Here is a 44,066-nt window from a genome sequence, read left to right as displayed (position 1 = left end):
CCTGTTTAGTTCTAAACCTGACAGGTTTTTAGCGTTGTGCAGAGAAACCTGTCAGGTTTTAATAGTACTCATACATATACAAAACCTCACTGAAACCTGTCAGGTTTTTTACTATGCGCTGAGAAACCTGACCGGTTTTACTAAAACCGAAATCGTAGAATTTTGTTATTTCCGGCTGCTATAACGGTTTTTCGGTTTACAAAACGAATCGTAAACAAATCTTTATAATCGGCTATTTTTTGCCAGTCTTCTCCAAAATCAGCCGAATAATACACACCACTAGCTCCTACGGTTAGCAATTCCCTACCATTACTACCGGGAAAAAACTGAACACAGGAACCATAGCCAAAGCCTTTGTTTTCGGCTACTTTTTGCCAGGTTTTCCCGCCATCGGTTGTACGGATTTTATTACCATAATTCTGATTTGGCTTTTCATAATTTCCGCCTATCGCAAAACCGGTATTCTTATCGTAAAAATCGGCCGAAAAAATACCCGTCATTGCTTCGCCCTGAACAATTGGTGTATCGACTACTTTCCAACTTTTTCCCTTATCCGGAGAGAAGAAAACCCGCGAACGTTTTCCGCCCGATACTACCCAGGTATTGCTTTCCTTCACAATAATATTGGTGTTACTGGCGGCAAAAAAAGCCTCGCCATCAGCAATACCCGGTAACTGATCACAACCTATTTTTGTCCAGGTTGTTCCGCCATCGCGGGTGATCAAGAGCGAAAAACAACCGTCGGTCGGATCGCCAACCACGATACCTTCCTGATCGTTCCAAAACTGCATACTATCGTAAAAAACCTTTTCCCCTTTTTCTTCATATACCAACTGTACATGACTTCCATCTTTATCAATCCGATATAATAATCCGGGATTTCCGATACTGATCATAAAAACATGCTCTTTTGTTTGCGCACTACTCCGAAATTCGGGTTTCAGATCATTCTTTTCGATATGTCCTTTAAAAGCCTTCGATCCGTCTAACGTCACAAAACCATATTTTCCATTACTTCCGGCATACCAAATGCGGTTACTGTCGACTGTAATGGCCCGGATACTGATTTTATCCGTTAGCAGCGTATCGATAGTAACCGCATTTGGGTTGGTTAGCGTCACCGATAAACCGTTATTTTCGGTTGTATCGGTTGTCGGTTTTAGTTTATTACAGGAAAAACAAATGAATGCTGTAAACAGTAGTAGCCTTATTTTCATTCCGAAGGGATTTAAAAGGCTAATTTACAAACATTTTTAACTATAAACGTTTGTTTTTTCCGTCCAACAGATACATCCACAACATACGGGACATTCTGAAATTAAAGGTACTTAACAGGATCGACATAATTCCGATAAGCACCACAATCGTCACAAAACTGTCCACAAAAAACTGGATAATCAGGAAAAAGGCAACCATTTCGGCCACTGCTACGGCATAACTCACAAACATGGATCCGAAGAAATATCCCGGTTCTTTTTCGAATTTATGATTACAGTTGGAACAATGCGTATTCATTTTTGGCATCTGAAAAAGTAATATATTTCCTTTCTTTTCAAAAACCTGTCCCTGATGACATTTAGGACATTTTTCCGTTACAATGTTCTTTAAAATTGACATAACTCTTTTTTTATACAAATTTCACAAGAATTCGGCAACAAGCTATAGACGATTCACACAAGTTTTTGTACTTTTAGGACATAAAAAATCCCGATATCCGTTTTATGAAAACAGCTATTCTCGACATAAAACAATTCGAACCGGGCGAAACCCGTAAGGAATTCTACGCAAACACTATTGAAAATCACATCATTACCAACCATCGTAACATTCATAAACCGCATAAACACAATTTTTACCTGACTGTACTTTTTACGCAGGGAAGCGGCATTCATGAAATTGATTTCACTACGTATACCGTAAAACCCGGTAGTCTTTTTTTCCTAAATCCCGGACAAACACACCATTGGGAATTATCGGAAGACATTCGCGGTTATATTTTTTTCCATACACAGGCTTTTTATGACCTGCATTACAATCGGATCAAAATTCACAACTACCCGTTTTTCTATAGTGTACAAAACGCTCCGTTTTTATATCTTGAAAACGATCTGACCGATTTTGAATCTTTATTTCGCGAAATTCTGAAAGAAAATCAAAATGAGGCCGTTCTAAAAATGCAAAAAATCCTCAGTCTGATTGATCAGATCTATATCAACAGTACCCGTTTGTATATCGAAAAGAATGCCACCGCGACCGCTGTACAACATTCGTACGCCTTGCGATTTCAGGAACTCGAACGACTGATTGAAAAGCACTATAAATCCGAAAAATCACCCTCACAATATGCCGAATGGCTCAATGTGAGTCCGAAGCATTTAAACCGCATCACGCAATCGATGGTCGGCAAAACCACTTCCGACGTCATTTTGGATCGGGTATTCCTGGAAGCCAAACGGGAATTGATCCGATTTAAGAACAATTTTGCAGAAGTAGCCACGGCATTAGGCTATGATGATTATGCTTATTTTTCGAGGCTATTTAAAAAAAAATGTGGCGAAACGCCCTCTTCATTTATTAACCGATACAGATAGGCTTGTAAGTAAATAAATTAACTATCTTTGCAAGCTGATTTTTACACAAATGAGATTACACAGAAACCTGGTTTTTACCGTTATTGATTCGATAATGGCTATTTTCAATGAAGGAGAATATGCCGACAAAGTAGTGGCACGCGCCTTAAAAAAAGACAAACGTTGGGGAAGCCACGACCGAAAGTTCGTTGCGGAAACCATTTATGAAATTGTACGTTGGAAACGTTTGTACACTGAAATAGCCGAAGTTAAGGAACCGTATGACCGGGACAATGTATGGCGTATTTTTGCCGTTTGGGCGGTTTTACGCGGGTATACCTTACCGGATTGGAAGTATTTTGAAAGTACTCCGGTACGAAAAATAAAAGGCCGTTTTGACGAATTGTCAAAAATCAGAAAATACAGAGAATCCATTCCGGACTGGATGGACGAAATTGGCGTACAGGAATTGGGCGAAGCCTTATGGTCTACAGAAATTGCAGCACAAAACGAACAGGCGAAAGTTATTTTACGCGTTAATACGCTAAAAACGACCAAAGAAAAGCTTCGTGCTGTTTTAATGGACCTGAATATCGAAACGGAATTCCATTCGGACTATCCGGATGCCTTGATTTTAAAAGAACGAGCGAATGTATTCCTTACAGATGCCTTTAAAGAAGGTATGTTTGAAGTACAAGATGCCTCATCGCAAATGGTTGCCCGTTTTCTGGATATTAAACCGGGAATGCGCGTAGTCGATACCTGTGCCGGAGCCGGTGGAAAAACATTGCATATGGCTTCCTTAATGGAAAACAAAGGCCAGTTAATTGCAATGGATTTGTATGAAAGCAAATTAAAACAACTAAAAATCCGCGCGAAAAGAAACGGTGCTTTTAATATTGAATACCGTATCATCGACAGTACGAAGGTGATCAAAAAATTACATGAAAAAGCCGACCGTGTCTTAATCGATGCACCGTGTAGTGGTTTGGGTGTTTTAAAACGTAACCCGGACAGTAAATGGAAACTACAACCGGAGTTTATCGACAACATCCGTAAAGTACAGGCGGAAGTATTGGAAAACTACTCTAAAATTGTAAAACCGGGCGGGAAATTGGTGTATGCCACCTGTTCCGTATTGCCTTCCGAAAATCAGGAACAGGTTCAGAAATTTCTGCAAACCGAATCCGGAAAGCAATTTGAATTTGTAAAAGATATTAAGGTTTTGGCGTCGGAATCCGGATTTGACGGGTTCTATATGGCACTTTTCAACCGAAAATCCTAATAAACAAATTGTATAAACTGACTTAAAATGAAAAAAATTTACGCACTCGCGTTAGCCCTTTCTCCTCTATTGGGCTTCGCACAAGCAGGTGCTCCGGCTTCTCCGTACTATAACGGATTTAACTGGACTGTGACCGGTAGCAACTTAAAAAGTGCGCTATCGACTAAAATCACAAACACGCACACTAAAACGCTGAGCTATGACGACATTTGGGATGTAGACAAAATTATTGATCTGGATCCCAATGATGCCTCGAATGCCAACGTATTATTGCTGTACGGTTTTAGCAACAACATGTGTCCTTCTTCTTCATCGGATGACAACGACCATAGAAGACGTAACAAAAACAATAATGGCGGTGGTACAACTTGTCAATGGAACCGCGAACACACCTTTGCCAAATCATTGGGAACCCCGGATTTAGGAACTTCGGGACCTGGTGCCGATGCACATCATTTGCGTGCTTCCGATGTACAACGTAACGGCGCACGCGGTAGTTTAAAATTTGCAGCCGGTTCCGGTAACTCCGGATCTGTTTCTGGCGGATGGTATCCCGGTGACGAATGGAAAGGCGATGTGGCACGTATGATCATGTATATGTATTTACGTTACCCAACCCGTTGTTTGCCTAAAAATGTAGCAACAGGATCGACCGTTTCGTCCGACAGTAACATGATGACCTTATTATTACAATGGAATGCAGAAGATCCGGTTTCGGAATATGAAGACCGTAGAAATACCTATTTAGGAAACGCTAGTAATTCTTTCGGACAAGGAAACCGCAACCCGTTTATCGACAACCCTTATTTGGCGACGGTAATCTGGGGCGGACCAGTAGCCGAAAATCGTTGGCCGGGTATGTTAGCTACGGATAGTTTTGATCTATTGGTGAATGTTATGGTATATCCAAACCCATCCAACGATCAGAAAATCAATATTTATTCGGAAAAAGAATTGGATGAGATTGAATTGATTAACATCAACGGACAAATCATACAGCAAATCAAAAAACCGGTACACAATCAGGAAGTATATACGCTTGAAAATTTACCACAAGGTTTTTACCTGATCCGTATGTCATCTGAAAATATGAGTACGACCAAAAAAGTTATCATCAACTAAAATACAGTTGTAACCTATAAAAAGCCTGCTTTTCAGCAGGTTTTTTTATATCCTTTTTTTACAGACCTCACAAAATGTTAAAAGTTTATCCTATATTTTCCTACAAAATAAACCTTACAGAAACTTTTTTGTAATTCACTCGTTTCTAAATAGTTAAAATTCTTTTTTTGTAACGTCAAACATTTTACATTTGAATCCTAAATATTATTTCTTTTATGAAAAAACTTTACACTACCGCACTATTATTGTCGGTATTTTTGGGATTTAGTCAGATCCCGGCCGGGTATTACAATTCGGCCACTGGTACCGGGTATACCTTAAAAACCCAGCTTTATAACATTATTAAGGGACACACAGACAGAACTTATAATGGTCTTTGGACAACCTACGGTACATCGGACCGTGATCATTACTACGAAAACGACAACACTATTTTAGACATTTATTCAGAAAAACCAGCCGGCCCAGATGCCTATAGCTATACGTACCAAACCGACCAATGTGGAAATTATACAGCAGAAGGCGCTTGCTACAACCGGGAACATACCGTTCCACAATCGGTTTTCGGATCACAGACACCTATGTATTCCGATGCACACCACATTCCACCGACCGACGGATATGTAAATAACAGAAGAGACAACTGGCCACACGGTGTTGTAGGAACCGCCACGTGGACCTCAACCAACGGATCCAAACTGGGATCGGCTTCCAATAGCGGCTATGCTGCGGGATATACCGGAACCGTATTCGAACCAATCGATGAATTTAAAGGCGATATTGCTCGTATGTATTTTTACTTCGCCACCCGTTACGAAAATACCGTATCCGGCTATACTTATGCGATGTTTAACGGTACCAGCAATCAGGTATTCACTACGACATTCCTTCGTATTTTATACACCTGGCATACACAGGACCCGGTAAGTCAGCGTGAAATTGATCGTAACAATGCGATTTATGCCCGTCAGAACAACCGTAATCCATACATTGATCATCCAGAATATGTACAAGCTGTTTGGGGACCAACATTGGCTACGGATAGTTTCGAAGCGATTGCCAATGTATCGGTATATCCAAACCCGTCAACCAATCACACCATCAATATTTATTCGGAAAAAGAACTGGACGAAATTCAATTGATCAACATTAGTGGTCAAATCGTACAGCAAATCAAAAAACCGGCACACAATCAGGAAGTTTATACGTTAAACGAACTGCCACAAGGTTTTTACCTGTTACGCCTTTCTTCCGAAAACCAATCCACCACCAAGAAGATAATTATTAATTAATAATCGAGGTTAGTTATAACTGAAAGAGCACCCGTAATGGGTGCTCTTTTTTATCATATGATGATCATCTATTAATTACATATTTCTGCGGTATTGTCCACCTACTTCAAACAAAGCTGATGTGATCTGACCTAAAGAACAGTATTTCGCAGCATCCATTAGCTTTTCGAAAATATTCTGATTCTGAATCGCCGCTTCCTGGATAATCTCTAATTGTTTTAGCACTTCATCCGCATTCGCCTGATGTAGGTTTTCCAGGGTATGAATCTGGAATTGTTTTTCCTCTTCCGTTGCACGGATAACCTCAGCCGGAACAACCGTTGGTGAACCTTTCGAACTTAAGAACGTATTCACTCCAATGATCGGGAATTCTCCGGTATGTTTCAGGGTTTCATAGTACAAACTTTCCTCCTGAATTTTAGAACGCTGGTACATGGTTTCCATAGCACCCAACACACCACCTCTTTCGGTAATTCTGTCGAATTCGGCTAAAACGGCTTCCTCAACCAAATCGGTTAGTTCTTCGATGATAAACGATCCCTGAATTGGGTTTTCGTTTTTCGCCAATCCTAACTCTTTATTAATGATCAACTGGATAGCCATCGCACGACGCACCGATTCTTCGGTTGGCGTAGTAATCGCCTCATCGTAAGCATTCGTGTGCAACGAGTTACAGTTATCGTAAATCGCATATAGTGCCTGTAAAGTCGTACGGATATCATTAAAATCGATTTCCTGCGCGTGTAACGAACGCCCGGAAGTCTGAATATGGTATTTTAACATCTGCGCTCTTTCGTTGGCTCCGTATTTTAATTTAAGCGCCTTCGCCCAAATTTTACGCGCCACACGTCCGATAACCGCATATTCCGGATCGATACCGTTTGAAAAGAAGAACGACAGGTTTGGTCCGAAATCATTAATGCTCATACCACGGCTCAGGTAGTATTCCACATAGGTAAATCCGTTTGCCAGCGTAAAGGCCAACTGTGTAATCGGGTTAGCACCTGCTTCGGCGATATGGTATCCGGAAATTGAAACCGAATAGAAATTTCGTACGTTTTTCGTGATAAAATACTCTTGAACGTCACCCATCAAACGCAACGCAAATTCCGTAGAGAAAATACAGGTGTTTTGTGCCTGATCTTCTTTTAAGATATCCGCCTGAACGGTTCCACGTACTTGCGCTAATGTTTTTACTTTGATGTCGTTATAAATATCCAACGGTAAAACCTGATCTCCGGTAACACCCAATAGCATTAATCCCAATCCGTCGTTACCTTTTGGCAGATCACCATTATAACGCGGACGCGCTACGCCTTTTTTCTTGTAGATCGCTTCAATTTTAGCTTCTACTTCTTTCTCCAATCCGTTTTCTTTGATATACAATTCACATTGCTGATCAATAGCGGCATTCATAAAGAATCCTAACAACATCGGCGCCGGACCGTTGATGGTCATACTTACCGATGTCATTGGGTGTGCCAGATTGAATCCGGAATATAATTTTTTCGCATCGTCAAGACAACAGATCGATACTCCGGCATTTCCGATTTTTCCGTAAATATCCGGTCGGTGACCCGGGTCGTTTCCGTATAAAGTCACACTATCGAAAGCGGTTGACAAACGTTTTGCCGGCATTCCCAAACTTACATAGTGGAAACGACGGTTGGTACGTTCCGGTCCGCCTTCTCCGGCAAACATACGGGTTGGATCTTCTCCTTCGCGTTTAAACGGATACAATCCGGATGCAAACGGGAATTCTCCCGGTACGTTTTCCTGTAACGACCAACGTAAAATATCGCCCCATGCCTGATATTTCGGCAATGCTACTTTTGGTATCTGCGAATGCGACAAACTTTCGGTATGTGTCGCGATTTTGATTTCTTTATCACGAACCATAAAACTGTACACCGGGTTTTTGTATTTGTTTACTTTTTCATCCCAGGTTAGAATAATTTCCCAGTTATACGGATCAAGGTTCATTTTTACTCTGTCGAATTCTTTTAGCAATAACGACAGGAATAGTTTTTTATCGTCATCGGAAGTTGCTACGGAAGCCTCATCGATTCCTGATTTATTGATCGATGGTTTTTGACCTGAAACGGTTTCGATGGTTTTAAAAATGCCGTATAATTTTTGAGCCACATCCTGCTGACTTACCGCTACTTCATCATACTTACGGTTATTTTCGGCGATTTCCGATAAATAACGGGTACGATGCGGTGGAATCACGAAAATTTTCTCGCTCATCTCGCGGGTAATTTCAAAAGTCGACTGTAAAGCGGCACCCGTTTTTTCTACTACTTTATCCATAATGGATTTGTAAAGCGTGTTCATTCCCGGATCGTTAAACTGCGAAGCGATTGTTCCGAAAACCGGCATCGCATCCGGGTTTACGTCCCAAAGGTTATGGTTGCGCTGGTATTGTTTTTTCACATCGCGAATCGCATCCAACGCACCTCTTTTATCGAATTTATTGATCGCAACCAAGTCGGCAAAATCCAACATATCGATTTTTTCCAACTGTGTCGCGGCTCCAAACTCCGGTGTCATCACATATAATGACACATCCGAATGTTCCAGAATTTCCGTATCCGACTGACCGATACCGGATGTTTCCAATACAATCAGGTCGTATTTCGCTGCTTTTAGCACTTCAATCGCTTCAGCCACATATTTTGACAACGCCAGATTGGACTGACGCGTAGCCAAAGAACGCATATAAACTCTTGGATTGTTAATCGCATTCATACGAATACGGTCGCCCAATAAAGCACCGCCTGTTTTTCGTTTGGATGGATCGACAGAAATCAAACCGATTGTTTTTTCCGGGAAATCGATCAGGAAACGACGTACCAGTTCATCGACCAAAGACGACTTACCTGCACCACCGGTTCCGGTGATTCCCAATACCGGGATATGATTTTCTTTATTTTTCTGATGAATCTGATCCAAGGTATCTTTGGCCACTTCGGGAAAGTTTTCGGCCGATGAGATCACCCGTGCAATTGCCGTTGGATTTTTCTCTTCCAAATGATTGATCTCTCCGTTTAGAACATCTCCAACCGGGTAATCGGCACGTTGTACCAAATCATTGATCATTCCTTGTAATCCCAACTCTCTTCCATCATCCGGCGAATAGATACGCGTAATTCCGTATTCGTGTAATTCCTTAATTTCCTCCGGAAGGATCACACCGCCTCCACCGCCAAAAATCTTGATATGTCCGGCACCTTTTTCTTTTAAAAGGTCGTACATATACTTAAAATATTCATTATGTCCCCCCTGATACGACGTCATTGCAATTGCATTGGCATCTTCCTGGATCGCTGTATTAACTACTTCTTCCACACTTCTGTCGTGACCTAAGTGGATCACCTCAACACCGGTTGCCTGGATAATTCGACGCATGATGTTGATCGCCGCATCGTGCCCGTCGAATAACGACGCAGCCGTTACAATACGGACTTTATTAACAGGTTGGTAAGGTTGTGCTTGTTCCATTGTTATTCTGAATTTTGAGGTCGCAATGTAGTGAATTCTGCAAGATTAAAAAAGTGTTCGGTTGTTAATAGATTGCCCTTCAACACGCTTTAAGCCTATTTTTATAACACAGAAAAACAGGGTTTCACAATTAATCTAAGATATTCGATTGAAAAAACTACTCCGATCAACTGTAACAAACTACCGTTTTACCGGACTGATAAAAGAAAATGATGAAAAAAACGGGATTTTTACTACTCCTATTTTGTCTGACAACCACGCTGTTCGGTCAGGAGCAACATCACTCCGAATTGTACCGCGCCATACGAGAAAAAGACAGCCTTTTATTTAATGTAGGATTCAACACCTGCGACATCCGCCAATTTGAAAATCTTATCAGTGATCATTTTGAATTTTACCACGATTTGGGTGGCATCACAAAATCCAAAGCCGAATTTATTTCCGGGATTCAAAACGGACTATGCCAATCGGAATACAAATCCCGCCGGGCATTGATTCGCGAAAGCTTACAAGTCTATCCATTAAAACAAAACGGTGTTTTATATGGTGCTATCCAAACGGGAAAACATCAGTTTTATGAAACCCGAAAGAACAAGCCGGAATATCCAACCAGTATCGCACAATTTACACATGTCTGGTTACTGGAAAACGGCGTATGGAAATTTAGCCGTGGATTAAGTTATGATCATCAGCCGTATAAACCCTAAGCACGATCTTTTATAAAACAAAAAAGGCGCATCTCTGCGCCTTTTTTAAATCGATATACTATTTTGTTTTATCCTTTATGGATGTTGTCCATATCTATTTCTACGCCCAATCCCTGTGCAATACCCATTCCCAATCGGGCATCGGCACGGAACCAGTGACAAAGCTGGCGGTTGATAATTTCCATTTTTTTAGGTCCGCCAATGCCTTTCATCGCACCTACAATATTATGGATGGTATTTTGTTTGGCTTCCGGTGTCATAATATCAAATAATTTACCCGGCTGTGAATAATGATCATTTTCACCTTCCGCATTGCGATCGTACCAGTCGGCTATAGAATTTCCTAAATCCCAGGCCGGTTCTTTATACGATTGATCCACTTCAATGTTATCAAAACTATTCGGGAAATAATTCGGATTACTACCGCCGTTTCCATCGACACGCATCGCTCCATCTCGCTGGTAATTGTTCACTGCAAACGGACAACGGTTTACCGGAATCTGTTCGAAATTGGATCCCAAACGATAACGGTGCGCATCCGGGTAAGACAACAAACGTCCCTGTAGCATTTTATCGGGCGAATATCCGATTCCATCCACTACGTGTGCCGGAGCAAAAGCCGCCTGCTCTACGTCCTGGAAGTAATTATCCGGATTCTGATTTAATTCCAATACCCCTACATCGATAAGCGGATAATCGCCATGCGGCCATACTTTTGAAAGATCGAACGGGTTGATATGATAGTTTCGCGCTTCCGCTTCCGTCATTACCTGAATTCTCAGATTCCAACGCGGATAATGCCCGTTTTCGATCGCTTCAAACAAATCGCGTTGTGCATAATCCATATCTTCCGCACGCATCTGATCGGCTTCCTGACCGGTAAAATTTTTGATACCCTGAGCCGATTTAAAATGGAACTTCACATAAAAACGCTCGTTTTTATCGTTAATCATCGAAAACGTATGACTTCCAAATCCGTGCATAAAACGATAGCCTTTTGGCGTACCGCGATCGGACATTAAGATGAGCACCTGATGTAAACTTTCCGGGTTTAGCGACCAGAAATCCCACATCATGGTTGGCGATTTTAAATTCGTTTGCGGATCCCGTTTTTGTGTGTGGATAAAATCCCCGAATTTTTTAGGGTCTTTGATAAAGAAAACCGGTGTATTGTTTCCTACCAAATCCCAATTTCCGTCTTCTGTATAGAATTTCACCGCAAAACCTCTTGGATCGCGTTCCGAATCGGCCGATCCTTTTTCTCCTCCAACCGTAGAAAAACGCAGAAACACACGGGTTTCTTTTCCTACCTTATTAAATACTTTTGCTTTGGTATATTTCGAAATATCATGGGTAACGGTAAAAGTCCCATAAGCACCGGAACCTTTGGCGTGTACCACTCTTTCCGGAATACGCTCCCGATTAAAGCTGGCCATTTTTTCGTGAAGAATAAAATCCTGAAGTAAAATCGGTCCGCGTGCGCCAACGGTCTGCGAATTTTCATTTTCAACGTAGGGTTTTCCTGAGGCAGTTGTTAGTTTGTTGTGTGCTTTCATTTTTTTAGATTTTTGGATTAACAAACGATTTAAGGATTTAAAGTTTTGAGAATCAATCTCCATAGCACTTTAAATGTACTCAAAATTACCGAATGCATCCACACAAAAACCATAAATCAAATTGATTGTTCTTATTTTTTGATAAGTAAAAATTATACTAAATTTTTGGTACAAACTTTGATTACCTTTGAACATCAATAACAAATACTATGAAAAGAATAATTTTACTCCTTGCGCTTTTGTCACTATCCTATCATGCCGATGCGCAGATTTTTAAACAATTAACCGATAAAATAAAAGGTTCTACCAAAACACAAAGTACCGGTACCGGATTGTTGAGTCAGACCGATATAGCAGCGGGTTTAAAAGAGGCCTTAAACAAAGGGATTGAAAAACAGGTAACCAAGCTAACTCAGGTCGATGGTTTTTATAAAAACGAAATGGTTAAAATCCTGATGCCGGAAGAATTGCAAAAAGTAGACAAAACCCTACGCAGTATGGGAATGGGAAGCCTTGCAGACGAAGGTATTAAGGTAATGAACCGCGCGGCCGAAGATGCCGTAAAAGAAGCCACTCCTATTTTTGTGAACGCGGTTAAAGGAATGACGTTTACCGATGCCAAAAATATTTTAATGGGTAACGATACCGCTGCAACGACCTATTTACAGGGTTCCACGTCAACAGCATTATACGCTAAATTTAATCCGGTTATTAAAACCTCGTTTGAAAATGTAGGTGCTGATAAAGTATGGACGGGAATTATCAATAAATACAACACCTTGCCATTGGTTAAAAAAGTAAATCCGGATTTAACCGATTATGTAACCAACGAAGCCATGAAAGGGGTGTTTAAAATGATTTCGGTAGAGGAAAAAGACATCCGTGGAAACCTGAATTCGAGAAGCTCTGATCTATTGAAAAAAGTGTTTGCAGTACAGGACAAAAAATAATCTGAAAATTATAAAAAATGGAATAAGAAGCCTTCGGGAAAGAAAAATCTTAAAGTATTCTTAAGAATCTATTTTTTTAATTATCAATAACATACAAATAACATTCCGTTAACACAAGTGCTAAAAAAAATGTCGGACATTTGCAGAGTAATAAATGATTTCTCATTTGGTTAGGGTTAGTTAAAAAAGAATTGCCGGTGCTTCTCACACCGGCTTTTTTTATGCCATAAACGAAAACACCTGACAGGTTTTGGAAACCTGTCAGGTGTAACTTATAAGGTAAAACTCTACAAAGATGTTGAAAACCTTTAGGGTTCGTTAAGAAGAATTTCCGGTGCTTCTCACACCGGCTTTTTTTATACCATAAATTAAAACACCTGACAGGTTTTGGAAACCTGTCAGGTGTAACTTTAAAATATACCTATATAAAGGTGTACTTTTATAAGGAGTTTAAAAAGGCTAATAATGAGGTTCGCTCCGCTGTAGAAAGTTGTTTAAAACGATCTTTTGCATTTTGTCCTTCACCGCCATGCCATAGAATGGCTTCGGTTAGGTTTCGCGCGCGTCCATCGTGTAGAAAATGTGTATGTCCGTTTACCAATTCCGTTAAACCGATTCCCCATAATGGTCGTGTTTTCCACTCTTTACCATTTGCAAGGAAATCCGGACGGTTATCGGCCAATCCATCCCCCATATCATGTAATAGCAAATCGGAATACGGATAAATGACCTGATTCGACAAGGCCGCAATCGGGCTATATCCTGTGGTTTGTTTTGGCGTATGACATTGCGCACAGCCAATTCGTTCAAAAATCGCAGCACCTTCCCGTACCTGTCGGCTACCGATATTTCGCGGTGCCGGAACGGCCAGTGTTTTACAATACAACGCCACCTGATCCAAAACAGCATTGGCAATTTCCGGATCATCATTCAGACCATCTTGCCCGTTTGACTGGTTGTGTCCGGTTTCATTCGGAAATATATAATTGGTAATCCCCATATCTTCCACATAGGCCGCCGCACATTGTACCAAAATGGTTCCGGTATTGGCTTTCCATCCAAAACGTCCCAATACGGTTTGTTGTAACATCGGATCCCAGACATAATTGGCTTTTCCGGAAATCCCATCGCCATTAGTGTCATTGATATCCTGTAATGCCAGAATATTCGCTTCCGGAATGGCTTCCAAAAGTCCTAATCCAAAAACCGGGGTTCCGATTCGCGGTGATGTCATCATACCCCCCGGAAACGGCATATATGGATTGGTTAAAGTGATAACCGGTTTTCGAAGTCGTACAACCGTACCATCGGCCAACGTTTCAATAATTTCTTCAAAAGTAACCTGATAGGCTGCTTCGGGCGTATATCCGAATAAAGCCTGATTTTGAATCTGCAAACCAAAACCCGGAGCAGCAAGTGGTCCACCATGCGTATCCATTCCCGGAATACTGGCACGAACCAATAAACCGCTTCGATTGTTGATCACAATAGGAAACGCCGATCGTCCGTCTCTTGGGTGACAAGCAATACAGGATGAATTATTAAAAATGGGACCCAATCCGGAGTTCACATTTGCCGGTGCCGTCACAAAAATGGATTCAAACTGCACATCACCCGACAAATGGATTCCCAAACTTTGCGGATCCAGATTCGGTGCCGGCATACTAAACGCATTACTGGTTGCCAGAAAAACAGTCGTTTCACCTCCGGCCATTAACCGGTCATTTAAATCCGGAATATTTTCATATTCGTCCGGATTGTTATCATTACTACAGGAACCCAGTATTATTCCCAACAAGCCTAATGCTATGTATTTTTTTATCATGTTGTTTTTCATTGGAAAATCCCCCACTTAAATTGTATTAGGTGAGGGATTAGGAAGACATCATAATGAAGGTTCACAAATTAATTACAACTTGTGAAACTAAATCACGGTCAAAATTATAGTTACTATGGCAATTACTATTCTTAGTTATTAATTAACGGTAACAATTGCGTTTGCAACATGCTAAACAATTCGTTCACTTTTTGCTGTGCATTTTCAACTGCCGGTCTGTTGTTATAGATGGCATCCGTAAACGATACCGGAATAGCTTCGATTGCTGAAATTGACTCTGCAATTTTCGCTTTGATCGCCGTATCCAATTGGGGATTTCTGGCCGCCACTACATCGGTTAATCCTTTTCCATTTACACTTCCGTAATCACCTAAATAAATATTCTGAACACTACGAATGTTATCGGCAAAATCTAAAAGTGAATTTTTACTAAAACGAGATTCTTCTGCCTGAGGTGAAACTCCTTCTCCATTCGGTCCGTTTAACGGCTCCTGAATTTTGGTATTGGCTACCTCATCCGCAATGGTGATAATTCCGTGAACAAACTCTTCCAATGCCGCTTTCTGAGACGGATATTTTACGTTACCGGAATTTCCGGCCGTAAGGAAAAATCCAACATAATTTCCGGAAGAAGCACTCCATCCGTTGATCAATGTTTGAGTGTTATTTTGTAAATCTTCTGCAGCCGCTTTAAGGTATTGTAACTCACGAGCGGTAAGTTGTGCCGCTGTTTTCGTTCCGTTTTCTCCCCATAATAAGAACTCGATTAAGTGGAATCCACGTGCTTCCGGGTTAGCTGCAATTACATTCGCAGTGATTTGCTGACCACTGTTAAGAATGTTGTTCATCGCTTCCACGTCAACCGGCCAGGTATCCATTGCCGGATCCAAACCTCCGTTTCCTAAAGCGTCATCGGCAACCGGTCCGTAAAGGAATCCTTCCGATTGTTCCCACGGTTTACGGGTATTCATCCAAGCCTGTTTTGCAGCAGCAAGATTGGTTTCGTTTGGTGTTGTTGCCAACGTATTGATTGCCGTTCTTAATTCTCCGGCTTTTTGGTTTAATGTTTTATAGGTTTCTACCACTACATTTGATGACACATTACCAATTACATCCGAAAATAATGAAGCGTTCGGGTCTACATAGTTAGTATCGTCATTATTACTACAATTTGCTAATGTCATTGCCATTGCAACAAATCCCAGACTTAAAATTCTTCTTTTCATCTATTAAAAATTTGAGTTAGTATTATTAAAACGAGAATCCGATTCCGGCAGAAAAAGTATTCTCTTGTTGTCTTTCACCTGTGTTTAGCGATGTTACCGGATCAAACTGATACGATCCCAATCTTCGGTTTTGATAATGTGCTTTTAACACGATCTGCGGATGCACAAACCAGTTAAAACCACCCATCATAGCACTGCGTTCCCAACGTGGCTTACGCACTACGTTTCCTTCCACTTCATGCATGGTGTCGTAGTAGTCGTAACGTAAAAACGGGTATACTTTATGCTTGGCCTGCGGATTAAAGAAATGCAGGATTTCGTAACCTACTTCAGCCGAAAATCCAACTACATTTTTCCCAACCGGCGTTCTTTTTACCCCTAAGTTATTGGACAAACTGGCATTTTTACGGGAAACGATATTGGAGTTTTCAAGGTTTCCATATAGGAAAATCGAGTTAAAACGCAGGTAATCCTCATCGTAAGTAATATGTCCTTCGAAAATGGTCACATAAGCCGTTTCCTTCATATCGTTTTTCGGACGGTTTGCAGCGGCATCATTAATATAGGCCGAAACCCCGAAATAGGTATTTTTGTGTGTTCCGAATTTATAATCCAAACGCGCTGTCAAAGCCCAGCTTTCGCCAACTGACATTTCAAAACGGGTTTGGTATCCTTCTTTGATCCATCCTCGGGAACTAAATCCGGACGCATCCAAACCATTGATAACCGATACTTCGTATTTGAATCGTTTTTTCCAGAAAGTACCGTGGAATTGTACCCCGTTTTCATACCATCCTAAAGGCAGGATTTCGTTTTCCATTTCCTGACGGTGCGTTGTAAAATACGAGATCGGACGGTCTAAATCCTGTGCCAATCCAAAGTGAATTTTCATACGTCCCACACGAACGTTAAAATACGGACGGATGGCCAGGTTAACGTGAACCTGTTCGATTTTCACTTCTCCACCCGCTTCGATTTCCTGTTCGTATTCTCCGGCTTCTTCCTGTGTATCCAGTTCGATAGTAGAACCGGTTCCGCCGTGTTCGAATTCGATTTCCGATTTAAAACTAATCCAATCGTTAAAATTATAACCCAGATATAGGTTCAAACGTTCGGCATCAAATTTATCTTTCATTCCCAGATCGGTATCATAGCGTCGGTAGTTGTAATAATTCACCACTCCATAACCGCTCAGCGTAAACTTGCTCCAGTTAAAAAGGTTTTTATTATCGTTAGCAAAATCTTGTTTTACTTCTTGTCGAAGCTCTTCTCTAAGCTCCTTTTTGATTTGTTCTTTAAGTTGTTTAACACTCGTAGAATCAACCGTTTGTGCGTATCCAGTATATGAAATTCCGGCGAGTAATAAAAGTAATATTCGGTTCATACAGTCTTTAAATTTCGGGCAAAGCTATATATTTATTTTTAATAAGTCTAAATAAGTGCAATATTTTTTTAACTTTGCCCTAACTTTTGATTAAGATTTTTTTATGTTAAAAGATTATCGATTCGCTAACGTTTTAGCCTTCAATCGCTTAAAACCGATAAAAGGCCTATTCAAAAAAAAGCAGGATCAGTTACTATCCGCCTTATTTACCCCGATTGACAATTCGCAATTAATCCTTTTCAGGATTGTTTTTGGTTTATTGGTCACATTACATTGTTTACAATCCGTCACCTCCGACTGGGTGCGACGCAATTTTATGCTTCCCTCCTATACGTTTACACATATCGGAATGGACTGGTTGCAACCATTACCCGGTAACGGTATGCTTTATTACTTCTATGCAATGGGAATTGTCGGACTGCTAATTTCGATCGGATGGTTCTACCGTTTCAGCATGGCTTTGTTCACGATTATGTGGGCCGGTGTCTATTTTATGCAAAAAACCGCCTATAACAATCATCATTATCTGTTGTTGTTACTTGGGATTATGCTGTTTTTTTTACCGGCCAATTGTGCCAATTCGGTAGATGCCCGATTAAAACCATCCATCCGCAAAACTCATATCCCGCAATGGTGCATTTGGGTTTTAATCTTGCAGGTTGGTATTGTTTACTTTTATGCAACCGTAGCCAAGCTATATCCCGACTGGCTTGACGGTACCTTTACCCGCGAAATGCTAAGCAAACATGCCACGTCATCACTAAAGACATTGTATTCTCAGAAATGGTTTTACCTGTTTATTGCCTATGCCGGTATCCTTTTCGACTTACTCGTTGTGCCGTTAATGTTATGGCGTCGTACGCGAATGCTGGCTTTTATCGCCTCGGTGATTTTCCATTTTTTTAATAAAATACATCTTGGTATTGGGATTTTTCCGTTCCTGGCCTTGTCGTTTTCCATATTGCTTTTCCCACCGGAAACCATACGCAAGCTATTTTTCAGAAAAAAAATTGTACCGGAAACCGATCATCAAAAAACGGATTATGGAAAGCGGATACTGCTTTACTTTTTTATCCCTTATTTTATTTTTCAACTGGCATTCCCATTACGGCACTGGCTGATCGAAGGCGATGTTTTATGGACGGAAGAAGGCCATCGGTTAAGTTGGCGAATGATGCTGCGCAACCGAAGCGGTTATTCCAAATTCTATGTCGTGGATCATGCCACCGGTGAAAAAAAACGCTATAAATTAAAACGCATTCTAACCAAAAAACAGATCCGTGGAATGCAAACCAAACCGGATATGATCTGGCAAACGGCGCAAAAGATCAAAGAAGCGTATCAAAAAGAGGGAAAAAACATCAGCATTTATATCGATTCGAAGGTGTCGATTAATAAAAAACCACTCCGTACGCTCATCGACCCCAATGTCGATTTTGCCAAAGCCAAGTGGAATTATTTCACTCATAATGAATGGATTCTACTCTATAAATAGCAGTATAATTGATAACAATTCGGCCACTTCATTAAATAAAATTCAAAAAAATATCGATTAAAGGTCAAACCATTAAGAAAATTTAGTAGTATTGCAAATTATTTAGATTTAGTATAAATAAAAATAACTTACCAAAATGAAAAGAACATTACACGCCTGTTTTACTGCATTACTCTTGCTTACACTACCCGATTGTATCGCACAACCAATACGCATCGGAAACGAAACCAGTAATAACATTACCAGCGATGCTCCGGTAAACTGCGTATACGAAAAATCAGCCAGCGAAAGTCTGTATCTGTCCAGTGAAATTAACAGTTCCGGAACCATAACCGCAATAGCCTGGCAACACAGTTCCACTTTTAATGCGGCAGCCACCAACAATATCAAAATTTATTTAAAAACCGCCACGCTTACCGCTTTACCATCGGGTACCGTTGGTAGTGGTTTTTCAGGTTATACCGAAGTATATTCCGGAGCATTACCGGCTATAAGTGCAGCCGGATGGAATACCGTCACCCTGACAACCCCATTTTCCTACGATAAAAATACCGGTAATTTAGCCATATTGGTAGTACGGGATGCAACTACAAAAGACGATAACAATTATCCGAGATTCCGAGCCACGACAACCAATCCCAACTATCTGTGTCGCAAATACAGCAGCGGTGTCGACTTTTTCACACCAACCGCAACACCGTGGAACAGCAATGCCAGTATGAGCGGTTCGTATTTCCGCCCGAATATTCAGATCACAATGAACAGTAATACGCCAACAGCTACTTACTGTACGATCAACAATAACAATAGCTGTTTGTATGGCGGTACGATAACCAACGTTACTTTTGCCGGAATCAACCATACCACCGAATGCAGTCAGGATAACTATTCGTATATCGATTATACTGCGACTGTTGGCGCGGCACAAATTGCCAAAGGTTCTACAAACAGTATTTCCGTGACGGTAGACAATCCGGGAAGCAGCGGCGGTGTAGGTGTTTGGATCGATTTTAACCAAAACGGAACCTTCGAAAGCAATGAGTTTTTTAGCTTAGGAACCATCAACAGCAGTAACAGTGTAACTTTTAGCAGCAACCAGATTGTCGTTCCTACAACCGCTTTAACCGGTACCACCCGTATGCGAATCCGTTCGAAACGACTAACCGCCGTAACGGCTGCCGAGGCCTGTGAATTTATAGGCAGCGCACGCGGCGAAGTAGAAGATTATGCCATTACCATTGCCGAACAACCTATGGGACTTTCCGATTTCGATAAAACTTCCGTACGACTGTATCCAAACCCAACACAAGGAACCGTGACGTTTGAAACCACTGAAAACATCAAAAAAATTACGTTTTACAATTCACTTGGCCAAATTATTGCCGTTCAGACATCGACTATCGCAGACCTGTCGGCTTTTGGAAGCGGGATTTATACCGCGAGAGTTGAGTTTGAAAACGGTCAGACCACGACCCAAAAGATCATCAAAAAATAATCCCTATGAAAAGCCACTATTTATTTTTACTCCTAATCAGTACCTTTACATATGCCCAACATTGGGAAAATGATTTTGAAAACGGCAAAAAAAATGCCGTGGCCGAAAACAAAAATATCGTACTTGTATTCTCCGGTTCCGACTGGTGTGCGCCTTGTATCAAACTGGACAAAGCCATCTGGAGTTCTGAAGAATTTAAAACCGAAGCGGATAAAAACTGGATTCTGGTAAAAGCCGATTTTCCGAAAAAGAAAACCAACACTTTATCGGAAAGTCAACAGAACCAAAACAACAATCTGGCCGAACAATACAATAAAGAAGGTCATTTTCCACTGGTAGTTGTACTGGACAAAAATGGAAAAGTACTGGGAAAAACCGGATATAAAAACATTAGTCCTACGGCTTATATCGAACTATTACACACTTTAGAAAAGAAAATATGAAACGCTTTCTCCTGATCGCATTCCTGACAAATACTATCGTCCTTAACGCACAAGTGGCCCATAAAAGGGTCGTAAAACTAATGGGTAGCCGTTTTGACATCACTATTGTGGCGAAAGATATTCCCACTGCGGATGCTTATATCGACACCGCCGTGGCCGAAATCACCCGTATTGAAAACCTGATTTCGGAATGGATGCCTCAAACTCAGGTTTCGGAAATCAATCGGAATGCCGGCATTCGTCCGGTGGTTGTAGATCAGGAACTTTTTGATCTGACACAACGCGCGATCGGTTTTTCCAAACTGACAGACGGTGCTTTTGATATCAGTTTTGCGGCAGCCGATAAAATCTGGAAATACGATGGTAGTATGACCGTGTTACCATCGCCGGAAGAGGTAAAAGAATCCGTTAAAAAGATCGGCTATCAAAACATCATCCTCGACAAAGAACACCGTACTATTTTCCTGAAACTTCCGGGAATGAAAATCGGTTTCGGATCGATCGGGAAAGGCTATGCCGCCGATAAAACCAAAGCGCTTATGATGGAAAAAGGTGTCGTAGCCGGAATCATCAATGCATCGGGCGATATGAACACCTGGGGAAAACAACCGGATGGTAAAGAATGGACTATCGGGATTACAAATCCTAAAAACAAAGCACGCGTTTTTGCGGTTTTCCCACTTACCGACGGTGCCGTGGTTACGTCCGGCAGTTACGAAAAATATATTGAAATCGATAAAAAACGATATTCCCATATTATTGATCCCCGAACGGGTTACCCGGCCAGCGGCTTATCGAGTGTTACGGTTTTTGCCGCAAGTGCCGAAATGGCCAATGGTATTTCCACCTCTGTTATGGTACTCGGCCAGGAAGTCGGCATGAACCTCATCAACCAGATCCCTCAAATCAGTGCGGTTATTGTAACCGACAGCGGCAAAATTTTCTACTCCAAAAACATTGATCACAAAAAATTAAAAAAGACCAACTAAATGAAACCCGCATTACTCCTTTTAGGGTGCTTCCTCCTATTTTCCTGCAACACCGTAAAAGAATACGAAAAACAAAATAGTAACGATCCCGATATGAAACTATCGGCACGATCGTCTGAGCGCTACGAGACCAATTTTCAAATTTACCGCGAAGGTGCTTCGGGCGCCAATGGCGGAAAAACAGGAGGAGGCTGTGGCTGCAATTAAACATGAAAAAAATACTTTTTTATACCAGTCTCTTCTGTTGCTCCATTGTAAATGCACAGGAAGATGAAAACGCCACGTCCTATAAAAAACGGGTACTCGAAACAACCGAGATCGAATTTTTGGGCAGTTATTACCAGCAGGACGGAAAACACTCGGCTGTTGGCGGTGGTGTCGGAACCGAAAAATTAAAAGATTACACGTCCAATATCGTATTGACCATTCCGCTGAACGACGACGATGTGTTAACCATCGATGCCGGTTTTTCGGCCTATACGTCGGCTTCGTCCAGTAATATCAACCCATTTGTAACCGATGGATCGTATACCGTAACCACCACCAATAACAACAATACCGGAGCTTCCCGTGGTATGAATCCAACCGGTCTTTACAGTAAAGACGACGATTATACGACCACAACCACTACTCCGGCACCTTATGGAAGTCCGTGGATCGAATCGACCGGAGCTTCCCGTAAGGATGTTTTAAAAACACTATCGGCTAGTTATAGTCATAGTTCAGACAATCGGAATACAATCTGGAATCTTAACGGTAGTGTTTCCAAAGAATACGATTACCAATCCTTTGGAGTGGGTGCCGGTGTTGCGAAATTGTTTAACGACAAAAACACCGAAATCAGTGTAAAAGCCAGTGCTTATTTTGACAAATGGGATGCGATTTACCCGACCGAACTCCACGAATATGCCCTTTACGGATTGAATTTTCAGGGTTACGGTTATTTCCAGGGGGTAACGATTTTGGACGAATACGGACAACAATCAACCAATTACCTACCGAAAGCCTTTCAGGAGTTTTCCAATGAAAACAGGAATTCTTATTCCTTCTCCTTAGGATTGTCGCAGATATTGACCAAACGCTTACAGTTTTCCCTGTTTATGGACGTCTTGTATCAGGAAGGATTACTATCGACACCGTATCATCGTATTTATTTTGCCGACAAAGCCAACTACTATATTGGTCAGCCGCGCTATATTCCAATTTATGATAAACCCGGAAACATAGGTGTATTCCGACTATCGGATGATGTGGAACGTCTACCGGGAACGCGATTTAAAATTCCGGTTGGAGCGCGCGTTAATTACTATATCAACGAACAATTTGTGATACGCAGCTATTACCGCTACTATGCCGACGATTGGGGATTATCGGCCCATACGGCCAGCATCGAAATTCCGTATCGCATTTCGGATCATTTTACCCTTTTGCCCATGTATCGTTTTTACACCCAGAAAGGGGTTCGCTATTTTGCGCCGTTTGAAAAACATTATTCGTACGAACGCTATTATACGTCCGATTATGATCTTTCGTCTTTCGACAGCCACCAATATGGTTTCGGACTGAGTTATACCGATTTGCTTACCAATACGCGTATTCTTCATTTCGGTCTGAAAAATATTGACTTACGCTACCAACGTTACGAAAGAAGTGACGCTTTAAAAGCGGATATCATCAGTATCGGAATCAAATTTGTCCAGTAAATAATTATTGATCAATAAACAATTATATTTTAATTTTTAACCTTAATCCATTATGAGTAAAAAACTATTTTTAATGCTAACCCTGGTCGTTACGATCGTATTTTTTAGCTGTAATAAAGACGAGGATACTGCGATATTACAGAGTAACCCTGTGATTGGAACCTGGAAACTGGTTGAGGAATACAGCAACAACCAGCTGGTAACCTTAAATAACTGTAACCTACAGGAAACCTATATTTTCGGGGAACAACAATTTACCCATGAAATGTATTCGAATGGCGGTCGTTTTGACGATTCGACCTTTCAAAAAGGCGGTGATGACGACGATGACGATGATCACCACAGCGGAGGTGATGACGATGACGACGATGATGACGATCACGGACCGGTAAATCCAAACCCAGGAACCGGTGGTGGAACAACCGACGACGACGACGACGATGATCACGGAGGAAACGGTGGTACCGGAACGTGCGTATTATCTGAAACGGTAATTGGTTACTGGACGAATCCGGGTAACAACCTGTACAGTCTGACGAGTTCGAATGCTATCGATACCAAAAACATTATTTTCACCGACAATGGTAACAAGTTTTACTATGAAACAGCCGTAAACGTAAACGGTATTTCGGTGACTAAAAAATATGTGTTCAAAAGACAGTAATCCGGAATTTTTTAGTGTCTCAACAAAAGAGCCGTCTTGATCAAGACGGCTCTTTTTCGTTTTATGCGATACGTTGCTGTAACTGTTTAAAATAATCAAACGCCTTTACCAGTCGGCTACCATACCAGGAGAACATTTCTCCGTCCACAAAAATCGTTTTGGCATGATGGGTAAAACGTCCGATTTCAAAAGCGTGTTCGTCCTTAAACGGATAGGGTTCCGACGAAAGGAATACCAGATCCGGATCGCCTTCCAGTCGGATTTTTTTTAATTCCACTTCCGGATAACGTCCTTTATTGTCATAGATGTTTTTAAAATGATTCAGTTGTAGCAATTCATTGATAAAATTGTCCGAACCGGCGGCCATATACGGATCTCTCCAGATAAAATAAGCGACTTTCTTTTCGGACTTATCGGCTATAAAACGCTTAAAATCTTCATAGGCATAGCGCGTCTTATCGATCCATTTCTGCGCATCGGTACGTTTGTTAAACAACTGACCGAAATCGGCTATCATTTGCAGGTTATCTTCTATCGTAATAATATTGGTTACCCATACCGGACAGATTTTAGACAATTCGGCTACAATCTCAGCCGTATTTTCTTCCTTATTCGCGATAATAATATCCGGAGCCAACAAGCGTATTTTTTCGTAATGCACCTTTTTTGTACCACCAATGACTTTTTTGGTCGATTTAAGATGGAACGGATGAATGCAAAACTTGGTTATCCCAACTAACTGTTCTTCCAATCCTAAGTCAAAAAGTAATTCGGTTTGCGACGGTACCAACGAAACAATGCGTACCGGCGTTTGTTCGAACGTATGCAACGTTCCCATTTGATCTGTAAGCGATTTCATTTTACAAAAATACAAAAAGCCGTATCTTAGTAAGTAAAATCAGAACAGAATGAAACGAATTTTATACACCTTACTCGGAATTCTGGCTTGCCATACTCTTTTCGCTCAGAAATTACAACCCGGTTTTGACAAATCGGAATACACCGAACTACTCTATGCCTACTCCCGCTGGAGCGATAGCACACACAATAAAGGAATCCCCGAAAGCAATCGTTTTAAAAGAACCTACCGATCGGAAGAAATGGGATTGGTCAACCGTTGGGAATTGTATGAAGATCCGTACGGTATTAATGTGATCAGTATTCGCGGAACCACACCAAGCGAAGTAAGTTGGCTGGCCAATTTTTATGCGGCGATGATTCCGGCCAAAGGGAAGCTGCAATTAAACGATTCCACGGCATTCGAATACCATTTTGCCGACGATCCGCGTGCCGCTGTTCACGTAGGCTGGAGCGTTGCAAGCGCCTTTTTGCTGCAGGATATTATTCCGGTCGTGTGGCAACAGTACAACAAAGGTGTTAGGGATTTTATCATTTTTGGACATAGTCAGGGCGGTGGAATCAGTTACCTCATCACGGCACAACTGTTATATTATCAGAAAACCGGAGTACTCCCGGCCGATATGTATTTTAAAACCTATTGCAGTGCCGCACCCAAACCGGGAAATCTGCCTTTTGCCTACGAATATGAAGCCTCGCGGCAAACCGGATGGTCACAAACGGTTGTCAATGCAGCCGATTGGGTTCCGGAAGTTCCCGTATCGATTCAAACCCTGACCGATTTTAACGTGACCAATCCGTTTAAAAATGCCAAAAGTATGATCAGCAAACAAAAATTCCCGACCAATCTGGCTTTAAAACACATATACAATCAATTGACCAAACACAATAAAAAAGCGATGCGACGTTACCAAAAATACCTTGGCAAAGTCGCATCAAAATTCGTTGTAAAAAAATTAGTCGGTTATAAATCTCCGGACTATTTTGAATCCAATTATTATGTTCGAACCGGTACTACCACTGTTCTCTATCCCGATGCACAGTATTATGTCCAATTCCCGGATAGTGATACCAATGTTTTTGTACACCATTCTTTGCAATCCTATCTGTATCTGACGGATAAATTAACGGATTAACAAGAATTAGCGGTTGGCTAAAATACTTTGCATTTCCTGTTGGATTTTTAAGGCTTCGGCTCTTGCTTTTTCGGCAAAATCCATTCCCTGAGATGCATAAATAATCCCGCGTGAGGAATTGATCAATAAACCAACATTGGCATTCATACCATAACGGCAAACTTCCGAAAGACTGCCGCCTTGCGCACCTACTCCCGGAACCAGTAAAAAGCTATCCGGGATAATTTTTCGTATTTCCGAAAAGTATTCCGCTTTGGTTGCGCCAACCACATACATTAGGTTCTGACTGTTTTTCCAGGTTTTGGAAGTCGCAATTACTTTTTTATACAATTCTTCTCCGTTCACTTCCAATGTCTGAAAATCAAACGCACCTTCATTGGATGTCAATGCCAACATAATTGTATGCTTGTTTTCAAAAGCGAGGAACGGTTCCACACTGTCTTTTCCCATATAGGGTGCCACGGTCACACTGTCGAAATCCATATCTTCCAGAAAAGCTTTGGCATACATGGATGATGTGTTCCCGATATCACCGCGTTTCGCATCGGCTATTGTAAAAATGTCAGGGTATTTTTCGTTGATATAACGAATCGTTTTTTCCAGTGACTTCCAGCCTTTGATTCCGTAAGCTTCATAAAAAGCCGTATTGGGTTTGTACGAAACAGCCAGGTCGTGTGTGGCGTCGATAATCCTTTTGTTAAACTCAAAAATCGGATCTTCATATTGCAACAAATGTTCCGGTATTTTCGTCAAATCGACATCCAGACCTACGCAAAGAAAAGATTGTTTCTGTTGGATTTGTTCAATTAAGTGTTGTGTTGTCAAGATGTTGTTTATTTAGTTGTGTTGTTGTTTAAAAAAAATGCCACACTAAGATTTCTTTTGTGTGACATTTAGTATTTTCGGTATTTTGATCATTAAAATACGTCGCTTTCTTTTAATTTTTCGGTATTGCTCACCAACTGTAGCTCTTCGATTACTTTCTGGATATTTCCGTTCATTACACCGTCCAGATCGTAAAGGGTTAACCCGATTCTGTGATCCGTAACACGTCCCTGCGGATAGTTATAGGTACGGATTTTTGCCGAACGGTCACCACTACTTACCTGTGAGTTTCGTTTTTTAGCATCCTCTTCCTGTTTTTTCGCCAATTCCATTTCGTATAAACGGGAACGTAAAACGGTTAATGCTTTGTCTTTATTTTTATGCTGCGATTTTTCGTCCTGACACTGTGCTACCAATCCGGTTGGAATGTGTGTCATACGCACCGCCGATTTTGTTGTATTTACCGACTGTCCACCTGGTCCTGAAGAACAGAAAAAATCGATACGTACGTCGTTCATGTCGATATGTACGTCAAACTCTTCCGCTTCCGGCAATACCATAACAGTAGCTGCAGAGGTGTGAACACGCCCTTGAGTTTCGGTTTGTGGTACACGTTGTACACGGTGAACACCCGCTTCGAATTTCAAGGTTCCGTAAACATCTTCTCCGGTAACTTCGAAAATCACCTCTTTGAATCCACCTGAAGTACCTTCGTTCAAATCCACAACAGAAGTTCTCCAGCCTTTGTTTTCACAGTATTTGGTATACATACGGAACAAATCTCCGGCAAAGATACTCGCTTCGTCACCACCGGTACCGGCACGGATTTCCACCATTACGTTTTTCGCATCTTCCGGATCTTTCGGGATCAATAAAAATTTGATTTCTTCTTCCAATTGCGGTAAACGCTCTTTGGCTTCATCCAACTGCAATTTGGCCATATCCACCATTTCCGGATCCGATCCGTCGGCAATGATTTCGTTGGCTTCCTTGATATTTCCGTCAAGATTTACATACTCATCGCGTTTTTCAACCAATGCTTTTAAATCTTTGTATTCTTTATTCAATTGTACATAACGCTTCTGATCGGCAATAACATCCGGCTGGATAATTAAGTCCGAGATCTCATCAAAGCGTTGTTTTACTATCTGAAGTCTATCTAACATTTTGTATTTCCTTTGTTTGGAGTGCAAAATTACAAAAAAATCCGTTTAGTTGTATCGTTATACCACCTTAGAATTTTCGCTAAATTTGATTATCAAAACGGCTTATTATGGAAAATTTCGACTGGACGCAGTTTACGCTACGGATTGCAATAAACGCAACACTCCCAAACCTTTACAATGCCTGGACCAAAGCTTCCGAACTGGAAAAATGGTTTCTGAGTCAGGCGGATAGTTTTGAGCCTGATGGCACTCTTATTCCGAAAAACCAAAGTATAAAACAGGACTATCGCTATGAATGGAACTGGTATTTATATCCCGATCTTGAAATGGGTACTTTTACTGAAGCGAATGGTCGTGATTTTGTACAATTCACTTTTGCCGGTCAATGTCTTGTGGCTATTTCATTAACGGAACAAGACGATTTTGTGATCGTAGAACTAACGCAGAAAAATATCCCTACCGACGATTCCTCTAAAAAAAATATCCGATTGGGTTGCCACGATGGCTGGTCGTTTTATCTGGTGAATCTGAAATCAGTCTATGAAGGCGGATTGGATTTACGGAACAAAAACACCGATCTGAAACCGATGTTAAACAACTAAAAAAAGGGTTATCGCAATGACAACCCTTTTCTATATTTAAACAATACCGTTTAGTTTTTTAACGGAATCTGCTGTAAAATTTCCAATACGAATTTCCAGTATTTCTGAGCCGATGAAATCGAAGCTCTTTCATCCGGGCTATGTGCTCCTTTGATCGTAGGACCAAAAGAAATCATATCCATATCCGGATAATTGGTTCCTAAAATACCACATTCCAATCCGGCGTGACAGGCCACTACATGTGGTTTACTTCCGTTTTGTTTTTCGTAAATTGATGTCAACACATCCAAAATCGGTGAACTCACATTTGGTGTCCATCCCGGATACGAACCGGCAAAAACCACTTCACATCCAATTAATTCGAAAGCCGAACGCAACGCATTCGCTAAATCAAATTTTGAACTTTCAACCGAAGAACGCGTTAAACACTGCACGGTGATTTTTCCGTCTTTAACGATCACACGAGCAATATTATTAGACGTTTCTACCAAATTGTCCATATCGGCACTCATACGGTAAACACCGTTATGAGCGGTATACAAGGCACGAATCAATCCTTCCTGAACGCCTAAATCCATAACGGTAGTTGGTACTACATCGGATTTTACGATTTCGATGGTCAGATTCGGCTCCGTCGTTTTAAACTCAGCTTTGATATCGTTGATCACTTCCTGCATATCGAAAACGAAAGCTTCATCATAAATCTGAGAGATGATCACTTTAGCAACACTTTCTCTTGGGATGGCGTTACGAAGACTTCCTCCGTTGATTTCTGCGATTTGTAATCCGAAGTTTTCAAATGCATCAAAAAACAAACGATTCATAATTTTATTGGCGTTACCCAAACCTTTGTCGATATCCATTCCGGAGTGCCCTCCGTTTAGTCCTTTAACCGTAATGGTATAGCCTACCGAACCTTCCGGCGTTTCTTCTTCGTTATACTCACGAACTGCGGTCACATCTACTCCACCGGCACATCCGATATCGATTTCATCGTCTTCTTCCGTATCCAGATTTAAAAGGATTTCACCATCCAATAATCCACCTTTTAATCCCATTGCTCCGGTCATTCCGGTTTCTTCATCAATAGTAAAAAGCGCTTCAATAGCCGGATGCGGGATATCGTTGCTTTCCAGAATCGCCATGATCGTAGCCACACCAAGACCGTTATCCGCTCCTAAAGTTGTTCCTTTGGCACGAACCCAGTCGCCATCTACATACATTTCAATTCCTTGTGTATCGAAATCGAAATCAGTATCGTTATTTTTTTGGTGTACCATATCCAAATGCGATTGCATCACGATGGTTTTGCGGTTTTCCATTCCGGCAGTGGCCGGTTTTTTAATGATGACGTTACCCACCTCATCTTTCAGGGTTTCCAATCCTAGTTTTTTACCGAAATCCATCATAAAAGCAATCACGCGTTCTTCTTTTTTAGAAGGCCGCGGAACAGCATTCAGGTCGGCAAATTTATTCCAAAGCTGTTTAGGCTCAAGGTTTCTTACTTCCTGGCTCATTATTTTACCTTTTGTAGTTATACTTCAAATTTTGAATTCCAAAGGTACAAAGATTTTCAGCCCGGGAAAATGATAATCCGGGGAATTTTAAATAAAGAAAAGGGATGTTATTTTAAGACGGAAATGGCCGTTATTTTGCAATGGTAAGTATCGGTGGCGCGATATATTCTTCGAAAATCTGAACGGCTTTTTTTTCAGACACATCGCCAAACCAAAGGTTTTCCGGTTGTACGGCGATAACCGGTGCGCATTTACAATTATCGGTACAAAAAGTTTTTACCAATGCCACTTCGTTTTTCAATCCGGCTTCTTTTACCAGCGTGCGGATTGCTTTGCGATTGTGTTTATTCTCCTTACTGCATTTGCTACCATCACAGAAATAAATTGCTTTTTGAGGTGCGTCTAACTTTTTCATTACCAGAATAATTGAAGGTGTTATTTTTATCTATTCTAATTAAAGGCAAATATACAATAAGAAAATTAACAGGATCTTAAATTAACATTTTTTATATTTATAAAAATTTTGTCGATGAAGAAAAAGCTCGTATTACCTGTATTCCTTGTGGTTCAGTTTGTTATATTAAAGTTACTTTCGTTTTTCCCCGAGCTTGTCGAACGTTATTACAGCAATGGATTTTACCCTGTTTTATCCAAAATTTCGCGTATCACTTTAGGCTGGATTCCGTTTTCCGTGGGTGATCTACTCTATGGAATCGTTATCTTTCTACTTTTAAAATGGTTGTGGAACAAACGAAAAACCTGGAAAATCGCCTGGAAAGAAAACCTTTTGAGTCTTATCGGTTTTGTTTCCGTTTTTTATTTTCTGTTTAACCTGTTATGGGGCATCAATTATATCCGCGTACCCTTATATCAAAAACTGGCACTCGAACGTGATTATTCGACAGAAGAGCTGATCGCTTTTACCGAACGGGTTATTGTAAAGGTTAACGCCATCCATTCCCAGATCGAAAAAAACGACAGCCTGAAAGTAGTCGTTCCGTATACCCGTGATGCGATTTTTGAAAAAACACAAAATGGTTATGATCATCTTTCCAAAACCTTTCCGTTTTTTACCTATAAGCATCCATCCGTAAAAAAATCATTGATCAGTACGCCATTAACCTATATGGGGTTTAGCGGTTATCTGAATCCGTTTACCAATGAAGCGCAGGTAAACGCTTTAATTCCGTTGCCGAATTTTGCGACAACCACCTGTCACGAAATGGCGCATCAGATTGGTTACGCCTCCGAAAGTGAAGCGAATTTTATCGGTTATATGGCTTCTATTTATAACGATGATCTTTATTTTCAATATTCCGGATATACGTATGCCTTGCGCTATTGCCTCCACAATATCGAATTAAAACAGGAAGGACGCAGTGAAGCCCTACTTCCTTTGATCCATCCGGGCGTTCTCGAAAATTTTAAAGATTCGGATACTTTTTGGGACGAACATCAGAACATCATGGAACCATTGTTTAAAGTCTTTTATGACAATTTCTTAAAGCTTAACCAGCAAAAAGACGGGATGGAAAGTTACAGCAAGTTTGTCGACCTGCTGATTCATTACTATCGCAACAAACCATTATAGAAAAAGACGCCGGATTGGCGTCTTTTCGTTTATAATTCATCGGGTATAAAACTCTGCGAACTTTTCTTTTTATAAGGTCGGATGATCAATCGTCCTTCCCGATCAAAACGGATATAGTTATAAACCCAGTTCATAAATACAACTGCTTTATTTTTAAATCCGATTAGGGAAAATAAGTGGACAAACATCCATACAAACCAGGCGAAAACGCCGTTAAAATGCCAACGCGGTAAATCGACCACCGCTTTATTCCGACCAATGGTGGCCATCGATCCTTTATCGTTATAGACAAACGGTTTCATTTTTTGCTTTTGAATTTTTCGGAGCATATTCTGCGCCAATAAAGCCCCTTGCTGTAACGCCGGCTGCGCCATCATGGGATGTCCCATCGGATAGGTATCGCTGACCATGGTAGCAATATCACCAATGGCAAAAATGTTCTCATACCCCAAAACCTGGTTGCATTCATCTACTTTAATCCGTTCGTTTCCGGCTAATGCTTCGGGTTTTAAACCTTTAATCGCCGCGCCTTTCACTCCGGCCGTCCAGATTACGGTAGCCGATTCGAATGTCAGATCCGAATTGGTGGTCACCGTTTTACCGTCGTAATTGGTTACGCGAACGTTTTTCCAGATGCTAACTCCCAGTCCGCTTAAAAATTCCTCTGCTTTCCGGGATGCTTTTGGAGACATCGCATCCAGGATTTTATCGGTTCCCTGAATCAGGTTGATTTCCATTTTCCGAACATCGAGATCCGGGTAATCTTTTGGCAGAATGGCTTTTTTCATTTCGGCCAATGCTCCGGCCAACTCCACTCCCGTTGGTCCGCCACCTACGATTACAAAGTTCATCAGACTCAATCGTTCGTTGATATCGTTTGTAAGCAATGCCTGTTCGAAATTTTCCAGAATCAGACTGCGGATATTGAGTGACTGCGGTATGGTTTTCATGGCCATACTGTTTTTTTCAATCTCCTTATTTCCAAAATAATTGGTTTTGGATCCGGTGGCAATCACCAGATAATCATAGTATAAATCGCCAATATCGGCGGTTACTTTTCGGGTTTCCGTATCGATTTCCTTTACCTGTGCCAAGCGGAAATAAAAATTATCATAATCCTGTACCACTTTTCGGATCGGATAGGCAATCGATCCGGCTTCGAGTCCACCGGTTGCAACCTGATAAAGTAACGGTTGAAACGTATGGTAATTGTGTTTGTCCAACAGGACTACCTGAACATTTTTATTACGCAATTTTTTAGCCAGCGCAATACCGGCAAAACCACCTCCAATAATAATGATACGGGGAAAACTCGATCGGGGAATGTTCATTTTCTCTTGTTAAATTTAGCATCTAAAGTTACAAAGTAAAATTGGCTCACACGCTATTTTAAATGGGATTCTACAGGCGAATTTCTTCTATTTTGATGCAATTATTTCAATATCCAAAAATAAAAAAAGCCTAACTTGTAACAATTTGCAGTATATCCACACTAATCGGTTATGAATTCGAACCTGGAACAGTCCTTTGTATCGCAATTAGAACAACATCAGAACATTATACACAAGATTTGTCGTCTGTATACTTCTGATGAAGATTCGCATAAAGACTTGTTTCAGGAAATCACAATTCAGCTTTGGAAAGCATTCCCCCAATTTCGCGGTGAGGCAAAATTTACCACCTGGGCTTACCGGGTTGCGTTGAATACGGCTATTACCTTATACCGAAAGAAAGTCAAAACGGTAAACACTATCGAATTTGATGGTAAAATACACAAATTCAATCACGAGGATTACAACTATGAAGAAGAAGAACAGATCAAGTTGTTGTATAAGGCCGTACATCAGTTAAACGATATTGAAAAAGCCTTGGTTTTCATGTATCTGGAAGACAAGGATTATACCGAGATCGCCGATACACTGGGCATTAGTGAAGTAAACGCCCGTGTAAAGATGAACCGTATAAAAGGGAAACTAAAAAAAATTGTAAATCCATAACGGGAGCGATTGTCATGGAAGAGTTAGATTTATTAAAAAAAGACTGGAAGAAAAACGAACATTCCTTTCCGAAAATTACGGAACAGGAGATTTATGCCATGCTGCATAAAAAGTCGTCTTCCATCGTAAAATGGATATTCATTATCAGTATACTGGAAATGATTGCCTGGAGCCTGATTAGTTTTTTTACGGCAGATGAAAATTACCTGAAAACACTGGAATCCTATCATATCAAGACTCTGGTCAACACCTTTACGGTGATCAACTATATTGTTATTTTTTCCTTTATATTCCTGTTTTATCGGAATTTTAAAAGTATCAATACGACCGACAGTGTAAAATCGCTGATGAAAAATATTCTGAAAACACGAAAAACGGTACAGTATTATATTTGGTACAACCTGGTAATGATCGGTATTATTTTTATTACGATGATGGTGGCTACCTGTATTTATGACGAGCGTTTTAACCGTATGTCCGGGCAATTTGAAGGTAATGATCAAGGTATGTTGTTCTGGATGATGATTTTAGGTTTTACGATTGTTTTTTTCGGAATATTCGTAGGAATCATCTGGTTGTTCTACCGACTTGTATACGGTTTTCTATTACGCCGACTGTATAAAAATTACGAAGAGTTAAAGAAAATAGACTTATAAAAAAAGAGGCTTACAAATTGTAAGCCTCTTTTTTTATATTAATAATCCCACTGTCGTTGTCGGTTTAATTCTTCCTGTGCTTCAATTTCTTCGGCCGGAATTACTTTTAGAAATGACGGATGCTGTTCGATGGCAAATTCCACTTTTTCTACAATTTCGTCTATGGAATCATTTTCATAATCGATATCCAACGGTTCTTTAATAATAAACGATTGTAGTATTCCTTTTTTCTTTAATCGCAATCCTTTTTTATCGAACGAACGACGGAATCCATCGATCACAATCGGTACAACTATTGGTTTATGTTGTTTGATGATGTGCGCTGTTCCTTTTCGAACCGGTTTAAACGATTTGGTCGTTCCCTGCGGAAAGGTGATTACCCATCCGTCTTCCAGTGCGATTCGGATATTTTCGGTATCGTTAGGATTTACTTCCCGTTTTTCGGTGACGTCTTTTCCTTTCGACCGCCAGGTGCGTTCTACGGTAATGGCACCTACATACGATAAGATTCGCGGTAACAATCCAGCCTGCATGGTTTCCTTAGCAGCGACATAATAAATATTCAATTTCGGTTCCCATAGGTATCCGATGTTTTTAATATTGTCTTCGCGGCCTTTTAAACTGGCGTTAAAGACGTGAAACATGGCCACCACATCGGCGAAATAGGTTTGGTGATTTGAGATAAAAAGTACATTTCTATCGGGTAAAGCCCTTATAATTTCCGATCCGTCGATTTGCAATTCATTAAAGCCGCGATACCGTCGGTGCGTAAGAGCACCAAAAACACGGATCAGCCATTTTTTCAAAAAGAGTATATGACCAAAAGGATTTCTTTTAAACAATCCCATTTTTTTACTGTTTAATTTCCAAAAAAGAACTGCAAATGTATAGAAAACAAATCGATTAGATTACATTCTTAACAGTTTCTTTGAGTTCGCTCATCATCATGGCTGTTGCGCCCCAAACGATATGATCTTCAATCTGAAAAGCCGGAACTTTAATATTGGTAGCATACGAGGTGGTCATGGTTACTTCCACGATTATTTCGTCGTCCAGAAAACGTTCCAACGGTAATTCGATAATCTGTGCGACTTCTTCCAGTTGGGGAATAAAATGAAGTTCCTGATGGGCAATTCCCATAAATGGTGAAACCAGAAAATTGCTGGGTGGAATATAGATTTCACTAAACGGTTTAATCACTTCTATTTTTCCGGGTGCAATTCCTACTTCTTCGTGTGTTTCCCGTAAAGCAGTGTGAATCAGATTCCGATCTTCGGGTTCGACCTTTCCACCGGGAAAAGCAATCTGCGAAGAATGGATACCAGGATAGGAATTTCGGACGATTAGTACGAGATGTGGTACATTATTTTTCGGATAAAAAAGCATCATTACCGCGGCTCTTCTGGGATTTTTATCGACATAGCTGGCTTCCTTCAGGGTCGAAATACGCTCCAGGGGTGCCATTTTTATATGTGCATCCGACGCCAAAAGCTTTTCTTTTTCTATTTTTGGAATATATTTTAAAAAATCCTGAAAGTCCATCGTTTTTGTGTGTTTTCTTTTAAAACCTAACTATAAAGTTACCTCAAAAAAAACTCATGGCAAATTTTTATTAAAACAAATATTCAAAGAAAAAATGTTCAGCAAAGAAGAAGCGCAAAAGATAAAAAAAGAATTCTGGACCGAATTTGCGGAAGCGTATCCCCGGAAATGGCTCTTGTATGATACCAAAATCAAAGACTTTTCCTTTAAGTTTTATGTCGATAATAAAAAGGCACAGGTTACACTGGATATTGAAAGTAAAGACGATGAAAAGCGAAAAATCTACTATGAAAAAATAGAATCGCTACGTACTATTTTACATGAGGATTTTTTACCGGAAGCCGTACTGGAGCGCAATTTTTACCTGGAAACAGGAAAAGCAATCAGTAAAGTTTGGGTCGAAAAAACCGGAATCAGTTTGTTTAACCGTTCCAGTTGGCCGGAAATTTTCGATTTTTTTAATGATAATATGGATGCTTTCGAGCGTTTCTTTTATGAATATGAAGATTATATCCGCGATCTGGAAATCAACACCTAAATTTAAAGCTACCTATGGGGTAGCTTTATTTTTTTCGGCAATCCATTTTGCCATATAATGCGTACTCTGCATCGTATGATGTTGGAGCATCGCTCCTATAAAATTGGTATCTCGGTGTGCTTTTAAATTGGCTTTCAGATGTGCTATCCGCTGTTGTAATTTTTCCAAATGTGGTTTGGCCGTATAGCGATCACTACTGATCCGATAACCGTTTTGTTGTTTTTGATACCATAGTTCCGAATCGGAATACAACTCGGTTGCTTTTGCAATAAAAGTCGCATTATCGTCTGCTATAAAACCATTCCAGTCACCGTTATCCTGCATCGACTCGGCTCCAACTGTAGTCGTTACCGTTGGCGTTCCGTATACCATCGCTTCGAGTAACTTCCCTTTTATTCCGGCTCCAAAACGAATCGGTGCGAGTAAAACCCGGGCGTTTGCTATTACTTCCATCGCATCGGATGCTCTTCCCATCACATAAAAACGCTCTTTCGGGTTGTGGAGATCCGTCACTTTTTGCGTCGCATAGGCTCCATAAATCCGTAGGGTCGCTTCCGGCAATTGTTCTTTTAATTCCGGCCAGATTTCATTTTTAAGCACCCAGGCACAATTCCAGTTGGGTTCGTGAAAAAAGTTTCCGATAAAAACAAAATCCTTTCGCGCTCCGAATGACGGCGGCGTATGTTCTATCGGTTCCAACAATAATGGCAAATAGTGTAAAAGGTCCACATCGACTTTAAATTGGTTTTGCAATACGGCCATTTCAAATTCTGAAATCATCAGGGTTACATCCGATCGAAAAATACTGGCGATTTCCCGTTTCGCGATTTCAGACGATGGTAGTATTTCCCGGTAATCGGTTTGTTTTTTATAGGCCTGACGCCTTGCTTCGCGCAAACAATGCAGGTCTTCGGTATCGAGTAACCGAATCGCATCCGGACAATATTTAGTCACACGCCAGCCAAATTGCTCTTCCATCATAAAACGGTCGAACAGTACCATATCCGGTTGTAATTCCTTTATATAGTCATCGAAACTGGAACAATTCAATTGGATATTTTGGGTTTCCACGCCTATGCCCTGTAGGTCAACAGCAAATTCACTATGTGCCGCCGGACTGGCGAAGATCACTTTATAACCTTCGGATTGAAAAAAACGGATGAGTTGCAGCATTCTGCTTCCGGCCGCCGACGAACCCGGTTCCGGCCATACATAACCAATGATGAGTAGTAACGGCATTTTGAATCGATAATAAAAACAAATATACTACTTGTCGCTACGCATTTCGGACTTTCGCCGTAAAATTGTATTTTTACAGCTAAACTTTATATAATGTTAGGCTTAAAATTAAAAACAGACCCGAGATGGGTAACGATTGTAGAATCGAACATCCAGGAAATTCTGACCGATCATGCCTGGTGTGAGCAAAAAGCGGCTACAAATGCCATATCGATTATCACGATCAATTCCGAAAAAGTAGATCTGGTAACCGAAATGATCAAAATTGCCCGTGAAGAACTGGAACATTTCGAAATGGTTCACGAGATCATCAAAGAACGTGGACTGGAATTGGGACGGGAACGAAAAGATGATTATGTAAACGAACTGGCCAAATTTATGATTAAAGGCGGTAGCCGAAATCAGGCATTGGTCGATCGTTTGTTATTTTCGGCCATGATTGAAGCCCGAAGCTGTGAGCGTTTTAAAGTTTTATCACAGAATATACAGGACGAAAAACTGGCTACTTTTTACAGGGATTTAATGATCAGTGAAGCCGGACACTATACTACTTTTTTAGGATTTGCCCGAAAATATACCGAAAAGACCGATGTCGACAAACGTTGGCAGGAATGGATCGATTATGAAACCTCGATCATTACCAACTACGGAAAACAGGAAACCATACACGGTTAATCAAAAAAATCCCCTTCAGATGTGAAGGGGATTTTTAGTAAACAAAACAATTAAAAAATTAATAACGGCGCAATGAATCCGATACTAAAACGTCCTGTATTGTAATCGGTTTGACCCAACTGTTCCTGTGCATATGTAGAATAGTTATAATAACGTCCGACGTAGGATACGAAGAATCGTAAATTAAGGTCTTTAAAAGGTATATACTGAACCGAGGGGATAAATCCATAACTGGATCGGATATGACTGTAACCGCTATCGGCAGCAACCATATTTTTGGCATACGCATTACTGTGCATTAACGTCAGCGACAGGTTAACTTTCGGTACAATCAGGTATTCTGCACGAAGCCAGTTTTCCAGATACGAAACATTTTCCTGGATATTCACTTCTTCGCCCGGGATCATATTGGTGATAATCCCTTTACGATCGATTCCTTCGTTACTATATTTAAAATCATATAGCAACGTTAGCTTTTTATCCTGGTATTTATGCCCTAAGGAATAGAAATTCATTCCCTTTTGGGTTGTTTCCTTAAAATAGCTATAGCTATAAATCGTTTCGAATTTACCACCGAAAAAGCGCCCTCTCCAATTGGAGATAAAAGCCATTGGTACTTTTGCTTTTTCCAGATTAACCGGAATTCGATCCTGATAAACATCTTCAAAATCGGAAACCCTTGAATTTAGTACCTGTAGGCCAAAAGAATGGTTTTGGAATGCCTGATAGGTAATTCCGGCACCGGTTAGGAAGTTATCCGCATATTCGAGGATATCGTTGTATTCGAGTATGTCGATCGGATTCAGGTCGAATTCATATCCGCCCCAATCGGCACTCATTTTACCCAGATTCAGGCGTGTTTTGGGAGACAATTCAATCCCGATAAACGCCATATCGGTCGACCGGCTTACGTTATCGCGGGAACCCGGATCGGTGGTTTTGGTATAGCGATCCCGAAACCGGAAATACACTTTATCGTGTATTTTTCCTTTAATTTCAAGACGCATTTGATTATTGCTAAATGCCGATTCCTGGAACTTTCCGTCCCGAAAAAAGTTATCATTAGCAAATTGCATATTAAAAATGATATCCACATTTTTGAGTAAATCCAATCGTTCCTTAGGAATAATGGGTTTGGAAAGGGTGTCCTTACTCAGTTGATGGTCTTGTCCCGACATTCCGGCCTGAACAAAGAGAAACAGTATTAAAAGAACATATTTTTTCATGGCATGTATATTAAAACATAACTAAACTTTATCTATAAAAAGGCACCTATCAGGAACCCCGCTGCGATAGCAACGATCACGGCGACGAGCCCCGGTACCATAAAACTGTGGTTGACCACAAATTTTCCGATTTTAGTACTACCGGTCCTATCAAAGTTGATAGCGGCCAATAGTGTCGGATAACCCGGCAAGACGAAATCAGCATTTACAGCCGGGAAAATAGCGATCAGCGCATGATGCGGTACCCCCAATGCCATCCCTAATGGCATTATGGTTTTGGTTGTAGCCGCCTGACTAAACATCAAGGCTCCTAGTGCAAATACGGCAATGGCAAATGTCCAGGGATGTGCGGTAACGATTTCTTCCATAAATCCTTTAATGGCGACCTGATTGTGTCCCATAAAGGTTGCACTCATCCAAACGACTCCAAAAACGGAAACCACTGCGGTAGCCATAGCACTAAACAAACTGACTTTGGTTACATCGACAGCACTGGTTTTGGTTAGCAGCATCATTAATGCCGAAGCGGTTAACGTGACAATACTGATCACCGCCACCATTTTCAATTCACCATTGGCACTTAAAACCAGAGACGCTTCTCCCGCTCCGAATTGCGGTAACAACTGCGGACAGGCACCCGCCAAAACGATTAACAATACGGCTATCGCAAAAATAACCACCGACGTTTTGGCTCCTTTTTTAAGCTGTTTGGGTTTATTTCCCGGTTCGGAATCCAAACTTTTTGCAAACTCCGGATCCTTCATTTTTTCAATAAAAATAGGGTCCTCTTCCAGCTCTTTCCCTTTTTTGAGTACGGCGAAACAGGAAAATAAGATTCCGATAAGACAAGCCGGGATACAAATTTTCATGATATCGATTAATGCTCCGGGATAGGCTAATATTCCCGCTCCGGCAAAGGCAGCTGTTGCGGCACTCATCGGACTTCCGGTTATCGCAAGGTGCGACGCAATTACCGAGACACTTAACGGGCGTTCCGGTCGGATTCTTTTTTTTGCGGCTACTTCCGAAATAATCGGTAATAAGGAATATAGTAAATGTGCCGTGCCCGCAAAAAGGCAAAAGAAATATACCGTAAAAGGCGCGATAAAAACAATATTGGAAGGATTGCTGCGAATGACTTTTTCGGCCAGCTGAACTAAATAATCCAGTCCGCCGCAAGCTTGTAATGTTGCAGCTGTTGAAACGATCGCCATGATGACAAGCATCACATCGATTGGAGGATCACTTGGGCGCATTTGAAACAGAAAGACAAAAATCATCAATCCGACCATTCCCATAACACCAAGACCAATCCCTTTCATCTGGGAACCGATCAGGATCATTGCTATTAAAATTATAAACTGTATCAATAACATAGGCATACTATTTACGTTTATAAAAGTTTTACAGGAGATAAAGGAGAAAACAAGACTGCCTTCCCTTTTATCCTATACAGTAAAAGAACTTGATTAATATTTGAAAAAGAGATCCTGAATGGTCTGCTGATCATTTGTCTGCGTTAGCGCCAACATCAATAAGACACGTGCTTTTTGCGGATTCAGATCATCGGCTACTACAAAACCCAATGCTTTGTCATCGACTTCATTAAATAGCGTTACTCGTCCGGCACCCGCACGGGCAGCACGACAAACGACAACTCCTTTTTTTGAAGCATCGGCAAGTGCTTTACCAACAGGGGCATTAAAATTACCATTTCCCATTCCGGCATATACAATACCTTTGACTCCTTCTTCAACAGAAGCGGTTATGGCTCTTGGACTGGCATCAGCATATCCGTAGATAATTTCTACCTGTGGTAATTTTTTCAGTCCTTTGATATTGAATTTCTGAGCCGGCGAACGAAGTGATTTATAGTAATAACTCACTTTTCCATCATAAATCAGTCCGATCGGGCCAAAATTTCGGGATTTAAAAGTAGCGGTATTTGTAGTTACGGTTTTTGTGACATCGCGAGCGGCATAAATCTCTTCATTCATCGCTGTCACTACTCCAATTCTCTGACTACTTGGTGCTGCAGCAACTGTCACGGCATCAAATAAATTCCGGTTACCATCCTGACTCATAGCCGTAGCCGGACGCATCGCTCCTACCAAAACCACCGGTTTATCGGATTTAATCGTTAGCGATAAGAAATAGGCTGTTTCTTCCTGCGTATCCGTACCATGTGTTACCACCACACCATCGGCTTCGTTATTATCGAAGATGGCATTAATACGGTTGCTTAATTTTAACCAGGTATCCACATTCATATCCTGGCTTCCAATTTGAGCAATTTGCTCGCCTTTGATACGTGCCAAATCGTGAATCTGCGGAACTGCATTAAGCAAATTATCCACCGGAATCTGTCCGGGCGTATAGGCCGCTTTTGAAGAAGATTCACCTGCACCGGCAATGGTACCGCCTGTCGCCAGAATAATGACACGTGGTAAATTCGCATCTTTAGTCTTTGTATTTTTAGATTGTGCCTGTACTTGAAAAACAATCAATACGGCAAATAAGACACTTACTATTTTTTTCATATTATATACGTTTAATTAAGATATTATCAATTTCGGATGTATTAAATTGTCCATTGCATAAATCTCATTCCATTTCTCCTGAGAGATCAGTTTTCTTTCGAGCACTACGATTTCATGGATATTTTTACCTGATAAAAGTGCTTCACCTGCAATACTGGCACAGGTTTCATATCCTAAAATAGGATTTAACTGTGTCACAATACCGATACTATTCATCACTAAGTTAGCACAATGTTCTTTATTAGCCGTAATACCGGTCACACATTTATCAACCAAAGTATTAATACTATTACCAAGGTACTCCAAAGAAGTGAATAGTGCAAAACCGATAACCGGTTCCATTACATTGAGTTGCAACTGACCGGCTTCGGCAGCCATAGTAACGGTTACATCCTGTCCGATAACATAAAAACAAGTTTGATTGACCACTTCCGGGATAACCGGATTCACTTTACCCGGCATAATGGAAGATCCCGGTTGACAAGGAGGCAGATTTATTTCGTTTAATCCGGTACGTGGGCCGGAACTCAACAATCGCAAGTCATTACAAATTTTTGACACCTTAACTGCGGTTCTTTTTAGGGTTCCCATAGCCAATACAAAAGCACCGGTATCGCTTGTAGCTTCGATTAAATCGGGTGATAATATTAGTGGAAGGCGGGTTTCTTTGGCCAGATATCGAACACATAATTCCGGATAATCTTCCGGAGCGTTAACTTTTGTACCGATAGCCGTTGCGCCCATATTTACCTCCAAAAGAAGACTTTGCACTTCGCGTAATCGTTGAATATCTTCACCAATCGTTGTTGCAAAAGCATGAAACTCCTGACCTAAAGTCATCGGAACGGCATCCTGTAGTTGTGTTCGTCCCATTTTTAGCACCGCTTCGAATTCCTTGCCTTTTAGAGCAAATGCATCTTCAAGACGTTTCAATATCGTACAGAATCTGTTTAATTTGTAATAAAGTGCCAGACGAACAGCCGTCGGATAGGCATCATTTGTAGATTGTGAACAATTCACATGATTGTTTGGATGTACATATTGATAAGCACCTTTTTCGTGTCCCAAACATTCCAGGGCAATATTCGCAATGACTTCATTAGCATTCATATTGACGGAAGTACCGGCACCACCCTGAATCAGATCACTAACAAACTGATCGTCAAATTTACCGCTAATAACCTGATCACAGGCAAAACAAATGGCATCCGCTATTTTCGGGTCCAAAACGCCACAATCTCTATTGGCTAAAGCAGCTGCTTTTTTTACCTGCCCTAATGATTTGATCAATCCATTCTCATTCTTAAGGGTAATACCCGTAATATTAAAATTTTTTTTCGCACGGAAAGTCTGAATTCCATAATACATTTCATTTGGGATATCCAATTCTCCCAAAAAATCGTGTTCTTTTCTTGTGTTTTTCATACTACTTAAGATTTAAATTATTGAGGCTTATAATCCTTCGACTCTTTTTCGAAGGCTTTTATTTTTGAGTAGCACAAATTTAATGTGATAAAAAAACTAAAAACATGACAAAAAACATATTTTTACAACATTATTCAGTAGTTCAGTTATTATATTATCAATAATATAGAAGTCAAAAACATAAAAAGTATGGAATTAGAAATTTCCCTGATGTTATAAAATATAAAAACCGGAGCTTGTCCGTTTTTTTTATGTTTTGTTTGGAACAGGAACACCTGACAGGTTTTGTAAACCTGTCAGGTGTAGAAGAT

40 protein-coding genes are annotated in these 44,066 nt (G+C 40.8%); 20 read left to right on the top strand and 20 right to left on the bottom strand.

The window, feature by feature from the left end; translation table 11 throughout:
• Positions 1–140 precede the first annotated feature (140 nt).
• The gene (locus Q1R07_RS07700) at positions 141–1,217 is read right to left on the bottom strand and encodes an oxidoreductase (protein WP_300488163.1); all 1,077 of its coding nucleotides are present in this window, start codon (positions 1,215–1,217) and stop codon (positions 141–143) included.
• 40 nt (positions 1,218–1,257) lie between these two features.
• Positions 1,258–1,617, bottom strand: a complete 360-nt coding sequence (locus Q1R07_RS07695; RefSeq protein ID WP_300488160.1) for a DUF983 domain-containing protein — start codon at positions 1,615–1,617, stop codon at positions 1,258–1,260.
• Positions 1,618–1,721: 104 nt separating this feature from the next.
• On the opposite strand from Q1R07_RS07695, the gene Q1R07_RS07690 reads away from it, so the two are divergent.
• The 4 genes from Q1R07_RS07690 (at position 1,722) to Q1R07_RS07675 (ending at position 6,269) form a co-directional block, all read left to right on the top strand.
• A complete protein-coding gene (locus Q1R07_RS07690; RefSeq protein WP_300488157.1) occupies positions 1,722–2,591 on the top strand; it encodes an AraC family transcriptional regulator in 870 nt (289 codons plus the stop codon).
• 49 nt (positions 2,592–2,640) lie between these two features.
• Positions 2,641–3,855 (top strand): methyltransferase domain-containing protein, encoded by a 1,215-nt coding sequence (locus Q1R07_RS07685; protein ID WP_300488155.1) that lies wholly within the window; start codon positions 2,641–2,643, stop codon positions 3,853–3,855.
• 27 nt (positions 3,856–3,882) lie between these two features.
• Positions 3,883–4,977 carry an endonuclease gene (locus Q1R07_RS07680; protein ID WP_300488152.1) on the top strand — a complete coding sequence of 365 codons (1,095 nt, stop codon included), beginning with the start codon at positions 3,883–3,885 and terminating at the stop codon, positions 4,975–4,977.
• 215 nt (positions 4,978–5,192) lie between these two features.
• Positions 5,193–6,269, top strand: a complete 1,077-nt coding sequence (locus Q1R07_RS07675; RefSeq protein ID WP_300488149.1) for an endonuclease — start codon at positions 5,193–5,195, stop codon at positions 6,267–6,269.
• 75 nt (positions 6,270–6,344) lie between these two features.
• On the opposite strand, the gene Q1R07_RS07670 is transcribed toward Q1R07_RS07675, so the two are convergent.
• Positions 6,345–9,773, bottom strand: a complete 3,429-nt coding sequence (locus Q1R07_RS07670) for a methylmalonyl-CoA mutase family protein (protein ID WP_300488146.1) — start codon at positions 9,771–9,773, stop codon at positions 6,345–6,347.
• Positions 9,774–9,982: 209 nt separating this feature from the next.
• Here Q1R07_RS07670 and Q1R07_RS07665 point away from each other — a divergent pair, with 209 nt between their 5' ends.
• The gene (locus Q1R07_RS07665; protein WP_300488143.1) at positions 9,983–10,480 is read left to right on the top strand and encodes a nuclear transport factor 2 family protein; all 498 of its coding nucleotides are present in this window, start codon (positions 9,983–9,985) and stop codon (positions 10,478–10,480) included.
• Between the two features lie 68 nt (positions 10,481–10,548).
• Here Q1R07_RS07665 and Q1R07_RS07660 read toward each other — a convergent pair whose 3' ends face one another.
• Positions 10,549–12,036 carry a catalase gene (locus Q1R07_RS07660; RefSeq protein ID WP_300488140.1) on the bottom strand — a complete coding sequence of 496 codons (1,488 nt, stop codon included), beginning with the start codon at positions 12,034–12,036 and terminating at the stop codon, positions 10,549–10,551.
• A gap of 209 nt (positions 12,037–12,245) precedes the next feature.
• On the opposite strand from Q1R07_RS07660, the gene Q1R07_RS07655 reads away from it, so the two are divergent.
• The gene (locus Q1R07_RS07655; protein ID WP_300488138.1) at positions 12,246–12,986 is read left to right on the top strand and encodes a DUF4197 domain-containing protein; all 741 of its coding nucleotides are present in this window, start codon (positions 12,246–12,248) and stop codon (positions 12,984–12,986) included.
• A 439-nt stretch (positions 12,987–13,425) separates the two neighbouring features.
• On the opposite strand, the gene Q1R07_RS07650 is transcribed toward Q1R07_RS07655, so the two are convergent.
• From Q1R07_RS07650 to Q1R07_RS07640, 3 genes are all read right to left on the bottom strand, one after another.
• Complete coding sequence (locus Q1R07_RS07650) at positions 13,426–14,811, bottom strand: di-heme oxidoredictase family protein (protein ID WP_300488135.1); 1,386 nt, start codon at positions 14,809–14,811, stop codon at positions 13,426–13,428.
• 143 nt (positions 14,812–14,954) lie between these two features.
• Positions 14,955–16,049, bottom strand: a complete 1,095-nt coding sequence (locus Q1R07_RS07645; RefSeq protein ID WP_300488133.1) for an imelysin family protein — start codon at positions 16,047–16,049, stop codon at positions 14,955–14,957.
• A gap of 25 nt (positions 16,050–16,074) precedes the next feature.
• Positions 16,075–17,433 (bottom strand): porin, encoded by a 1,359-nt coding sequence (locus Q1R07_RS07640; protein ID WP_300488130.1) that lies wholly within the window; start codon positions 17,431–17,433, stop codon positions 16,075–16,077.
• Positions 17,434–17,536: 103 nt separating this feature from the next.
• On the opposite strand from Q1R07_RS07640, the gene Q1R07_RS07635 reads away from it, so the two are divergent.
• The 7 genes from Q1R07_RS07635 to Q1R07_RS07605 all read left to right on the top strand — a co-directional run bounded on the left by Q1R07_RS07635 (position 17,537) and on the right by Q1R07_RS07605 (position 24,222).
• On the top strand, positions 17,537–18,928 hold the full coding sequence (locus Q1R07_RS07635) for an HTTM domain-containing protein (RefSeq protein WP_300488127.1): 1,392 nt from the start codon (positions 17,537–17,539) through the stop codon (positions 18,926–18,928).
• A gap of 136 nt (positions 18,929–19,064) precedes the next feature.
• On the top strand, positions 19,065–20,423 hold the full coding sequence (locus Q1R07_RS07630) for a T9SS type A sorting domain-containing protein (protein ID WP_300488124.1): 1,359 nt from the start codon (positions 19,065–19,067) through the stop codon (positions 20,421–20,423).
• Positions 20,424–20,428: 5 nt separating this feature from the next.
• Positions 20,429–20,866 (top strand): thioredoxin family protein, encoded by a 438-nt coding sequence (locus tag Q1R07_RS07625; RefSeq protein ID WP_300488121.1) that lies wholly within the window; start codon positions 20,429–20,431, stop codon positions 20,864–20,866.
• A complete protein-coding gene (locus Q1R07_RS07620; RefSeq protein ID WP_300488118.1) occupies positions 20,863–21,855 on the top strand; it encodes an FAD:protein FMN transferase in 993 nt (330 codons plus the stop codon). Before Q1R07_RS07625 ends, Q1R07_RS07620 begins: the two co-directional genes overlap by 4 nt.
• Complete coding sequence (locus Q1R07_RS07615; protein ID WP_300488115.1) at positions 21,856–22,062, top strand: DUF4266 domain-containing protein; 207 nt, start codon at positions 21,856–21,858, stop codon at positions 22,060–22,062.
• Positions 22,063–22,064: 2 nt separating this feature from the next.
• Positions 22,065–23,558, top strand: a complete 1,494-nt coding sequence (locus Q1R07_RS07610; RefSeq protein ID WP_300488113.1) for a DUF3570 domain-containing protein — start codon at positions 22,065–22,067, stop codon at positions 23,556–23,558.
• Between the two features lie 52 nt (positions 23,559–23,610).
• A complete protein-coding gene (locus Q1R07_RS07605; RefSeq protein ID WP_300488110.1) occupies positions 23,611–24,222 on the top strand; it encodes a lipocalin family protein in 612 nt (203 codons plus the stop codon).
• A 61-nt stretch (positions 24,223–24,283) separates the two neighbouring features.
• On the opposite strand, the gene Q1R07_RS07600 is transcribed toward Q1R07_RS07605, so the two are convergent.
• Positions 24,284–25,081 (bottom strand): helical backbone metal receptor, encoded by a 798-nt coding sequence (locus Q1R07_RS07600; protein ID WP_300488107.1) that lies wholly within the window; start codon positions 25,079–25,081, stop codon positions 24,284–24,286.
• A gap of 49 nt (positions 25,082–25,130) precedes the next feature.
• Here Q1R07_RS07600 and Q1R07_RS07595 point away from each other — a divergent pair, with 49 nt between their 5' ends.
• On the top strand, positions 25,131–26,216 hold the full coding sequence (locus Q1R07_RS07595; protein ID WP_300488104.1) for a lipase family protein: 1,086 nt from the start codon (positions 25,131–25,133) through the stop codon (positions 26,214–26,216).
• A gap of 6 nt (positions 26,217–26,222) precedes the next feature.
• Here Q1R07_RS07595 and pyrF read toward each other — a convergent pair whose 3' ends face one another.
• Both pyrF and prfA read right to left on the bottom strand, forming a co-directional pair.
• On the bottom strand, positions 26,223–27,041 hold the full coding sequence (pyrF, locus tag Q1R07_RS07590) for an orotidine-5'-phosphate decarboxylase (protein ID WP_300488102.1): 819 nt from the start codon (positions 27,039–27,041) through the stop codon (positions 26,223–26,225).
• Positions 27,042–27,133: 92 nt separating this feature from the next.
• Positions 27,134–28,207, bottom strand: coding sequence for a peptide chain release factor 1 (prfA, locus tag Q1R07_RS07585; protein WP_300488099.1), 1,074 nt, complete (start codon positions 28,205–28,207; stop codon positions 27,134–27,136).
• 107 nt (positions 28,208–28,314) lie between these two features.
• On the opposite strand from prfA, the gene Q1R07_RS07580 reads away from it, so the two are divergent.
• Positions 28,315–28,809, top strand: a complete 495-nt coding sequence (locus Q1R07_RS07580; RefSeq protein ID WP_300488096.1) for an SRPBCC domain-containing protein — start codon at positions 28,315–28,317, stop codon at positions 28,807–28,809.
• 50 nt (positions 28,810–28,859) lie between these two features.
• Here Q1R07_RS07580 and Q1R07_RS07575 read toward each other — a convergent pair whose 3' ends face one another.
• Complete coding sequence (locus Q1R07_RS07575) at positions 28,860–30,326, bottom strand: aminoacyl-histidine dipeptidase (RefSeq protein ID WP_300488093.1); 1,467 nt, start codon at positions 30,324–30,326, stop codon at positions 28,860–28,862.
• A 130-nt stretch (positions 30,327–30,456) separates the two neighbouring features.
• Positions 30,457–30,741, bottom strand: coding sequence for a (2Fe-2S) ferredoxin domain-containing protein (locus Q1R07_RS07570; protein WP_300488091.1), 285 nt, complete (start codon positions 30,739–30,741; stop codon positions 30,457–30,459).
• Between the two features lie 114 nt (positions 30,742–30,855).
• Between Q1R07_RS07570 and Q1R07_RS07565 the strand changes: the two genes are divergently transcribed.
• Positions 30,856–31,917 (top strand): DUF3810 domain-containing protein, encoded by a 1,062-nt coding sequence (locus Q1R07_RS07565; protein WP_300488088.1) that lies wholly within the window; start codon positions 30,856–30,858, stop codon positions 31,915–31,917.
• A gap of 29 nt (positions 31,918–31,946) precedes the next feature.
• On the opposite strand, the gene Q1R07_RS07560 is transcribed toward Q1R07_RS07565, so the two are convergent.
• Positions 31,947–33,248, bottom strand: a complete 1,302-nt coding sequence (locus tag Q1R07_RS07560; RefSeq protein WP_300488085.1) for an NAD(P)/FAD-dependent oxidoreductase — start codon at positions 33,246–33,248, stop codon at positions 31,947–31,949.
• 171 nt (positions 33,249–33,419) lie between these two features.
• Between Q1R07_RS07560 and Q1R07_RS07555 the strand changes: the two genes are divergently transcribed.
• Together Q1R07_RS07555 and Q1R07_RS07550 are read left to right on the top strand one after the other, a co-directional pair.
• Positions 33,420–33,914: a sigma-70 family RNA polymerase sigma factor gene (locus tag Q1R07_RS07555; RefSeq protein ID WP_136404463.1), complete on the top strand. Its 495-nt coding sequence runs from the start codon at positions 33,420–33,422 to the stop codon at positions 33,912–33,914.
• 14 nt (positions 33,915–33,928) lie between these two features.
• Positions 33,929–34,570 carry a hypothetical protein gene (locus Q1R07_RS07550; protein ID WP_300488079.1) on the top strand — a complete coding sequence of 214 codons (642 nt, stop codon included), beginning with the start codon at positions 33,929–33,931 and terminating at the stop codon, positions 34,568–34,570.
• A gap of 38 nt (positions 34,571–34,608) precedes the next feature.
• Here the strand turns inward: Q1R07_RS07550 and Q1R07_RS07545 are convergent, their stop codons facing one another.
• Together Q1R07_RS07545 and Q1R07_RS07540 are read right to left on the bottom strand one after the other, a co-directional pair.
• Positions 34,609–35,418, bottom strand: coding sequence for a lysophospholipid acyltransferase family protein (locus Q1R07_RS07545; protein WP_300488077.1), 810 nt, complete (start codon positions 35,416–35,418; stop codon positions 34,609–34,611).
• A gap of 55 nt (positions 35,419–35,473) precedes the next feature.
• A complete protein-coding gene (locus tag Q1R07_RS07540; RefSeq protein WP_300488075.1) occupies positions 35,474–36,112 on the bottom strand; it encodes a CoA pyrophosphatase in 639 nt (212 codons plus the stop codon).
• A 94-nt stretch (positions 36,113–36,206) separates the two neighbouring features.
• Here Q1R07_RS07540 and Q1R07_RS07535 point away from each other — a divergent pair, with 94 nt between their 5' ends.
• Positions 36,207–36,650: a DUF4268 domain-containing protein gene (locus tag Q1R07_RS07535; protein WP_300488072.1), complete on the top strand. Its 444-nt coding sequence runs from the start codon at positions 36,207–36,209 to the stop codon at positions 36,648–36,650.
• A gap of 12 nt (positions 36,651–36,662) precedes the next feature.
• Here Q1R07_RS07535 and Q1R07_RS07530 read toward each other — a convergent pair whose 3' ends face one another.
• Entirely contained in the window at positions 36,663–37,889 is a 1,227-nt protein-coding gene (locus Q1R07_RS07530) for a glycosyltransferase (protein WP_300488068.1), read from the bottom strand.
• Between the two features lie 93 nt (positions 37,890–37,982).
• Between Q1R07_RS07530 and Q1R07_RS07525 the strand changes: the two genes are divergently transcribed.
• Entirely contained in the window at positions 37,983–38,564 is a 582-nt protein-coding gene (locus Q1R07_RS07525; protein WP_300488065.1) for a tRNA-(ms[2]io[6]A)-hydroxylase, read from the top strand.
• A 50-nt stretch (positions 38,565–38,614) separates the two neighbouring features.
• Here the strand turns inward: Q1R07_RS07525 and Q1R07_RS07520 are convergent, their stop codons facing one another.
• The 4 genes from Q1R07_RS07520 to aspA form a co-directional block, all read right to left on the bottom strand.
• The gene (locus Q1R07_RS07520) at positions 38,615–39,790 is read right to left on the bottom strand and encodes a porin (RefSeq protein WP_300488062.1); all 1,176 of its coding nucleotides are present in this window, start codon (positions 39,788–39,790) and stop codon (positions 38,615–38,617) included.
• A 32-nt stretch (positions 39,791–39,822) separates the two neighbouring features.
• Complete coding sequence (locus Q1R07_RS07515) at positions 39,823–41,166, bottom strand: anaerobic C4-dicarboxylate transporter (RefSeq protein ID WP_366526337.1); 1,344 nt, start codon at positions 41,164–41,166, stop codon at positions 39,823–39,825.
• Between the two features lie 93 nt (positions 41,167–41,259).
• Positions 41,260–42,330, bottom strand: coding sequence for a type II asparaginase (locus Q1R07_RS07510; RefSeq protein WP_300488056.1), 1,071 nt, complete (start codon positions 42,328–42,330; stop codon positions 41,260–41,262).
• A gap of 15 nt (positions 42,331–42,345) precedes the next feature.
• Entirely contained in the window at positions 42,346–43,755 is a 1,410-nt protein-coding gene (gene aspA / locus Q1R07_RS07505; RefSeq protein ID WP_300488054.1) for an aspartate ammonia-lyase, read from the bottom strand.
• Between the last annotated feature and the right edge of the window lie 311 nt (positions 43,756–44,066).

Source organism: Flavobacterium sp. (assembly GCF_030146175.1).
GTDB lineage: Bacteria > Bacteroidota > Bacteroidia > Flavobacteriales > Flavobacteriaceae > Flavobacterium.
The sequence above is the reverse complement of the archived record's forward strand: the minus strand, read 5'-3'. Positions and strand labels throughout refer to the sequence as shown.

What these genes read in the sequence shown, in the direction of transcription:
- Q1R07_RS07700 (WP_300488163.1), bottom strand. Translation starts at nt 1,217, where the DNA reads ATGAAAATAAGGCTACTACTGTTTACAGCATTCATTTGTTTTTCCTGT.
- Q1R07_RS07695 (WP_300488160.1), bottom strand. Translation starts at nt 1,617, where the DNA reads ATGTCAATTTTAAAGAACATTGTAACGGAAAAATGTCCTAAATGTCAT.
- Q1R07_RS07690 (WP_300488157.1), top strand. Translation starts at nt 1,722, where the DNA reads ATGAAAACAGCTATTCTCGACATAAAACAATTCGAACCGGGCGAAACC.
- Q1R07_RS07685 (WP_300488155.1), top strand. Translation starts at nt 2,641, where the DNA reads ATGAGATTACACAGAAACCTGGTTTTTACCGTTATTGATTCGATAATG.
- Q1R07_RS07680 (WP_300488152.1), top strand. Translation starts at nt 3,883, where the DNA reads ATGAAAAAAATTTACGCACTCGCGTTAGCCCTTTCTCCTCTATTGGGC.
- Q1R07_RS07675 (WP_300488149.1), top strand. Translation starts at nt 5,193, where the DNA reads ATGAAAAAACTTTACACTACCGCACTATTATTGTCGGTATTTTTGGGA.
- Q1R07_RS07670 (WP_300488146.1), bottom strand. Translation starts at nt 9,773, where the DNA reads ATGGAACAAGCACAACCTTACCAACCTGTTAATAAAGTCCGTATTGTA.
- Q1R07_RS07665 (WP_300488143.1), top strand. Translation starts at nt 9,983, where the DNA reads ATGATGAAAAAAACGGGATTTTTACTACTCCTATTTTGTCTGACAACC.
- Q1R07_RS07660 (WP_300488140.1), bottom strand. Translation starts at nt 12,036, where the DNA reads ATGAAAGCACACAACAAACTAACAACTGCCTCAGGAAAACCCTACGTT.
- Q1R07_RS07655 (WP_300488138.1), top strand. Translation starts at nt 12,246, where the DNA reads ATGAAAAGAATAATTTTACTCCTTGCGCTTTTGTCACTATCCTATCAT.
- Q1R07_RS07650 (WP_300488135.1), bottom strand. Translation starts at nt 14,811, where the DNA reads ATGATAAAAAAATACATAGCATTAGGCTTGTTGGGAATAATACTGGGT.
- Q1R07_RS07645 (WP_300488133.1), bottom strand. Translation starts at nt 16,049, where the DNA reads ATGAAAAGAAGAATTTTAAGTCTGGGATTTGTTGCAATGGCAATGACA.
- Q1R07_RS07640 (WP_300488130.1), bottom strand. Translation starts at nt 17,433, where the DNA reads ATGAACCGAATATTACTTTTATTACTCGCCGGAATTTCATATACTGGA.
- Q1R07_RS07635 (WP_300488127.1), top strand. Translation starts at nt 17,537, where the DNA reads ATGTTAAAAGATTATCGATTCGCTAACGTTTTAGCCTTCAATCGCTTA.
- Q1R07_RS07630 (WP_300488124.1), top strand. Translation starts at nt 19,065, where the DNA reads ATGAAAAGAACATTACACGCCTGTTTTACTGCATTACTCTTGCTTACA.
- Q1R07_RS07625 (WP_300488121.1), top strand. Translation starts at nt 20,429, where the DNA reads ATGAAAAGCCACTATTTATTTTTACTCCTAATCAGTACCTTTACATAT.
- Q1R07_RS07620 (WP_300488118.1), top strand. Translation starts at nt 20,863, where the DNA reads ATGAAACGCTTTCTCCTGATCGCATTCCTGACAAATACTATCGTCCTT.
- Q1R07_RS07615 (WP_300488115.1), top strand. Translation starts at nt 21,856, where the DNA reads ATGAAACCCGCATTACTCCTTTTAGGGTGCTTCCTCCTATTTTCCTGC.
- Q1R07_RS07610 (WP_300488113.1), top strand. Translation starts at nt 22,065, where the DNA reads ATGAAAAAAATACTTTTTTATACCAGTCTCTTCTGTTGCTCCATTGTA.
- Q1R07_RS07605 (WP_300488110.1), top strand. Translation starts at nt 23,611, where the DNA reads ATGAGTAAAAAACTATTTTTAATGCTAACCCTGGTCGTTACGATCGTA.
- Q1R07_RS07600 (WP_300488107.1), bottom strand. Translation starts at nt 25,081, where the DNA reads ATGAAATCGCTTACAGATCAAATGGGAACGTTGCATACGTTCGAACAA.
- Q1R07_RS07595 (WP_300488104.1), top strand. Translation starts at nt 25,131, where the DNA reads ATGAAACGAATTTTATACACCTTACTCGGAATTCTGGCTTGCCATACT.
- prfA (WP_300488099.1), bottom strand. Translation starts at nt 28,207, where the DNA reads ATGTTAGATAGACTTCAGATAGTAAAACAACGCTTTGATGAGATCTCG.
- Q1R07_RS07580 (WP_300488096.1), top strand. Translation starts at nt 28,315, where the DNA reads ATGGAAAATTTCGACTGGACGCAGTTTACGCTACGGATTGCAATAAAC.
- Q1R07_RS07575 (WP_300488093.1), bottom strand. Translation starts at nt 30,326, where the DNA reads ATGAGCCAGGAAGTAAGAAACCTTGAGCCTAAACAGCTTTGGAATAAA.
- Q1R07_RS07570 (WP_300488091.1), bottom strand. Translation starts at nt 30,741, where the DNA reads ATGAAAAAGTTAGACGCACCTCAAAAAGCAATTTATTTCTGTGATGGT.
- Q1R07_RS07565 (WP_300488088.1), top strand. Translation starts at nt 30,856, where the DNA reads ATGAAGAAAAAGCTCGTATTACCTGTATTCCTTGTGGTTCAGTTTGTT.
- Q1R07_RS07560 (WP_300488085.1), bottom strand. Translation starts at nt 33,248, where the DNA reads ATGAACATTCCCCGATCGAGTTTTCCCCGTATCATTATTATTGGAGGT.
- Q1R07_RS07555 (WP_136404463.1), top strand. Translation starts at nt 33,420, where the DNA reads ATGAATTCGAACCTGGAACAGTCCTTTGTATCGCAATTAGAACAACAT.
- Q1R07_RS07550 (WP_300488079.1), top strand. Translation starts at nt 33,929, where the DNA reads ATGGAAGAGTTAGATTTATTAAAAAAAGACTGGAAGAAAAACGAACAT.
- Q1R07_RS07545 (WP_300488077.1), bottom strand. Translation starts at nt 35,418, where the DNA reads ATGGGATTGTTTAAAAGAAATCCTTTTGGTCATATACTCTTTTTGAAA.
- Q1R07_RS07540 (WP_300488075.1), bottom strand. Translation starts at nt 36,112, where the DNA reads ATGGACTTTCAGGATTTTTTAAAATATATTCCAAAAATAGAAAAAGAA.
- Q1R07_RS07535 (WP_300488072.1), top strand. Translation starts at nt 36,207, where the DNA reads ATGTTCAGCAAAGAAGAAGCGCAAAAGATAAAAAAAGAATTCTGGACC.
- Q1R07_RS07530 (WP_300488068.1), bottom strand. Translation starts at nt 37,889, where the DNA reads ATGCCGTTACTACTCATCATTGGTTATGTATGGCCGGAACCGGGTTCG.
- Q1R07_RS07525 (WP_300488065.1), top strand. Translation starts at nt 37,983, where the DNA reads ATGTTAGGCTTAAAATTAAAAACAGACCCGAGATGGGTAACGATTGTA.
- Q1R07_RS07520 (WP_300488062.1), bottom strand. Translation starts at nt 39,790, where the DNA reads ATGAAAAAATATGTTCTTTTAATACTGTTTCTCTTTGTTCAGGCCGGA.
- Q1R07_RS07515 (WP_366526337.1), bottom strand. Translation starts at nt 41,166, where the DNA reads ATGTTATTGATACAGTTTATAATTTTAATAGCAATGATCCTGATCGGT.
- Q1R07_RS07510 (WP_300488056.1), bottom strand. Translation starts at nt 42,330, where the DNA reads ATGAAAAAAATAGTAAGTGTCTTATTTGCCGTATTGATTGTTTTTCAA.
- aspA (WP_300488054.1), bottom strand. Translation starts at nt 43,755, where the DNA reads ATGAAAAACACAAGAAAAGAACACGATTTTTTGGGAGAATTGGATATC.